At 65.9% G+C, this 40,556-nt stretch carries 29 protein-coding genes and 1 pseudogene; 15 read left to right on the top strand and 15 right to left on the bottom strand.

The features are described from left to right. The 7 genes from Q1X76_RS05590 to Q1X76_RS05560 form a co-directional block, all read left to right on the top strand. Positions 1 to 987 (top strand): RsmD family RNA methyltransferase (locus Q1X76_RS05590; RefSeq protein WP_300718587.1); only part of this gene is annotated, 987 nt, incomplete at its 5' end. A 391-nt stretch (positions 988 to 1,378) separates the two neighbouring features. After that, positions 1,379 to 1,855: an AtpZ/AtpI family protein gene (locus Q1X76_RS05585; protein WP_300718586.1), complete on the top strand. Its 477-nt coding sequence runs from the start codon at positions 1,379 to 1,381 to the stop codon at positions 1,853 to 1,855. Further along, positions 1,849 to 2,277 carry a hypothetical protein gene (locus Q1X76_RS05580; RefSeq protein ID WP_300718585.1) on the top strand — a complete coding sequence of 143 codons (429 nt, stop codon included), beginning with the start codon at positions 1,849 to 1,851 and terminating at the stop codon, positions 2,275 to 2,277. Before Q1X76_RS05585 ends, Q1X76_RS05580 begins: the two co-directional genes overlap by 7 nt. A 40-nt stretch (positions 2,278 to 2,317) precedes the next feature. Next, positions 2,318 to 3,022, top strand: coding sequence for a F0F1 ATP synthase subunit A (gene atpB, locus Q1X76_RS05575; RefSeq protein ID WP_300718583.1), 705 nt, complete (start codon positions 2,318 to 2,320; stop codon positions 3,020 to 3,022). A gap of 88 nt (positions 3,023 to 3,110) precedes the next feature. Next, entirely contained in the window at positions 3,111 to 3,434 is a 324-nt protein-coding gene (gene atpE, locus Q1X76_RS05570) for an ATP synthase F0 subunit C (protein ID WP_300718581.1), read from the top strand. 925 nt (positions 3,435 to 4,359) lie between these two features. After that, positions 4,360 to 5,007: a redox-sensing transcriptional repressor Rex gene (locus tag Q1X76_RS05565; RefSeq protein ID WP_300718588.1), complete on the top strand. Its 648-nt coding sequence runs from the start codon at positions 4,360 to 4,362 to the stop codon at positions 5,005 to 5,007. A gap of 680 nt (positions 5,008 to 5,687) precedes the next feature. Next, on the top strand, positions 5,688 to 6,269 hold the full coding sequence (locus Q1X76_RS05560; protein ID WP_300718579.1) for a nitroreductase family protein: 582 nt from the start codon (positions 5,688 to 5,690) through the stop codon (positions 6,267 to 6,269). An 827-nt stretch (positions 6,270 to 7,096) separates the two neighbouring features. Here Q1X76_RS05560 and Q1X76_RS05555 read toward each other — a convergent pair. Both Q1X76_RS05555 and Q1X76_RS05550 read right to left on the bottom strand, forming a co-directional pair. Continuing rightward, positions 7,097 to 8,599 (bottom strand): cobyrinate a,c-diamide synthase, encoded by a 1,503-nt coding sequence (locus Q1X76_RS05555; RefSeq protein ID WP_300718577.1) that lies wholly within the window; start codon positions 8,597 to 8,599, stop codon positions 7,097 to 7,099. Between the two features lie 89 nt (positions 8,600 to 8,688). Continuing rightward, complete coding sequence (locus Q1X76_RS05550) at positions 8,689 to 9,969, bottom strand: IMP cyclohydrolase (protein ID WP_300718575.1); 1,281 nt, start codon at positions 9,967 to 9,969, stop codon at positions 8,689 to 8,691. A 464-nt stretch (positions 9,970 to 10,433) separates the two neighbouring features. Between Q1X76_RS05550 and Q1X76_RS05545 the strand changes: the two genes are divergently transcribed. From Q1X76_RS05545 to Q1X76_RS05520, 6 genes are all read left to right on the top strand, one after another. Further along, on the top strand, positions 10,434 to 10,796 hold the full coding sequence (locus tag Q1X76_RS05545; RefSeq protein ID WP_300718573.1) for a hypothetical protein: 363 nt from the start codon (positions 10,434 to 10,436) through the stop codon (positions 10,794 to 10,796). A 286-nt stretch (positions 10,797 to 11,082) separates the two neighbouring features. Next, the gene (locus Q1X76_RS05540) at positions 11,083 to 12,561 is read left to right on the top strand and encodes a phosphotransferase (RefSeq protein WP_300718571.1); all 1,479 of its coding nucleotides are present in this window, start codon (positions 11,083 to 11,085) and stop codon (positions 12,559 to 12,561) included. Further along, positions 12,558 to 13,892: a CDP-glycerol glycerophosphotransferase family protein gene (locus tag Q1X76_RS05535; protein ID WP_300718569.1), complete on the top strand. Its 1,335-nt coding sequence runs from the start codon at positions 12,558 to 12,560 to the stop codon at positions 13,890 to 13,892. The genes Q1X76_RS05540 and Q1X76_RS05535 overlap by 4 nt, the downstream gene beginning before the upstream one ends. A 63-nt stretch (positions 13,893 to 13,955) precedes the next feature. After that, on the top strand, positions 13,956 to 16,496 hold the full coding sequence (locus Q1X76_RS05530; RefSeq protein WP_300718567.1) for a YidC/Oxa1 family membrane protein insertase: 2,541 nt from the start codon (positions 13,956 to 13,958) through the stop codon (positions 16,494 to 16,496). 365 nt (positions 16,497 to 16,861) lie between these two features. Then, complete coding sequence (locus Q1X76_RS05525) at positions 16,862 to 18,139, top strand: adenylosuccinate synthase (protein ID WP_300718565.1); 1,278 nt, start codon at positions 16,862 to 16,864, stop codon at positions 18,137 to 18,139. Between the two features lie 361 nt (positions 18,140 to 18,500). Continuing rightward, on the top strand, positions 18,501 to 19,394 hold the full coding sequence (locus Q1X76_RS05520) for a DNA polymerase III subunit delta' (protein ID WP_300718564.1): 894 nt from the start codon (positions 18,501 to 18,503) through the stop codon (positions 19,392 to 19,394). A 565-nt stretch (positions 19,395 to 19,959) separates the two neighbouring features. On the opposite strand, the gene Q1X76_RS05515 is transcribed toward Q1X76_RS05520, so the two are convergent. Next, on the bottom strand, positions 19,960 to 20,433 hold the full coding sequence (locus Q1X76_RS05515) for a hypothetical protein (RefSeq protein ID WP_300718562.1): 474 nt from the start codon (positions 20,431 to 20,433) through the stop codon (positions 19,960 to 19,962). Between the two features lie 235 nt (positions 20,434 to 20,668). On the opposite strand from Q1X76_RS05515, the gene asnS reads away from it, so the two are divergent. Next, positions 20,669 to 22,033, top strand: coding sequence for an asparagine--tRNA ligase (gene asnS / locus Q1X76_RS05510; RefSeq protein WP_300718560.1), 1,365 nt, complete (start codon positions 20,669 to 20,671; stop codon positions 22,031 to 22,033). A 434-nt stretch (positions 22,034 to 22,467) separates the two neighbouring features. On the opposite strand, the gene Q1X76_RS05505 is transcribed toward asnS, so the two are convergent. Further along, positions 22,468 to 26,034 carry an FAD-binding and (Fe-S)-binding domain-containing protein gene (locus Q1X76_RS05505; protein ID WP_300718559.1) on the bottom strand — a complete coding sequence of 1,189 codons (3,567 nt, stop codon included), beginning with the start codon at positions 26,032 to 26,034 and terminating at the stop codon, positions 22,468 to 22,470. Positions 26,035 to 26,299: 265 nt separating this feature from the next. Between Q1X76_RS05505 and Q1X76_RS05500 the strand changes: the two genes are divergently transcribed. Further along, positions 26,300 to 27,406, top strand: a complete 1,107-nt coding sequence (locus tag Q1X76_RS05500; RefSeq protein ID WP_300718557.1) for a hypothetical protein — start codon at positions 26,300 to 26,302, stop codon at positions 27,404 to 27,406. A gap of 493 nt (positions 27,407 to 27,899) precedes the next feature. Here the strand turns inward: Q1X76_RS05500 and lepA are convergent, their stop codons facing one another. From lepA to Q1X76_RS05445, 11 genes and pseudogenes are all read right to left on the bottom strand, one after another. Then, positions 27,900 to 29,705, bottom strand: coding sequence for a translation elongation factor 4 (lepA, locus tag Q1X76_RS05495; protein ID WP_300718556.1), 1,806 nt, complete (start codon positions 29,703 to 29,705; stop codon positions 27,900 to 27,902). A 638-nt stretch (positions 29,706 to 30,343) separates the two neighbouring features. Continuing rightward, a complete protein-coding gene (locus tag Q1X76_RS05490) occupies positions 30,344 to 30,745 on the bottom strand; it encodes a F0F1 ATP synthase subunit epsilon (RefSeq protein WP_300718555.1) in 402 nt (133 codons plus the stop codon). Between the two features lie 9 nt (positions 30,746 to 30,754). Then, positions 30,755 to 32,085: pseudogene (gene atpD, locus Q1X76_RS05485) on the bottom strand (F0F1 ATP synthase subunit beta). A gap of 12 nt (positions 32,086 to 32,097) precedes the next feature. Beyond that, positions 32,098 to 32,982 (bottom strand): F0F1 ATP synthase subunit gamma, encoded by an 885-nt coding sequence (locus tag Q1X76_RS05480; protein ID WP_300718553.1) that lies wholly within the window; start codon positions 32,980 to 32,982, stop codon positions 32,098 to 32,100. Positions 32,983 to 33,000: 18 nt separating this feature from the next. Next, positions 33,001 to 34,509: a F0F1 ATP synthase subunit alpha gene (gene atpA, locus Q1X76_RS05475; protein WP_300718551.1), complete on the bottom strand. Its 1,509-nt coding sequence runs from the start codon at positions 34,507 to 34,509 to the stop codon at positions 33,001 to 33,003. A gap of 3 nt (positions 34,510 to 34,512) precedes the next feature. Then, the gene (atpH, locus tag Q1X76_RS05470) at positions 34,513 to 35,064 is read right to left on the bottom strand and encodes an ATP synthase F1 subunit delta (protein WP_300718550.1); all 552 of its coding nucleotides are present in this window, start codon (positions 35,062 to 35,064) and stop codon (positions 34,513 to 34,515) included. After that, entirely contained in the window at positions 35,061 to 35,606 is a 546-nt protein-coding gene (locus Q1X76_RS05465) for an ATP synthase F0 subunit B (RefSeq protein ID WP_300718549.1), read from the bottom strand. Before Q1X76_RS05465 ends, atpH begins: the two co-directional genes overlap by 4 nt. 151 nt (positions 35,607 to 35,757) lie before the next feature. Beyond that, positions 35,758 to 36,177 carry an ATP synthase F0 subunit B gene (locus Q1X76_RS05460; RefSeq protein WP_300718547.1) on the bottom strand — a complete coding sequence of 140 codons (420 nt, stop codon included), beginning with the start codon at positions 36,175 to 36,177 and terminating at the stop codon, positions 35,758 to 35,760. Between the two features lie 657 nt (positions 36,178 to 36,834). Continuing rightward, complete coding sequence (locus tag Q1X76_RS05455) at positions 36,835 to 37,896, bottom strand: glycosyltransferase (protein WP_300718546.1); 1,062 nt, start codon at positions 37,894 to 37,896, stop codon at positions 36,835 to 36,837. 579 nt (positions 37,897 to 38,475) lie between these two features. Further along, a complete protein-coding gene (gene aroL / locus Q1X76_RS05450) occupies positions 38,476 to 39,009 on the bottom strand; it encodes a shikimate kinase AroL (RefSeq protein WP_300718544.1) in 534 nt (177 codons plus the stop codon). Between the two features lie 17 nt (positions 39,010 to 39,026). Continuing rightward, positions 39,027 to 40,106 (bottom strand): Xaa-Pro peptidase family protein, encoded by a 1,080-nt coding sequence (locus Q1X76_RS05445; RefSeq protein WP_300718543.1) that lies wholly within the window; start codon positions 40,104 to 40,106, stop codon positions 39,027 to 39,029. Between the last annotated feature and the right edge of the window lie 450 nt (positions 40,107 to 40,556).

Genomic DNA, 40,556 nt, shown 5'->3' with positions numbered 1-40,556 from the left:
CGCGCCCGTCATCAGGAGGCCGCGCCCGCGCCACAGCCCGGCTTCTGGCGCTTTCTCGTGCTCCGTTACGGCTGGCCCGCGCCCCTGCCGGAACAGGCGGACGACGCCGCGCCCGGACGTCGCTGGTGGCTGACCTGCATCACCAGTCCCGGCACGGCGGAACAGCGCCGCATGGTGGCCCGTCTGGGCCGGGAGCTGCTGGACGCCTTCCCCTCCGTGCAGGCCTTCCTCCATGAGGAACGCGCCGCCCCGGACGCCCTGGTGGCCGGGGAACAGCGCGTGCTCTGCCTGGAGCGCCGGACGGACGGCACGGTGGCCTGCATGACGGCGGACGGCGCACGGGGAACGGACCAGGGAACCGATCGGGACACTGGCCGGAAAACGGACCGGGAAGCGGGCCTGCTCCATCTGCCGCTGGGCGGCCGCTGGTTCGCGCTGGACCCGGCTTCCTTTTTTCAGGTCAACAGCCGTGCCGCCGAGCTGCTGGCCGCCACGGCCCTGGACGCGCTGCTGGCGCCGCTGCCGGGCGGGGAGGCCCCCCGCCGCCTGCTGGACGTCTATTGCGGCGCGGGTGCGCCGGGCCTGCTGGCCGCGGCGCATTTCACGGAAGTGCTGGGCCTGGAATACGACCGGCGCGCCGTACGTCTGGCGGCCGACAACGCCCGGCGTTTCGCTTTCGGGCACTGCCGTTACGAAGCCGGGGACGCGGCCCGGCTGCTGACCGCCCTGGCCCGCCGCCACGCGCCCGGGCACTGGGATCATGTGCTGGTGGACCCGCCGCGCGGCGGTGTGGCCCCGGAAGCCCTGACGGCCCTGCTGCGCCTGGCTCCGGCCCGGCTGGTCTACATCTCCTGCAATCCGGCCACCCTGGCCCGGGATGCCCGCCTGCTGGCCGGGGACTATGAGCTGCTCCATGTGACGCCCCTGGACCTTTTCCCGCACAGCCCGCATGTGGAGAGCGTGAGCTGCTGGCAGCGGCGCGCCTGAGGCCGGACATCCTCCCGCAGCGACGGCGAGCGCAACGGCACCAGCCGGATGATATGGTGGTGTGCTTCCCCCCCGTGCGGCAGCGGTATGCGGGACCGGACGGGACCCGTGCCGGGGAGGAAGCGATCGGATCGGGACCGGGGAGGAGCGGACGGCCACGGCATGGCCGACTTTTATAAAATATATCAGACAGTTAAAAATATCATTATTTTTTAACAGGATAGCATGACAATCCCTTGGGCCGACGGCGCGGGAAGCCGGTGCAAATCCACAAATTGCATTGACGCAGCGATGCCATTGTGATAATTTGTACATTGACACGGCTTCAAGGGGCCGGAAAAATCTTGCGGCCCGTACCCGCCCGTCATCACAGCCGGAGGCAGGAGAAAACGTGTCACTGAAGGATGTTTTCAAGCAGCAGAGCAAGGGCATGGAAGCCCTTGCCACCACGGGCGTCATCGGCATGCATATGGTGAGCGGCCCGCTGGTGGGTTTCGCCATAGGCTACGGACTCGATTCCTGGCTGGGCACGGGTCCCTGGTTGAAGCTGGTGTTCCTGGTCCTCGGTATCATCGCCGGTTTCAAGAACGTCTATGAGGATACGCAGGCCCTGCTGCGCAAGATGGCCCGCGAAGACGAGCGGCGCCGTGCCGAGGCCCTGGCCGCTGTGCCGGCAGGCGGCACGCAGAAGGCAAAGCCCGCCGTCCCCGACCGCATCGCCACGGCCTGCGCGGCGGAAACGGCCGCCATCAGCCGGAAGGATGCCGGCAAGGCCCCCGCGGCGCACCTGCGCAACGGCACGGACCAGGATGGACGGCAGGGCGACGAAACGGCCGGCGGACCGGACCGCACGGATGAAAAATGCTAGATTTCCTGTGCAAAGATATTGACAACTGGCTCTGGCGCCGGGGTATAAGTCATCCGGTCATCCTGCCCCTGGTGCGGAACCTGATGTTGCTGACCGGCATCTGCCTCGTGATGGGCGGGGTCGGTTACGCGCACATCCCCGGGCTGTTGTGGTTCGGCGTGGGCGCGGCGATGATAACCTGGACTTTTTGGGGATTGGCGCGTTTTTTCTTGCGGCAGCCCCTTGGTGAATACAGTACGGCATTCCTGCGTGTAGTGCTTTTGCGCTGGGGAGGCAGGCTCGTCGTACTGGCCGTGGTGACCTATGTGGCCCTTGCAGTGTGCAGGGCGCCGCTGACGGCCCTGCTGGGAGGGCTGGCCGCCGCCACGGCAGTGGCGCTGATTACCTACGCGTGGGCAAGCCGCGCGGCCGGCAAGCGCTAGCGCCGGATTTTTCACCTTAACCGAGCAGGAGGCATGTCTCATGGCTGGTGGTTTGCCGCATCCGGTATTACTCTCCACGTTCTGCAACATGGACCAGATCACGATCGGCGGACAGGTGGTGGAATTCAAACATGTCTTCTACTCCTGGATCTGCATGGCCGTGCTCTTTGTGGTGGCCTATCTTGTGCGCCGCCGTTTGACGCTTGTGCCCGGAGGCCTGCAGAATTTCTTTGAAGCCCTCATCGATACCATCGAGACCTTCATCTGCAATACCATGGGCGAGGCCGGCCGCCGCTTCGTGCCGCTGCTGGCCGGCATCTTCATCTACATCTTCGGCATGAACCTGATGGGGCTCATCCCCGGTTTCGACGCGCCCACGGCCAACCTGAACACCACGGTCTGTATGGCCCTGTTCGTCTTCGTGTTCTACAACGCCATGGGTCTCATCCGCTGGAAGGCCCATTATGTGCATCACTTCACCGGTCCTTCCAAGGCCCTCATCCCGCTGATGTTCCCCCTGGAAATCGTGTCGCACCTGGCGCGTCCGCTTTCTCTGTCCCTGCGACTTTTCGGCAACATCCGCGGTGAAGAAATCGTCATGGTCCTGTTCTTCATCATGGCGCCCCTGCTGGGCACCATCCCGATCTACGCCCTGTTCCTCTTGGGCAAGACCATGCAGGCCTTCGTGTTCTTCATGCTGACCATGTTCTACATCAAGAGCGCCATCGAGGCCCCGGAACATTAATCCGCCAGCCGCCCCTGGAGGCGGCCCCGAATCTGTGGGGAATGGTCGGAAACGACCCAACTTATACAAACTGTTGAAGGAGTGTCACATGCGCAAACTTCTGATGATCGCCCTGAACACCGTGGCCCTGCTGGGTATGGCTTCCATGGCTTTCGCTGCCAACCAGCTCGATCCCGCCGCTCTCGGTTTCACCTGCCTCGCCGCTGCTCTGGGCATCGGTATCGCCGCTTGCGGTTGCGGCGTTGGTATGGGTCTGGGCCTCAAGGGCGCCTGCGAAGGTATCGCCCGCAACCCTGACATCAGCGGCAAAGTGACCGGTACCATGATTCTGGCCTTCGCCTTCATCGAATCTCTGGCCATTTACGCCCTGGTCATCAGCTTCATCCTGCTGTACGCCAACCCCTATGCGTAGGTCGTTCAGGCAGTAACGCTGCGACGGGGGGACTTCGGTCCCCCCTTTTTTTTGCCTGCGAGACCTGGCCGGACCGCGCCCCTTCATGGCGGTCCGGCCAGCAGGCCAGGGACGATGCACCGTCATGCAAACCGGCCACGGTGACGATGATTGGCCGCCGCCTTCTCATCCAGTGACAGGCCCCCCTGCCGCCCCGCCGCTGTAGCAGCGGCATGCCGACGTCCCTGACGTCTATGACGACCTGCCGCAACGAGAAGGACGAGAAGGGCGACACACCTCCAGACATGGCGCTCGCCGTCACGATGCAGGACCACGCGGGCCCTTGGGGCATAGCGCCCGACGCAAAAGACAAAAGCGGCGCACCTTCCCGCCATTCCCGTACAACGGCGCCCATGCCGGCGCCTTCGCCTGACGGTCCGTCGTCACAACGGGAAGGCCGGACCACGCTTCGGCCGTGAACCAGCACGGCAACGACAGTCCCGACGCCCCGTCCGCCATGACGGCCCGCCGCAATGACGGCGCAGGGCCGGGCCCGTCACAAGACCCATCGCCATAGCGACAGGGAAGGGGCGCGCCCCGGCCATGACGCTTCGCCGGCGTGAGCCCCGCCGCGCGCCGGCCCTTGTACGAGCCTTCACGGAATCATGACAAAACATGTCATCTTGCCCATGCTCTCCTGCCGCCGTGCCCGGGCGTCCGCCCGCACAGCTCCCCGGAACACTTGTAAAATATTTTCTGAAATACGCAGTTTTCTTCCTGCCCCGCTTGGCCCGGCCAGCAGGCTGAATATATTGGCATATCGGGGCGGCGTCCCATCAGCGCAACGAATAGGTTTTGTATTTCCGACGCTTGCGGATTCTTTTTTTTTCAATTACATAAAAAAGACTAATTTTCACAAAAGCATCACAAGCTGCAGCAGGAACAGATCATGCCCACGGAACCCAAAAGCAAACATATCCCCCGCGCCACCATCCAGCGCCTGGCCACCTATGTGCAGGTGCTGGAAAATTTTGCGCGGGACGGTGTCGAAGTCATCTCTTCCAATCCCCTGGCCGAAGCCTGCGGCGTCAACGGCTCCCAGGTCCGCAAGGATCTGGCCTACTTCGGCGAATTCGGCATCCGCGGCGTGGGTTATCATATCACTTCCCTCATTGCGGCCATCACCTCCTCCCTGGGGGTGGATCGCGAATGGCGCATGGCTCTGGTGGGCGTCGGCAACCTGGGCAAAGCCATCCTGAACCACGGCGAATTCCGCGCCCGCGGCTTCAACATCGTGGGCATCTTCGACTGCGACCCCTTCAAGATCGGCGAGATCGTCCACGGGCTGGAAGTGCATTGCACCAAGGACCTCAAGGGCATGGTGGCCGAACAGAACATCGAGATCGGCATCATCACCACGCCGCCCGAGCGCGCCCAGCGCGCGGCCCAGCATCTGATGGACGCGGGCATCACCTCCATCCTCAATTTCGCCCCGGCGCGCATCAAGACCCCGGACCATGTGCATGTGGAGTATGTGGACTTTTTCCACCACCTCTACGCGCTGGCTTTCGACCACACCACCCAGCATCGCTAGGCACGGCAGCAGGAACTGTTTTTTCAGGAGGAGGACGAACGTCCTCCTCTTTTTTTCTGCCGTCCCGGCCCGTGCCCTCACGGCAGGACGGCCCGGACAGGGGCGGCCTCCCCTGTCCGCCCCCCTGTTTTCCCTGCCCTGCCAAGGAGGGCAGCGGGGAAGCGCCTCCGGCGATGATATGCCGCCCGCACCGGCCTCGCCCCCGGCAGGACGGCGACCGAACGACGCCCGATGACAAGACGCCGTCATGACGCGCCTGTCCTGCCGTTTTATGCGTCGTCCGGTCCGGCCCGGCCGTCGCGGGGACAAGACGTGCGGGGCACGGAGCGCCTGTTGACAGCGACGCCGCGACGCCAATGCCCCGCTGACACCCCCGTGCGGGCAAGGAGCGGCCCCAGAAGATGCCGAAGGCTCCGGTCAAGGCCATGCCCCCCGTGCGGGCACGGAGCGCCCAGAACGCTGTCCCTGTCGGGCGCGGCAATACGGGCAGCCCCTCCCGGACAGCGGGCGCCCAAAAATCTTTCCTTGAAAAGGGCCGGGCTTCCGTGTTGTCATGGCAAGGGAAGACGTTTTCCCCTCCCCCACGCGGCGGCGTCCGACGGCGTGCGGCACGGAGCGGACCGGAACGACGTCGCTAACCGCTACCGGCAGACAGCACGCCTGCCCTTCAGGAGAGAACCATGAGCGACTTCAGAACGCTGGTGGAACAGGCCCGGACCTGCCGCCGTTTCGAGGAAGGACAGCCGCTGCAGATGGCCGATCTGGAATGGCTCATCGACTGCGCCCGCCTCACGCCCTGCGCCCGCAACGCGCAGCAACTGCGCTACAGCCTGGTGGGGCCGGGCGAGACCTGCCAGCGCCTGTTCGCCATGACCAAATGGGCCGCGGCCCTCAAGGACTGGGGCGGCCCCTTCCCCGGCGAGCGCCCCACGGGCTTCATCGTCATGAGCATGCCCAAAAGCGCCGGCGATCTGGTCTGGCTGGATACGGGCATCGCGGCCCAGACCATCCAGCTGGCCGCCTCCAGCCGCGGCTGGGGCTGCTGCATGATCGCGTCCTTCGACCATGCCGGCGTGACGGAGCTGCTCCGCCTGCCCGAAGACCTGCGCCCCACCCTGGTGCTGGGCCTCGGCGTGGCCAGGGAAGTGCGCCGCGTGGCCGATGTGCCCGAAGGCGGCTCCCTGGGCTACTGGCGCGACGCCGAGCAGGTGCACTATGTGCCCAAGCTGGCGCTGGACAAGCTGATCCTGGACCGTTTTTAGGGGCAGGACGCATTTCGGGGCCATGTCTCTGAGGCGGCCCGCAGGGCCGTGCCCGTTGGCCGTAAGGCCTCACAGGCATCGACGGCAACGCAAGGGGTTTCCTTCCCCCTCAAAACAAAACGTGATGCGTCCTGTGCCTGACAGGCGGGCGGAAAGGGCCGGGGGAAAGCCTCCTGGCGTCCTTGCCGCTGCCCGTAAGGCACGCACACCAAGCATTGCCCGCAGGGCTTGCGGATGTGCCGTCGCCGGCGGGCGGACGAGCCCTGTGCATGGCGACGGCCAGCGGGGAGCGTCCTCCGGGGCAAACACGTGTGCCCGCCATCCGCGAACCGCCGCGCGAGCGGCCGATACGGCGGCAGCGGTGACACGCGAAGGCTATGGCATTGCCTGCCGATGCCCGCGATTTCCCGCATCGCGCGGACGGGCACGGTCCCGGAGGGGCCGCCATCCGGCTGCTGCCAGCGCCGAGAGGGCCCCTTCCTCCCCTCCTGCCCGACAGCCGGCAACACCACCGCAAGGCGGGTGGTGTTCTGTTCCGCGCCTGTCAGACGCCCAGCAGGCCAAAGCCCATGACTCAAAGATGCAGCGGCCCCGAAGACAAGGCTTCGGGGCCGCTGCATCTTTCCGCTCATGGACACGGGCATGCGTCAGCGCTGTCCGGCATGACCGGCAAAAATATCAGGAGGGCCCGCCAGCAGGTACGGCAGCAGGGCCGTCATCTCCCGCGACGCCCCCTGACAAAAGTTTTGGGAAGGGAGAGGGGGCAAGGGAGAGAGGGAGAGCCGTTTTTCAAAACGGTCTCCCTCGCCCCCTCATAAGGATCATCGTCACTCCCCTGTCCGTTCCTGCCGGTAACGCCGGGCCAGGGCCACGAAATCCGGGGCCCAGGCGGGCACCGCCGGGGCGAAGATATGGCAGTAGGCGGCCCAGACCCGCCCGCGCAGCAGGCCGTCCCGGCCGCAGCCGTCGGCATCCCGGCCCATGCCCGTGCCTTTGTGCAGACGCAGGGCATAGGCCATCCTGTCGCCACCCGCGGCGGGCTCGCGGCAGAGGGAATAGTGGAACTCATGGCCGCGCAGGACAGAGCCCTGCGGGAAATAGGGATTGGGCAGCACCACCTCGGCCCGCACATAGCCCAGGCCCTGCGGTTTTCGACAAAAGCGGGTCTCCACGGGAAAGATGCCGCTCATGGGCCAGCGCTTCCCGTCGCGCTCCAGAGCCGCGGCCAGCACCATGAAGCCGCCGCACTCGGCATAGACGGGCATGCCCGCCCCGGCCAGGGCCGCCATGCGCGCCAGATGCGGCGACGCGGAAAGCTCCTGCGCCCAGTCTTCGGGAAAACCACCGCCCAGGTACAGGCCGTCCAGTTCCGGCCAGGGCGCACCGTCCAGCAGGGAAAGGCGCACCAGCTCGGCCCCGGCCCGGCGCAGGGCTTCCAGATTCTCCTCATAATAGAACCACAGGGCGCGGTCGCGCACATAGCCGATGCGCGGCGCGGGCAGGGCCTCCGCCTGCGCGGCGCTCCCGTCCGCGGCGCCGGCACTGCCGGACCAGGCGGCTTCGTCCCAGAAATCCGCCTCCACGGGCAGCGCGGGCAGATCCGTGGCGATGGCCAGCACCCGTTCCAGATCCACATGCTCGCGCACCACGTCGGCCAGCCGCTCCAGTATCTCCTGCGCCCGGGGGGACAGGTCGTCGCCGCAGAGGGAGGCCAGGCCCATATGGCGTTCGGGCAGGGGGTTCTCGCGCAGGCGCGGCAGGGCCCCCAGCACGGGCACGTCCGTATAGGCGGCGATGGCCTCGCGCAGGATCTGTTCGTGCCGGGCCGAGGCCACCTGATTGAGCACCACGCCGGCCAGCCGCAGCCCGGGGTCGAACTGGCGCACCCCGGCCACCAGGGCCGCCGCCGTACGGGTCATCTTGGTGCAGTCCAGACTGAGCAGCACCGGGCAGTCCAGGCTGCGGGCCAGTTCGGCCGTGGCGCAGGAACCGTGCACGTCCATGCCGTCGAACAGGCCGCGATTGCCTTCCAGCAGGGCCAGCCGGGCCCGGCCGCGCGCCATCACATGGGCGAACAGGGCGCGCAGGCGCGCGGGGGAGAGGAAATAGGGGTCCAGATTGCTGGCCTGCCGCCCGGCCGCCAGCGAGAGCCAGGCCGCGTCGATGTAGTCCGGGCCCTTCTTGAAGGGCTGCACGGCCAGGCCCTGCCGGGAAAAGGCCCGTGCCAGCCCCAGCGAGAGCAGGGTCTTGCCGCCGCCCCCGGAGAGGGCGGAGATGCAGATACGGGCGGACGGGGCCCCGGTGGCGGGAGAGGGGGAGCAGGCAGGCACGGCGGGCATCCTTGGCTGACGGAGGGGCGGCGGGGCCGCGGGCATGAAAAAAGGGCACGGCGCCGACCGGCGCCGTGCCCGGGAACAGGCTAGTGCTTGAAGGAGCGCTGGCCGGTGAAGACCATGGCCACCTGCGGGCTGGCCTCGTTGCAGGCCGCGATGACTTCGGTGTCGCGCATGGAGCCGCCGGGCTGACCGATGGCGGTGACGCCCTGGGCCATGGCGGCGTCCACGCCGTCACGGAAGGGGAAGAAGCCGTCGGAGATCAGCACCGTGCCGGGCAGGCCGCCGCGGGCCTCCTGGGTGCGGGCCTGGATATCGTCCAGCGCGGCCTTGAGGGCGGCGTCGGTGGCGGCCTTCTGCTTGAGCTCGTAGAAGGAGAGCTGATGCTCGCGGAAGGCCAGGGTATCGGCGTACTTGGTATAGGCCTTGTGGATGGCCAGTTCCACGCAGCCCACGCGGTCCTGCTCGCCGGTGCCGATGGCCACGGTGGCGCCGTTGCGGGCGAAAATGACCGAGTTGGAGGTCACGCCGGCTTCCACGGCCCAGGCAAAGCGCAGATCGGCCATTTCCTGGGCATTGGGCTTGCGGGCGGTGACGGTGACGCCGTTCTTGTCCGTGGCTTCGGCGGGCAGAAAGTCGGCATCGCTGAGGATGCGGTTCACAAAGGATTTCTGCACCACCAGGCCGCCGTCGGCCAGGCTCTTGATATCCAGGAAGGCGGAGCTGGTCAGCTCTTCCAGGCGGCCCAGGCCGGGCAGTTCCATGATGCGCAGGTTCTTGCGCCCCTTGAGGATCTCCACCGCGCCCTCTTCGTAGGCCGGGGCGGCCACCACTTCAAAGTAGCTGGCGGCCACCATCTCGGCGGCCTCGCGGGTGAAGGGACGGTTGACCACCACCGCGCCGCCGAAAGCGGCGATGCGGTCGCACCAGAAGGCCTTGTCCAGGGCCGTGGCCACGCCGGCGTCGTCCCAGGCCGCGCCGCAGGGATTGTTGTGTTTGAGGATGATGGCCGCGGGGCGATCGCTGAGGTACTGCAGGATGTTGGCGCCGTTGTCCACGTCGGTGAGGTTGGTCTTGCCGGGATGCTTGCCGGCCTGGATCATCTGGGCCTCGGTCATGGCCGAGACGATGCCCTGTCCGGGGCCGCGCCAGCGCAGGCCGCCGCAGGTGATGCCGCCTTCGCGCAGTTCATACAGGGCGGCGGGCTGGTCGGGGTTCTCGCCGTAGCGCAGGCCCTTCTCCTCATTGTCCAGGGTCCAGACGCGCTTGTGGTACACAAGTTTCTCGTCACCCAGCAAAATGGTCATGGTCTCGGGGAAAGCGTCCTTGTGGACTTTCTTGTACATGGCCTTCAGGTCGGTCGTCATGATGCCTCCAGATATGCCTAGGTTCAGGACCCGCTCCCATGCTGTCCGCGCGAAGCTGATCTTTGTCAGGCAGCAGGGCAGCGGAAAGGGACGGCACGGCCGCCCTGCGCGCATCCGGTGTTGCCGGCGACACTGCTGCATGGGAAAAGCGGCTTCGCGGCGGGGAAAGGGGTCCTGACCCTAGCAAAAGGTGAAAAGCGCTCCGCGGCGCGGCAATGATGTAGCACAAAACGGACCTCTCCACCAGCCTGCCGCCCAACCTTCCCACGGGCCGCGACGGATGCGCGCAGGCGGCGCGACGGGCCTTCGGGGGCGCGGCCCGGGGGCTCCGAAGCAGGGTGGCCCGCGCCGCATACCGCCTTTGCCCGGCACGGCGTCGGCCGGTACGGGCCAAAATTTGACGCAGGCCCGCAAATGGGCCATAACGACGGCGCGCGCCACGTGTCTTTCTGCCGGAGGAAACCATGGAGAAACTGCTCACCCGCCTTGCCCGCCAGCTGGACGCCATCGACGAGGCCTCGCTCATGTCCCTGTGGAGCAAGTACGCCACCATCGCCAGCCGTTTCGAGCCCACCCAGCGCTGGGAAGAGGCCGTCCTGGTCTTTTCCATGATCCAGGCCAAGCGCTACAAGAACCAGCTGTTCAATTACTACTGGGCGCAGCAGGCCCAGCCGCACGACGAGGCCCCCGGGCAGGAGCCCCGTCCCCTGGCGCCTGATTTCGACCTGCTGCAGGACGGCGGCAAGGAAGCCGCGCCGCACCGCTGCCGCGTGCTCTCCTTCCGTCCCGCACCGGAAAAAACGGACACCGTCCCCGAAAAAGACTGAGCCGCCGGAAGATCTCCCGGCACCCGCGCCCTGCTCACAAAAAACTGACGCTTCACCTTGTACAGCATTCGCCGGACCTTCTCCCGGGCCAGCCGTCCCTGACCCGTCCGGCGGACACCGGCAGACAGTCCTTGCCTTTTTTCATGTGTCATGAGACACCTCCGCACCCCGGATACGGAACCCGGGGCGCGGGACCCGGGGGCAAAGATCTTTCCCGCGTGATGCAGCCCCCTCACCAGCATCAGGGATGTCCGTCACGTCCCTGCAACGCACAGGAGTCGTTCCCATGCGTGCCAACCTTCTTTGTGCCGGCTTCGGGACGCGTCTGCGCCCCTTCACCTACCTGAAGCCCAAGCCCCTGCTGAACATCGGCGGCTATCCGCTGGTGGAGCGCACCATCCGCCAGCTGCACGCCGACGGCGTCACCGACATCGCCCTGGTGGTGGGCTACAAGCATGAATGCTTCAACTATCTGGTGGACAAGTACGGCGTCCAGCTCATCATCTCGGCGCAATACGCCACGGCCAACAATTATTCCTCCCTGCAGCTGGTGGCCCATCGCCTGGGCGACAGCCTGGTCATCGACGGCGATACCTACATCCATCGGCCCCTGGTGCCCCTGGTGCGGCCCGGCGTCTCGCAGTTCATCTGCCAGCAGACCCGGCAGGGCCGCGAGTGGGAACTGGTCACCGATGCCGACGACCGCGTGGTGGCCGTGCGCAAGGACTCGCCCTCGGGCTACGCCATGTCCGGCGTCTCCTACTGGACCGAGGAGGCCGCGGCCCTGATCCGCCAGGAGCTGGACCACTGCGGCCCGGACGATTACTGGGAGGACGCCGTCATCCGCATCCTGGACCGCGTGCCCGTCTACGCCACCCGGACCAGGATGCTGCTCAGCGAGATCGACAGCCTGAGCGACGCCCTTTCCCTGGGCCTGCTGACGCCCGACGAGCTGGCCGACCAGTGCTCCGAGACCCAGATGGCCCAAAAGCTCAAGAGCCTGACCAACGACACCTACCACATCCAGCTGGACGGCAAGGGTCTGGTGCTGCGCATCCCCGGCCAGGGCACGGACCAGATCATCGACCGCAGCGTGGAAGCGGCCATGCTGGAAATGGTGAAGGACATGGACATCACGCCGGAATGCCATTTCTATGCCGGCGGCATCAAGACCACCACCTTCCTGGAAGATTACCACATCCTGAGCCATGAGACCCTGGACCGGAGGGACGTGCTGGGCGTGGTGGACGTCATGCAGCGCCTGCACGCCATCCGCATGCCCGAAGGCTTCCGGGAGCAGTACGGCCCCAGCGCCGTGCTTTCCGTGCTGTCCGAGGTCAAGCTCTACGAGCGCCAGAGCGGCGTCAACCTGCTGACCGATGCCGAGCGCGAGCTGTTCTACGGCTTCGCCCGCGAGATGGACGACGACGAAAAGCGCTTCTGCCACCGCGACTTCGTGCTGGAGAACATCCTGCGCAAGGGCGACGACATCAAGCTCATCGACTTCGAATACGCCTGCTTCTGCTCGCCCTACTGGGACTACGCCAGCTTCGTCACCGAGACCCGCCTTTCCGGTCCTTTGCTGGACGACTTCGTGGCCGCCAGCGGCGCGGACCGCACCCGCCTGCTCAAGGCCATGATCATCGTGGACTACATCTGGGGCCTGTGGGGCTTCTACCGCGAATGCATCGACTACGGTCGCGGCCGCATCGCGGAAATGGATCGCAACCTGAAACTGCTGCACAGCGGAGAACAAACGGCATGAAGCGCGGCTTTCTGACCTCCGTGGGCGCCTACCTGGGCCTGAACCTCCTGCTCGAGGCCCTGTTCCCCGCGCCCTGTCATGCCTATCTGGACCCCGGCACGGGCAACGTGCTGGTCTATCTGGCCATCAGTCTGGTGGGCACGGTGCTCTACTTCATCAAGAACATCGTCTACGCCATCATGGGCAAGGCCCGCGGCGAGCGCCGCCCGGAACGGCAGCTGCACCACGAGCGCATCCTGATCTTTTCCGAGGGCCGCAGCTACTTCTATACCTTCAAACCCGTCATCGACGCCTTCCTGCGCCGGGGCGTGCCCTTTTCCTACATCACCATGGATGTGGAGGACCCGGCCCTGACCATCGAGAACGACCTCATGAACTCGCGCTACATCGGCACGGGTTCCGCGGCCTTTGCCCGCGCCGCCGGCCGCCGGGCCGACATCATGCTCTCCACCACGCCCAACATCGGCACGCCCGGCTTCCCCATGCCGCGGCCGCGCCGCGTGACCTGCCTGGCCCACATCTGCCACGGCGTGGGCGACATCGCCATGTACCAGAAAGGCTCCCTGGACCATTACGACGCCGTGCTCATGGTGGGCGACTTCATGCTGCCCAGCATCCGCAAGGTGGAAGAACTGCGCGGCCTGCCCGCCAAGGAATGCCTTTCCCTGGGCCTGCCCTATCTGGACGAGCTGGCCTCCAAGGCCCGCAAGAAGGAAGGGCAAAGCACGCCGCCCGTGGTCCTGGTGGCGCCCTCGTGGGGCAACAAGGGCTGCCTCAACATCTGCGGCCCGCAATTCCTGCTGGACCTGGCCCAAGCCGGCTATGACGTGATCCTGCGCCCGCATCCCCAGTCGCTCAAGGTGGAGACCGAGATGCTGGACACCATCCACGAGATGCTGCGCGATTATCCCAACGTCAGCTTCGATACCGAGATGGACGCCACCGCCTCCATGAGCCGGGCCGACATCATGATCTCGGACAAGTCCTGCGTGCGCTTCGACTTCGCCTTCCTCTACGAGAAGCCCGTCATCACCCTGGACATCCCCGTGCGCAATCCCGAGCTCTACGAGGTGGCCGATCTGGGCGTCATCTGGGAAGACACCGTGGCCGCCCGTCTGGGCGAGGTGGTCTCGCCGGAGGACTTCAACCATATCGTGCCCGTGGTGGAACGCGCCCTCAAGACCCCGTCCACGGCCATCGCCGCCTTCCGCGAGGAATCCGTGGCCTGCTGGGGCCACAGCGGCGAAGCCATCGCCCAGTGGACCGTGGATGCCCTGGCCCGCATGGATGCCGAACACGAGGCCCGGGACGCCGCCCCCAAAACGAAATAGCACGGCCCGCGCGCGGCCTGTCCCGCACCGGGCCAGCGCCGGATACGCAGCCAAGGAAACGCCATGTCGCTTCTGTACGAAATATTCATCCTGCCCATCGAGATCATCTACCGGGCCATCTATCTCGGCAGCCTCCAGTTCACCCACAACTACGGCCTGAGCATCCTGGTGCTGTCCTGCATCAGCGCCGTGGCCTTCATCCCCCTGGGCCGCCTGGCCGTGGGCACCCAGGCCCGGGAAAAGAAGCTCCAGATGATCATGGCCCCGCAGCTGGCCAAGATCCGCAAGGAGTCCAGGGGCGCCGAACGCCAGCGCCGCATCAACAACCTCTACAAACGCTACGCCTACCACCCGCTGCTGGCCGTGCGCTCGGCCTTCGGCGTGGCCCTGCAGATCCCCTTCCTCACCGGCGCGTACTACATGATCCTGGGGCTCACCCAGCTGCAGGGCCAGCCCTGCCTGATGATCCCCGACCTGTCGCAGCCCGACGGCCTGCTCTGGGGCGTCAACGCCCTGCCCATCGTCATGACCGTGGTCAACATCACGGCCACGCTGACCACGCCGGGCCTGACGCGCAAGGACACCCTGCAGGCCATCATCATCGCCTTCTTCTTCCTGGCCCTGCTCTACCACGCGGCCTCGGCCCTGCTCGTCTTCTGGACCATGAACAACGTCTTCTTCCTGCTCCAGAACCTGCGCCTGCCCATCCATCTGCCGCGCTTCCGCAAGCCGGGCTTCGCCCAGGGCGGCATGAACACGGTCATGGCCGCCACCATGCGCTCGGTCTACAGTCTGGCCTGCGCCGGCCTGGCCATCCTGATCTTCCTCTATGTGCCCTTCCAGTCCTATGCCAGCGACCCCAACTTCTTCGCCGCCGGCCCGCTGGACGTGCTGCTGGGCATGGTGCGCTACCTTTCGCTGACCTTCTTCGTGGTCTTCGTGCTCTGGCTCTGGTTCCCGGCCAAGGCCAAGACCATCCCGGCCTTCGTGGCCTTCTGGGCCCTGTGCCTGGCCTTTGTGGACCTTTTCGTGCTGCCCGGCCACTTCGGTGCCCTGGACGGCATCCGCTTCCTGCGTGAAGCAGCCCTCACCGGCCCCATGAGCACCTTCAGGGACGGCCTGCTGCCCGTGCTGCTGGCCCTGGGCCTGACGGCCCTGCTCTTCGCCTTCCCCAGGGTGCGCCTGCAGCTGCCGCGCGTGCTGTCCATCGCCGTGTTCTCCCTGGTGGCCCTCACGGCCTGGAACGCCCTGACCGCCGAAGAGCCCGAACAGGCCAAGACCAGCTTCACCCCGCCCGCCTATGTGGCGGACATGCAGTCCTATTCCAGGAACGGCGAGAACGTCGTCGTGGTGGTCATGGACATGTTCACCGGCGGCCATATCGAACGCATGCTGGACGACCCCTGGTTCACCAACGGCTTCCGCAAGGGCATGGACGGCTTCGTCTGGTACCCCGACACCATCTCCATGGCCGACGCCACGGTCATGAGCCTGCCCAGCATCTACGGCGGCCATGCCTACAGCCCGGCGGCCGTCAACGCCCGCCGCGACGTGACGCTGGAAGAGAACATCAACAGCGCCTTCGCCGTGCTGCCGCGCAACTTCGCGGCCCACGGCTACGACGTCTGCATGATCAACGGCCTGGAGTTCTTCAACCAGGACTTCTACGAGCATCACCTCGGCAAGACGGAGAACGTCACCACCGTGCCCCAGGTCAAGGACGACTTCCAGCTCAAGTACCACCAGGGCACCAGCCTGCGGGACTTCAGCAGCTTCTTCGCCATGCTGGGCCTGTTCCAGGCCGCGCCCAACATCATCAAGCAGAAGATCTACGACGACGGCAACTGGCATGACGCCGGCGACGGCATCCTGGTGGCCAGCATGGACGCCTGCCGCGCGGGCGACGCCTTCTTCCGCTTCGCCTTCACCTCGGGCATCACCACCGATGCCCCGCGCAGCACGGCCAAGGTCTTCTACAGCATGCTGTCCCACTACATGTGGCACTACGCCCCCGACCTCAAGGAGGGCGAGCCCGAGATCGTGGCCGACCCCTATCCGGCCACCGAAGGCCAGCTCTTCCACGTCGACGGCCTGCTGCCCGAACACTACTACGCCGAACGCCACCTGATGCGCTACCTGATGATCTTCTTCGACCAGCTCAAGGAAGCCGGCATCTACGACAACACGCGCATCATCCTGGTCTCCGACCACGGCGAGAGCGACAGCCCCATGGTGGAGCGCGCCTACAACGACGGCAAGGAATACCCCGACGGCACCGTCTTCCAGACCGCGCCCTACGCTCCCGGCCGTCCCCACGCCCTGCTGATGGTCAAGGAGCCCCACCAGCGCGGCCCCCTGCGCATCGACGATGCCTTCATGTCCAGCGCCGACGTGCCCACCCTGGCCCTGCAGGGCGTCGGCCAGTGCGACGAGTTCGAGATGCGCGACCCGGCCGCCCTGCCCAGGCCGCGCATCCTCACCCATGCCCGCGGCGGCGCGCGCTGGAGCGAACACAAGGAGAATGCCTACATCTTCGAACAGTTCCGCATGGAAGGGACCCTGTTCGATGCCTCCAAGTGCACGCGCGAAGGCAAATACGAATAAAGGACGCATGCCGCCGCTGCGGCCGGCGTGAGGCCCTGTGACGACGGGGGAAGGGACGGTCTTCGTGGAAGGCCGCCCCTTCCCCTCTTGTTCCCCCTCCGGGACAGCCGCGCCCCCGGCCATGCCGCTCCTGCCGCGCCCGGCGGGCCTGTCCCCGGAGGGCGCGCATCTTTCCGGGCTCTTTTTTCCTTCTTTCTTCTTCCCGGCGGCCCCGGCCATTTGACTTGTCCGCGGTTAGCGGCTAGAAAAAACTAAGGCATTGCGGCCAACGTCGTTCCCCTTAGCCAGCAGGCTACGGGGTTTTCGCGCGTGGACGACAAATCTTCAGCCTTGGCCCGCTCCAGGCGGGCAGTGCAGGTGGATATATGGCAAATACGGTCATTATCGGCGCCCAGTGGGGCGACGAGGGCAAGGGAAAGATTGTGGACATGCTCAGCGCGCAGAGCGGGCTGATCGTGCGCTTCCAGGGCGGCAACAACGCCGGCCACACCATCAAGGTCCAGGGCAAGGAGACCATCCTGCACCTGATCCCCTCGGGCATCCTGCACGAGGGCAAAAACTGCCTGATCGGCAACGGCGTGGTGCTGGATCCCTTCGTTTTCCTCAAGGAAGTGGACGAACTGGCGGCCAAGGGCATCGACGTCTCCCCCAGCCGTCTGGGCATCAGCAAGAAGACCCACCTCATCATGCCCTACCACAAGAGCCTGGACAATGCCCGCGAAGCCAAACGCGCCGGCAAGAAGATCGGCACCACCGGTCGCGGCATCGGCCCCTGCTATGAGGACAAGGCTTCCCGCGTGGGCCTGCGCGCCGGCGATCTGACCAATCCGCAGCTGGTGCGCGAAAAAGTGCATCACGCCCTGCTGGAAAAGAACGTCCTGCTGCGCGAGCTCTACAAGTACGACACCCTGGACGAGAACCAGGTCTGCGAGGATCTGCTGGCCATCGCCCCGCGCATCACGCCCCATCTCAAGGACGCCTCCTCCGAGATCCAGAAGGCCCGGGCCGCCGGTCAGGACATCCTCTTTGAAGGCGCCCAGGGCATCCATCTGGACATCGACCACGGCACCTATCCCTTCGTGACCTCCTCCAATACCGTGGCCAGCTCCGCCGCCGCCGGCAGCGGTGTGGGCCCCTCCGCCCTGGAACGCGTGGTGGGCATCGTCAAGGCCTACACCACCCGCGTGGGCTCCGGTCCCTTCCCCACCGAACTGGAAGACGACACCGGCCGCTATCTCCAGACCAACGGTCACGAATTCGGCGCCACCACCGGTCGCCCGCGCCGCTGCGGCTGGCTGGATACCGTCATCCTGCGCGAGACCGTGCGCCTGTGCGGCCTCACCGACATCGCCCTGACCAAGCTGGACGTGCTCCAGAACCTGCCCGCCCTGCAGATCTGCGTGGCCTACGAGCTGGACGGTCAGCGCCTGGACTACCCCCCGCAGGAAGAAGGCGCCCTGGGCCGCGTGAAGCCCGTCTATGAGGAGATGCCCGGCTTCGAGGACGACATCAGCCAGTGCACCAGCGTCGAGCAGCTGCCCGACAACGTGCGCGCCTACATCGCCCGCATCGAGGAACTCACCGGCGTGCGCGTCTCCTTCATCTCCGTGGGCGCGGACCGCGACCAGACCATCGTCCGTTAAGCGTTCGCGCTTGCGATAGATCCTACGAGGGGGGAGAGGGAAACCTTTTGGGAAAAAGGTTCTCCCTCTCCCCCTTCATGCTCCCCCCTCTCCCTGCCAAAAACTTTTGCCGGGAGAGCCGGGGCCATGCCGGGTGGCGACGCGACCACACCGGTGCCGGCCGTTTCCGTCAGGAGGAGCCGGGCCATGACAGGCTGCGGCCCATGCCGCCGCACCGTCCCGGACAAGGCCCGGGAACGCGCCGCGCGCATCCGTCCGGCCGGCTCTTTTCCTTCAACCATCTTTTGGTGGAGCATGAGGCGCACCAGGGCAGCCCCTGCCACGGTGCGGACCGTCACGCTCCCGCGCCGCGAGGGACGCCATGCCGCTTTTCCAGGACATCAGCACACCGGACTTCGACCGCATCCGCTCGCTGCTCCACCGTCTGGCCGACAACCCGCCGCAGGTCCTGCTGCTGGAAGGCGGCACCGAGGCCCGGCGTCTGGCCCTGGCCCGCTACTGGGCGGCCTGCATCAACTGCCCGCAGCGGACGGACGAAGGCACGCCCTGTCTGGTCTGCCCCACCTGCCTGCAGATCGACGCCGGGGAGCATCTGGACCTGCCGGCCTATGACGGCCGCATCAGCAATGCCGAGGACGAGGCCAACCCCGGCCCCATCCGCGCCCTGAACATGGAGAACGTCCGCGAGCTCAAGCAGAAGCTGCGCGACGCCCCCCACGGCCAGGGCCGCCGCGTGGTCCTGCTCATGGGCGTGGAACAGAACCGCAGCAATGCGGCCAATGCCCTGCTCAAGGCCCTGGAAGAGCCCTCGCCCTCCTCCTGCTTCGTCCTGCTGGCCGCCCAGCGCGAGCAGCTCCTGCCCACCCTCGTTTCCCGCTCCCTCTGCCTGACCCTGCCCTGGCCCGACAGCCAGGCCCGCGACCCGGCCCTCCAGCCCTGGGAGGAGGCCCTGGCCCAGTTCATCACCGGCGGCCGCGGCCTCTTTGAGCGCACCGGCGCCCGCAACGCCCTGGACGCCCGCCTGGCCGGGCAGATCCTGCTGGCCTGCCAGAAATCCATGAGCCGGGTCATCTCCGGCAATGACGACGCCCTCTGCCCCCTGGACACGGCCCTGGCCCTGCTGCCCCGCCATACGCGCCTGCAGTGCTGCCGCTGGTTCCAGGAAGCGCAGGAGGCCCTGGGCTTCAACGTCACGCCCGCCCGCGTGCTGGAAGCCCTGGCCGCCCGCCTGCACGTCACCCGCCTGGGGCATTGATCTTCCGCCCTCCTCCCTGCCGCGCACCGCGCCCTGGCCGCGGGATCGTGCCGCGCCCTTGCCGGCCTGCGCTTCGCAACAGGCCTGCCGTTGTACGGGCAGTCCTCCGCCAGCACGGGAGGCCCCGCAGCAGCTGGCGCAGGATACGTTCCGCCTGCCAGCCCCTCCGCCGCGCGGGTCCTCCAAAGACCATGCTCGTCCCCCAGACACTGTCCCCGGCCTGCACGGGAAGGCCCTCCCCTGCCGCAGGCCTATCCTACCCGGCGCCCGTCATGACGGGGATAGCGGGACATGCCCATGGGGACAGCGGACCGGAGGGCGACAAGGCACGGCTACCGACCTGCGTGCCCTGTGCGGAGTACGGGACGCCGTGAGCGCGTTTTGGGGAGGGAGGGTGAGCACGAGAGGAGGCCCTTTTGTCGCGCCGGCCCAAAGGGCCTCTCCCTCGCCGGCATGCCTGTCCCCGCCGCGCCGGACGTCCCGCATGCAAAAAGCCGCCGTCCCTTCGCGGGGCAGCGGCTTTTTACCCGGCACAGGCCGTTTTTCCGGGCCAGCGGCCCGGCGGCTATTTCCAGAGGTTGCTGTACTTGACGGACAGGCCGTCGGTGCGTTCCACCAGACGGTCCACCAGGGCGTCGACCTCGTCGGCGGTCAGGGTGCCCACCTCGCGGGCCAGCAGATAGCCCAGATAGCCCTCGCCCTGGGTGAAGGTCCAGCAGACGGAGTACACGGAGCCCACGCCCGGGCGGCCGGGGAATTCGGACTGCGTGCTCACCAGCAGGCGCATCTTGGGCACGTCCTTGTCGTTGAGGGCAAAGAGGTTGCTGCCGTTGAAGGCTTCCTTGAGGCGCATGCCCAGACGGGCGCCGATGCTGTCGGTCCCTTCCAGTTCCACCCAGACGGGCGTGCTGCGGGCGTCCACCTTGGCGGGTTTGTCGGCCTTGGGGGCCCCGGCCTGGGGCGTGCTGGCGGCCTGGGCCACAGGGGCCGTCAGGACCAGCATCAGGACGCACAGCGCAAGCGTGGCGATCTTTTTCATGATCCGTGTCTCCTTTTTTCCTGGCGTGGGGATGTTGCCTCCCCCAGCGCTCCATCTAAGCATGTTCCCGGACAAAATCCAAGTGCGCTTTCTCCGGCGGCCAAACTTGAAGCCCATGCTTTTTGCCGCTATACTTTAGTGTTGGAGCAATTCCGCTCGTCACGCGCCCGTCTGCCCGCCGCCGTCACGGCAGGGGCTTCCCATACGTCCTCTTTCCCGGCAAAAAGGAGCCGTCATGCAACGTACCCTCATCGTCAATGCCCTGGCCGCCGAGGCCCCGCAGCGCCAGATCACGGTCTGCGGCTGGATCCGCACCCGCCGCGATGCCAAGGATTTCAGCTTCGTGGAGATCAACGACGGTTCCTGCCTGACCAACATGCAGTGCATCGTGGATGCGGGCACCGCCGCGCAGACGGGCCTGGGCGACGCCAATACCGGCGCCTCCGTGGCCGTGACCGGCGAGCTGGTGGCCTCGCCCGGCAAGGGCCAGAAATGGGAGATACGCGCGGAGAAGGTGCGCGTCTTCGGCCTGGCCGATCCCGAGGCCTTCCCCCTGCAGAAGAAGCGCCATTCCGACGAATTCCTGCGCGGCATCGCCCATCTGCGCGCACGCACCAACAAGTACGGCGCGGCCTTCCGCATCCGTTCCGAAGCGGCGCGCGCCGTGCATGACTACTTCCACAGCCACCATTTCGCCTGGGTGCATACGCCCATCCTCACCGGCTCCGACTGCGAGGGCGCGGGCGAGATGTTCCGCGTCACGGCCCTGCCCCCCGGCGACAGGGACCTGTCGCAGGATTTCTTCGGCAGGCAGGCCAACCTGACCGTCTCCGGCCAGCTGGAGGCCGAAGCCCTGGCCCTGGGCCTGGGGCGCGTCTACACCTTCGGGCCCACCTTCCGCGCCGAGAATTCCAATACGCCGCGCCACGCCGCCGAATTCTGGATGATCGAGCCGGAAATGGCCTTTGCCGGGCTGGAAGACATCATGGAGCTGGGCGAGGGCCTGACCCGCCATGTGGTGGAACATGCCCTGACCCACTGCGAGACCGACCTCAAGCTGTTCGACAACTTCGTGGACAAGGGCCTGCTGGAGCGCCTGAAGGGCATGCTGGCCCGGCCCTTCGCCCGTGTGGCCTACCGGGACGCCATCCACATCCTCGAAGACAGCGGCAAGGACTTCACCTACCCCGTGGCCTTCGGCGTGGACCTGCAGACCGAGCACGAGCGCTTCCTGGCCGAGGAACACTTCCGGCGGCCGGTCATCGTCTATGACTATCCCAGGGAGATCAAGGCCTTCTACATGCGCGCCAACGATGACGGTGAGACCGTGGCGGCCATGGACGTGCTGGTGCCCCGCATCGGCGAGCTCATCGGCGGTTCGCAGCGCGAGGAGCGTCTGGACAGGCTGCTGGCCCGCATCGCCGAGATGGGCCAGAAGCCCGAGGATTACTGGTGGTATCTGGACCTGCGCCGCTTCGGCAGCGTGCCGCATGCCGGTTTCGGCATGGGCTTCGAACGCCTGCTGATGATGCTCACCGGCATCACCAACATCCGCGACGTCATCCCCTTCCCGCGCACGCCCGGCAGCCTGGAATTCTAGGCCGGGCAGACGCGCACGGGCGGCCCCCGCATGACGGGCGGCCTTCCCGGGGCGTGGGCACCCGCACGGGTACAGCAAACGACGACGGGCGGTGTCCGCAAGGACACCGCCCGTTTGCTTTTCGTCACTGCCCGCATCGCGCGGGCCGGTCGTGAGCGTGGGGCGCCGGTAGGTCTGCAACGGCGCCGCCCGCCACATCGTCCGGGACCGCCGCAACTGGCGCGCCCGGCCGGATGCCGCCGGGACCGGCGGCCGCCACGCTGGACGACGCTCCCGGACAGCCGTCCGTACTCGACGGCAGGCAGGCTGCCGCGGGCCGTCCCGTACGCAGGAGCCGCCCCGGCATCATCGCGGCCGTCGGTCCGTCCTGTCCGCCGGAGCGGCCATGACCGCTCCCCGCGCCCCGGACGGGGGAAGGGCCCCGGGAGCCCGGCCTAGCCCTGCACGATGCGCACGTCGCCGCGGGTCTCGTTGGCCCGGCGGCGGAAACGCTGGCGGCGGTCCTCACCGTCCACCTGATTGGCCAGCCATTCCAGCACATGCAGCACGGGGTGCTTTTCCTTGAGCTGGATCAGGCAGCGGGCGATGCCGATCTTGCAGGAGGGGCAGCCCACCAGGATGGGCCCGGCATAGCAGGCCCCGGTCTGGGGCTGGGGCTCGAAGGCCCTGGCCAGACGTTCCTTTTTGCGGGCGCGCAACAGGTTGTAGATGGTGGGGGAGGTCACGGCGCCCATGCCGGATTCGCCGCAGCAGCCCGGGATGGTGCTGACCTTGACCTTGCAGAGCTGTTCCAGGGCGGCGGTGAGCTGGGCCTGGCCCTTGAGGGTGGGCACTCCGGCCCATTCGCAGTGGCAGGCCGCGTGGTAGAGCACATTGGTGCCCGGGGCCACGGGCGCTTCCATGTTCTCCAGCTGGAGCAGGGGCAGGACGATCTGGCTCACGTCCTTCTGTTCCAGCTGCGGGAACTGCTCGTTGAGCTGCATGCGGGCCAGGCTGTCGCGGCAGGAGCCGCAGGCCGTGGCCAGATAGCGCACATCGAAGCCCTGCTTGGTGAGGTTGCGCAGCATGGAGGCCAGATACTGGCGGTTCTGGGCCATGTTGTCCTCGTATTCCGTATCCATGCCCGCGGCCAGCAGGGGGTAGCCGCAGCAGAGGTGGCGCGGCGGCACGGCCACGGCGTGACCGGTGTGCAGCAGCAGCATCACGGCGGCCAGGCCGATGCGGTCATAGAAGAGCGAACCGCCGCAGCCCGGGAAGTAGAGCACGCAGGGCATGCCCGGCGTCACCTCCGCGGGGGCGAAGACCGAGCCGCGGTGCAGGCGCAGGGATTCGTAAAGGTTGGTATAGCCCATCTTGGGCCCGCTGCCCGCGAAGATGGGGCTCTGCATGCGCTTTTTCCACACCGAGGGCACCACGCCCAGCAGCTTGTTCTGCACCTTCTGGCCCAGCGAGGCCATCTTGGCGGCGCGGGGCACGCGGGAGGCCACGTCCTGCACCAGCCATTCCAGGGCGCGCTTCTTGATGGGATGGCCGCCGGCGTTCTCGTGCTCCAGCAGGGAGCGCAGGGTCAGGGCCACCTCGCCCGAGGGGATCTTGACCGGGCAGTTGGCCAGGCAGCGGCCGCAGGCCGTGCAATGCTCCACCAGATCGCGCATCCAGCGCAAGAGGTCGTCGTCGATGGCGCCCTTGTTGACCTGGGAGTAATAGACCGCTTCCAGCAGCATGCCCAGCACCATGTTCTTGTTGCGCGGGTGGTACTGCATGGAGCGCTCGGGATAGCACATGGAACAGACCTGCTTGCATTTGCCGCAGCGGGTGCAGACCTGCACCGTGGACAGCAGGCTGATGAGCTTTTCCTTGTCCGGCAGGCCGCTGGCGTGGATATCGTTGATGAGCCGGTTGAAGGAGAAAGTGAAGGGCCGCACGGGCAGTTCGCGATGCACCAGCTTGGCCGGGTTCATGACGTCGCGGGGGTCCACGCGCTCCTTGAAGGCGCGCAGGGCGTCCATCTTGCTCTTGCCGAGGAAGGAGATCTTGGTGATGCCGATGCCGTGTTCGCCGGAGACCTCGCCGCCCATCTCCTGGCATTCGGCCATGACGCGGGCCGCGGTCTCCTCGGCTTCTTCCAGCATGTGGGCGTCATTGGAGTTGACCGGGATGTTCACATGGCAGTTGCCGTCGCCGGCGTGCATGTGGCTGGCCACCACGATGCGGCTGGCCTCCATGTAATCGCGGATCTTGACGATCTTCTTGTCCAGATGGCTGTACTTCTGGCCCATGCCGGCCAGGAAGGCCTCGGCGCGCTTCCAGAGCTCGCTGTCGGAAAGTTCGGACTGCGGCACGTCGCCGGAGGCCACCTTGGAGGCGAAGGAGAACTCGCGGTTGAATTCCTTGTCTTCCATGGGGAAGCCGGGCAGGCGGCCCACTTCCTGCAGGGCGTAGCGGTAGGCCTGGGCCGTGCATTCCAGATTGAGCTGCTCAAGGAAGAGGGCGAAATCCGGGATGCGCTCCATGGGGATGACCACATCCTCGTTGAGCTTGAAGCCCGAGGTGCGCTTGGCGATGGCCGACAGGCGGTGCCGGTCTTCCCAGAAGCGTTCGCCTTCCTTGTCGTCCTGGGCCACGATGATGTCCACGTTGTCCTGTTCTTCCACCACGCAGACGATGTCGTTGACGCACTTGTCCAGCAGGTAGGGGTCGTCGCCGTCCACCTGGAGGATGATGACCGAGATGGGCAGGCCTTCGTATTTCTGCGACTTGCGCTTGTATTCGATGGCCTGCACGTACTTGGCGTTGAATTCTTCCAGGGCGGAAAGGTGGGCGTAGTCGCCCTCCTGGCGGATGCGGTTGCGCAGGCCCACCAGCTCGCGCACCACCACGGCGGCCGGATGCATGGAGCGGCCGAAGAATTCCAGCACCATGACGCGCTTGTGCCTGGGCTTGGGATGGATGACGAAACAGGCCTCGGTGATGATGCCGTCCACGCCTTCCTTCTGCATGCCGGGCAGGCCGCCCAGGGCCTTGTTGGTCACGTCCTTGCCCAGACCGGGCAGGCGGATCTCGTCGCCGCGCAGATGGATGACGTTGCGCACGCCGCCGCTGATGTCCTTGACCACGAAGACGGCCGTCTCGTCGGGCAGGATCTTGTGGCGGGGATGGTTCTCGCGCTCCACGCTGATGAGCTCGCCCGTGGGCGTGACCATGCGCCACCAGAGCAGGTTATCCAGGGTGGTGCCGTATTCGAAGGCGCTGGGGCCGCCGGCGTTCTCGGAGACGTTGCCGCCGATGGACGAGGCCTGCTTGGAGGCCGGGTCCACGGAGAAGAGCGCCCCGGCCGCGTCCACGGCCTTGATGACGTTCTGGGTGATGGCCCCGGCTTCCACGGTGACGGTCATGTTTTCCAGGTCGATGGGTCCGATGCGGGTCAGGCGGGTCAGGCTGACGATGACCGTGCGCTTGCGGGCCGGCACGGCGCCGCCGGTCATGCCGGAGCCGCCGCCGCGCGGGATGAGCGCGAACTTCATGTCATTGGCCAGCTTCACCAGGGCGGCCACCTGTTCGGCGCTGTCGGGCTCCACCACCAGCAGGGGCAGCTCCATGCGCAGGTCCGTGGCGTCCGTGGCCGAGGCCACCAGGGCCGAGGGCGAGGACAGGATGCACTCGTTGGGCAGGATGTTGCGCAGGGCGCTGATGAGCTCCTCGCGGAAGCTGCGCTCGGCCTCGTAGGCGGACCAGAACATGGTGATGCCCTCGCCGATGGCATTGGCGAAATAATGGGCCAGGGCCATGGATTCCCGTTCGAAACGGGCATGCACGCTGTTGCGCACGGTCTCCACGTTGATGAAGGGATTGTAGGCCACCAGGAACAGTTCCTCGGCGATGGCGATGGCCAGATGGCGCACAGACTCGGGCCATTCCGCGAAGTCGTCGATATTGATACGCAGGATGCGGTTGACCACGTAGTCCGGGGAGATGGATATGTGCGGACCCTTATGAGCCATGGCGTAGGTACCTCGTTTGTCTTCTGCATTTTCCTTGCCGCGGGCACGGGCGGCCCGGTGAGCAAGTGGAGAAACCCTGTTTTTTACTGCCATTGGCCGCACAAGGCAAGCCCGCGGCCGCCCCGGGGCCCGAAAGCCCGCGCGCGGGAAGCGAAAAAACGGCAGGAACCATTCCTGCCATGCCCGCCATGCCTTGCAGGCTTTACATTTCCGCGAAGTTGAAAGATGCTGTGCGCCAGCGTCGAACCCGCAAAGGAGACCCGTCATGCTGCTCAGGCTGCAATGGCTCACCGACATCTTTGACTGGCTGCACCACAACTGGGAGCGGACCCACGTCCAGCGCAAGGTGGCGCTGGTCATCTTCTGGATCTATGTGGCGGCCCTGTGCTGCGTGGAACTCAAGCGCCAGGGCATGCTGCCGCCCGCCCTGGCCCAGCTGACGCCGCACAGCCACTTCAGCGCCATCCAGCTGGCCTTCACCCTGATCCTGGGGCTGGAGGTCCTGAGCCTGATCTTCATCATCTCCACTTCCTTTTCGCGTTCCGTGGGCAAGCAGTTCGAGATCCTGGCCCTGATCCTGCTGCGCAATGCCTTCAAGGAGCTGGCGCACCTGCCCGAACCGGTCAGCATCGCCGCCAACCTCGAGCCCGTGATCCACATCGCGGTCACGGCCCTGGGCGCGCTGGGCATCTTCGTGGCCCTGGGCATCTACGGACGCCTGAGCTCCAGTTACGCCTACATCCAGAGCCCGGAGATGCGCATGCGCTACGTCATCAGCAAGAAACTGCTCTCGCTGATCCTGTTCGCCATCTTCCTGGGCATCGGCATCCGTGACGCCTGGATCCATCTCCATACCGGCGCGGACATGCGCTTTTTCGAGACCATCTACACGGTGCTCATCTTCGCGGACATCGCCCTGGTGCTCATCGCCCAGCGCTACATGCCGTCCTTCCATGCGGTATTCCGCAATTCCGGCTTCGTCATCGGCACCCTGATGATGCGCCTGGCCCTTTCGGCCACCCCGCCCTGGGACACGGCCGCCAGCCTGTTCGCCGCCGCCTATGTGCTGGCCCTGACCTGGGCCACCCACTACTTCCGGCCCGCGGCCCTGCGCGGCCCCCAGCTGCCCGCCTCCTCCCGCGACGGGGAACGCCTGCCCCCCTCCTACGGCAAGCTCCCGGAAAAGGCGGACGACAGGGAGGCCGTGCTCTACGGCAAGCCGCATCTGGAAGTCTGGCGGCAGCGCCGCAAGAGCCGGGAGGCCGCCCTGCCCGCGCCGCAGGAGGGCTGCGTCTTCGGCAGCACGGCGGAACGCCGGCCCCGGCGCGCGACGCCCCGTCCTCCGGCCGGAAAAAAGAAGAGCGGCAACTGATGCCGGCCGCGACAACGGCGGCTGCCGCCGGGCCTGTCCCGCATGCTGCCCCCTATGCGGCCCCGGACGCCGCGATCCATGTCCCCCGGACGCCGCGATCCAAGCCGCCCGCATCCCGTCCCATGTGCCCGGAACGCCCGGCGGCCGGGCATGACCGGCCGCGCCCCTGCGCTGCCGCTATCCGGCGCGGTATGCGGCCCCTGCCGGGCGGCACGGCCGCTGCACGGGTCCGGCATATGATCCCTTCCCGCCGGGCGGCACGGCCGGAACGCCTGGCCCGCTGGCCCCTGCTGCCATGCTCCACACCGCCGCGAGACACCAAAAGGCCACCCCGAAGGGTGGCCTTTCAGCATCCACGCGCGGCCTGCGGCCGTCGCTGATCTTTGTCGGCAAAACGCATCGTCAGGAAAAGAGGGACGCGGGGAAGGAGCGCCCCGGGGCGACGCTCAAAAGGCTTCCCTCCCCCGGCGCCCTGCCCTGACAAAAGAAGTGTTTATTCGTCGCCCACCTTGAGGGCGGCCAAAAAGGCTTCCTGCGGCAGTTCCACATTGCCCATGCGCTTCATGCGCTTTTTGCCTTCCTTCTGCTTTTCCAGCAGCTTGCGCTTGCGGGTGATGTCGCCGCCGTAGCACTTGGCGGTCACGTCCTTGCGGAAGGCGGACACGGTCTCGCGGGCGATGATCTTCTGGCCGATGGCGGCCTGGATGGCCACCTGAAAGAGCTGGCGCGGGATGGTGCGCTTGAGCTTGAGCGCCAGCGAACGGCCGTAGGGATAGGCGCGCTCGCGGTGCACGATGACGGCCAGGGCGTCCACGGGCTCGCTGTTGAGCAGGATGTCCAGGCGCACCAGATCGGACTCGCGGTAGTCGATGGGATGATAATCCATGCTGGCATAGCCGCGCGTGCAGGACTTGAGCCGGTCGAAGAAGTCGTAGACGATTTCGGCAAAGGGCATCTCGTACGTCACCACCACGCGGTTGGCGGCCAGATAGTGCAGGTTCTTCTGGGTGCCGCGCTTGTCCTCGCAAAGTTTCATGACATTGCCCACATATTCGTTGGGCACATGGATGTCCATGCTCACATAGGGCTCGTACAGGGCCTTGATCTTGGTGGAATCGGGCAGGTGGGCCGGGTTGTCGATCTCCAGCGTCCTGCCGTCGGTGGTGTCCACCCTGTAGATGACCGAGGGCGCGGTGGCGATGAGGTCCACCTCGAACTCGCGCTCCAGACGCTCCTGGATGATCTCCATGTGCAGCAGGCCCAGGAAACCGCAGCGGAAGCCGAAGCCCAGGGCCTGGGAGGTCTCGGGCTCGAAGCTGAAGGCGGCATCGTTGAGCTGCAGCTTTTCCAGCGCGGCCTTGAGGTTCTCGTAATCGTCGGATTCCGAGGGATAGAGGCCGCAGAAGACCATGGGCTTCACTTCCTTGAAGCCGGGCACGGGCTCGCTGGCCGGATGGGCCGCCAGGGTGATGGTATCGCCCACGCGGGCGTCGCCCAGGGACTTGATGCTGCCGCACAGGAAGCCCACCTCGCCGGCGTGCAGTTCCTTCACGTCCGTGGCCTCGGGCGAGAACACGCCCAGGCGCAGGACCTCGTATTCCTTGCCGGTGCTCATGAGGCGCACCATGTCGCCCAGCTTCACCCGGCCGTCCACCACGCGGAAGAGCACCACCACGCCCTGATAGCTGTCGTACCAGGAGTCGAAGATAAGGGCCTTGAGGGGGCCCTCCGGGTCGCCGCCCGGCGCGGGCAGGCGGTGGACGATGGCCTCCAGCACGGCGTCCACGCCCATGCCGGTCTTGGCGGACACGGGCAGGGCGTCGGTGCAGTCCAGGCCGATGGCCTCCTCGATCTCTTCCTTGACACGGTCCACCTCGGCGCTGGGCAGATCGATCTTGTTCAGCACGGGCACGATCTCGTGATCGTGGTCCAGCGCCAGATAGACGTTGGCCAGGGTCTGGGCCTCCACGCCCTGGGTGGCGTCCACCACCAGCAGCGCGCCTTCACAAGCGGCCAGGGAACGCGAGACTTCGTAATTGAAATCCACATGGCCGGGCGTGTCGATGAGGTTCAGTTCATATTCCTCGCCGTTGGCAGCCACATAGGGGATGCGCACGGTCTGCGCCTTGATGGTGATACCGCGCTCGCGCTCCAGATCCATCCTGTCCAGATACTGCTGGCGGGCCTCGCGCTGGCTGACCACCTTGGTCAGCTCGAGGATGCGGTCGGCAAGGGTGGATTTGCCGTGGTCGATGTGGGCGATGATGCAGAAATTGCGAATATGATCCAGACTGGGCATGGGACTCGTGACTGTGACCGCGCCGGAAGCCGCGGGAAAAGGTGCGGGCAGGGCCGCGAGGCCACCGGTCTGTGACCATGCGCGCCCCTGCCGGGAAAGTAGATCATCATAGCGGTAAGACGCTGCAAAGTCCATGCCCCGCCCGACAGGCGGACGACGGACGCGGACCGCGAAGATAGCGCCGCGGTAAAGGCAGGCCGAAGCGATACCGGCGGCACAGGCACCGGCAGAAGGGGCGCGGGCAGCGGTTTTGCGCTGGAAACGCCGCAACGGCGGTCGTAACAGGCACCGGCAGAAAAGGTGCGGGCAGAGATGCGGAGAGCTGCCGACGCGCAGAAGGACACACGGTGCTTGGACCTTGAGGGCTGGAGACCCTGCGGTATGGACGCTCCCGGGAAGGAAGGGCGGAAAGAGGCCGGGCCAGATGGTTGCAGGCCTGGCGGATGCGGGCCTGGCGGGACGGGACCGGAGGGAGCTGGCCAGACGGATGCGGAACGGGCGGATGGGGACGGACGCACGGACACCGTGCGTCAGGCTGCCGGGGCCTGTCGGGCGGATGGCGGCAGCCCGGAACGCGCATGGAACGCAAAAGGGGCCGGAAGTTCCCTTCCGGCCCCTGGTATCGGATTCAGGAGGCGCTAGCGCAACTGGGCCACATGCAGGCGCACGATGGCGCGCTGCAGAGCGGCTTCCGCTCTGGCATGGTCCACATTTTCGGCCTGGCTGGCCAGGCGTTTCTCGGCGCGCTCCTTGGCGGCCTGGGCGCGGGCGGTGTCGATGTCCTCGGCCAGCTCGGCCGATTCCGCCAGCACGGTCAGAACCTGGTTGTTCACATCGGCGAAGCCACCGGAGATGAACACGTTGTGCTGCTTGCCGTCCACAGTGTAGCGCAGATCGCCGATCTTGAGGGCGGAGAGCAGGGAGACGTGATGCGGCAGCACGCCAAACTCACCCATGACGCCGGGGCATACGGCTATTTCCACCTGAGCGCTGACAACGGTCTTGTCAGGTGTCACCACTTCCAGTTGCAGCATGCTCATGGGCGCTCCTTATTTGCCTTCCTGCTGAATACGGGCTTCGTACTTGGCCACAGCCTGGTCGATGCTGCCCAGCATGTAGAAGTCGGATTCGGCAAGATGGTCATACTGGCCTTCCAGGATGCCCTTGAAGCCCTTGATGGTGTCTTCCAGGTGAGCTTGTCTTCGTCAGACAGTTCGTCCATACCCAGAATGGCGATGATATCCTGCAGTTCCTTGTACTTCTGCAGCACCATCTGCACCTGACGGGCCACGCTGTAGTGTTCTTCGCCCACGACGTTGGGGTCGAGGATGCGCGAAGTGGAGTCCAGCGGGTCCACGGCGGGGTAGATACCAAGTTCGGCGATCTGGCGGGAAAGCACGAGCGTACCGTCCAGATGCGAGAACGTGGTGGCCGGGGCGGGGTCGGTCAAGTCGTCAGCGGGCACATAAACGGCCTGCACGGAGGTGATCGAACCCTTGTTGGTGGAGGTGATGCGTTCCTGCAGGGCGCCCAGGTCGGTACCCAGGGTGGGCTGGTAACCCACGGCCGAAGGCATGCGGCCCAGCAGAGCGGACACTTCCGAACCGGCCTGCGTGAAGCGGAAGATGTTGTCGATGAAGAGCAACACGTCCTGGTTTTCTTCGTCGCGGAAGTATTCGGCGCAGGCGAGAGCGGTCAGGGCCACGCGGGCACGGGCTCCCGGAGGCTCGTTCATCTGGCCGTAAACCAGCGTGGCGCGCTCCAAAACACCGGCTTCTTTCAGTTCGTGATACAGGTCATTGCCTTCACGGGTACGTTCACCCACGCCGGCGAACACCGAGGAGCCGCCGTGCTGCTTGGCAATGTTGTTGATCATTTCCATCAGGATAACGGTCTTGCCCACGCCGGCGCCGCCGAAGAGGCCCATCTTGCCGCCCTTGGGGAAGGGCACGAGCAGGTCCACGACCTTGATGCCGGTTTCAAGCAGTTCCACCTTGGTGTTCTGCTCGGTGAACTCGGGGGCAGGACGGTGGATGGGATAGTATTTCTCGGCGTTGACCGGGCCCAGTTCGTCCACGGGGCGACCGATAACGTTGAGGATACGACCCACGGAAGCCTTGCCCACGGGCACCATGATGGGGTTGCCCGTATCCACAACTTCCATGCCACGCACCAGACCTTCGGTAGCGTCCATGGCGATGGTACGCACGACGTTGTCGCCGAGGTGCTGCGCCACTTCACAGACGAGGTCGGGGGCATCGCTGTTGTTGGGGTTTTTGATTTCCAGGGCGGTCAGGATATCCGGCAGGTGTCCGTCGCTGAACTCAACGTCCACGACGGCGCCGATAACCTGGACGATTTTACCAATGTTTTTGCTCATGCTTGGCTCCTGTTACCCGTTCAGCGCTTCTGCGCCGCCGACGATGTCGATGAGTTCGCTGGTGATGGAAGCCTGCCGTGTCTTGTTGTAGAGCAGGGTCAAGGTATTGATCATCTCGTTACAGTTACGCGTCGCGTTGTCCATGGCAGCCATGCGCGCGGCGTGTTCACTGGCAGACGTATCCAGCATTCCCCGGTAGACCTGAACCTTGATGTAGCGGGGCAGCAGTTCGGCCAGGAGGGCTTCTTCCTGCGGTTCGTACACGTACTCGCAGTGGGAAGTCTTTTCTCCTTCCGCTTCCGCTTCCGCCTCAGGGGCAGCCAGGGGCAGCAGGCTCAGTGTACGCGGGGGCTGATGCCCCATGGACACAAACTCGCCGTACACCATCCAGACTTCATCAAAAGCAAAGGTTTCGTAGCCGTGAATGACTTCCTGCGCGATGGAACTGGCCAGCGAGAAATCCAGGCTGCCCATGCGGTCGCCGTAGGAGACCAGCATGTTGTAACCGGATTTGCGCACCGCGTCGCGACCCTTGCGGCCCATGCAGGCAAAGGAGACCTGCATGCCCGCGTTGGCTTTTTCTGCTGCAAGCTTCAGGGCCGTGGTGATGATGTTGCCGTTGAAGCTGCCGCACAAGCCGCGGTCGGACGTCACCAGAACGATGGCGCAGTTTTTCTTTTCCTCATGCTCGGCCAGCAGCGGATGGGCATTGCCCTCCACCTTGCGGGCAAGCTCAGCCAGCACCTGGCGGTACCTGCTCGCATACGGCCGGAAGCGTTCGATGCGGGCCTGCGCGCCGCGCAGCTTCGCCGAGGCCACCATGTTCATGGCCTTGGTGATCTGCTTGGTCTTGCCGACCCCCACGATTTTCATTTTGACGTCTTTGAGTGAAGGCATATGGGTATCCCCCGGGCCTTAGGCCTGGTAGCCCTGCTTGAAGGCGGTAATAGCCTCGTTGAGCGCCTTTTCCACAGCCTCGTCAATGACTTTCTTTTCCTTGATGGCGTCCAGCACGTCCTTGCGGGTATCGCGCATGAAAGCCAGCATCTCACTTTCAAAACGGCGGATCTGATCCACCGGCACGTCGTCCATGAAGCCGCGGGTAGCAGCGTAGATGGAGGCCACCTGTTCCTGGGCGGGCATGGGCTGGTACTGGGGCTGCTTCAGCAGTTCCACCAGACGGGCGCCGCGTTCGAGCTTGGCCTTGGTGGCCTTGTCGAGGTCGGAACCGAACTGGGCGAAAGCGGCCAGTTCACGGTACTGGGCCAGGTCCAGACGCATGGTACCGGCAACCTGTTTCATGGCCTTGATCTGGGCGGCGCCACCCACGCGGGACACGGACAGGCCCACGTTGATGGCCGGACGCACACCGGCGTTGAACAGGTTGGGCTCCAGGTACACCTGACCGTCGGTGATGGAGATCACGTTGGTCGGGATGTAGGCGGACACGTCGCCGGCCTGCGTTTCGATGATGGGCAGGGCGGTCAGGGAGCCGGCACCCAGGCTGTCGTTCACCTTGGCGGCACGTTCCAGCAGACGGGAGTGCAGGTAGAAGACGTCGCCGGGGAAAGCTTCACGTCCGGGAGGACGACGGAGCAGCAGGGACATCTGGCGATAACCCACAGCCTGTTTGGAGAGGTCATCGTAGATGATCAGGGCATGCTTGCCGTTGTCGCGGTAGTATTCGGCCATGGTGCAACCGGTGTAGGCCGCGATGTACTGCAAGGGAGCCGGGTCGGAAGCGGTGGCCGAGATGATGGTGGTGTATTCCATGGCACCGTGCTTGCGCAGGGTGTCGGCCACCAGGGCGACAGACGCCTTCTTCTGGCCGATGGCCACATAGAAGCAGTGAATGTCGGTTTCTTTCTGGGCCAGGATGGCGTCGATGCAGACGGCGGTCTTGCCGGTCTGACGGTCGCCGATGATCAGTTCGCGCTGGCCGCGGCCGATGGGGGTCATGGCGTCGATGGCTTTCAGACCCGTGGGCATGGGCTCATGCACGCTCTTGCGCGCGATGATGCCGGGGGCCTTGATTTCCACCGGGCGGACTTCATCGGACTCGACCGGGCCGAGGCCGTCGATGGGCTGGCCAAGGGGGTTGAGCACGCGGCCCATGACCTTGTCGCCCACGGGCACGGAGAAGATCTTGCCGGTACGCTTGACAGGATCGCCTTCCTTGATGCCCACATCGGAGCCGAGCAGCGCGACACCCACGTTGTCTTCTTCGAGGTTGAGCACCATACCCATGACGCCGCCGGGGAATTCCAGCAGTTCCATGGACATGGCATTCTGAACCCCGTAGACGCGGGCAATACCGTCACCGACGTACAACACGGTGCCGGTTTCGCTCATTTCTACGCGCTGCTCGTAGTTTTTGATTTGATCTTCAATGATCTTGCTTATCTCTTCAGCTTTGATCTGCATGTGCTATTCACCCCTCTTGAATGTCTCCCGAAGGATCGCCAACTGCGCGCGCAGACTTGCGTCCAGCACTCGATCACCAACCTTGAGCACCACGCCCCCAAGGATGGAAGCATCCACATCAAAGGCAAGCTCGATGCTCGCCCCCGCCTTCTTTTCAAGCTCGGCCTTGAGTTCGGCCCGCTTGTTATCCGTAAGCTCCACGGCGGTAGTGAGCGTACCACGGATAATTCCTTTGGCGTCGTCCAGCAACTTGCCATACCAGCCGACAATCTCACCGAGATAAGCCAGACGTTCCTTGTCGGCCAGCAGGAGGCAGAAGTTGCAGACAGTTTTGTCCGCCTTGATTTTCTTGAGAAGCTTGCCCATCACGGCCTTTTTCTCGTCAACGCTGATGACCGGGCTTTTCAGCGCGGTATGCAGCTCGGGCGAGGCGGCAAGCATGTCTCCCAGCGCGGCGAGATCGCTCCCGTAACGCGAGAGGACATCATCCCCTTGTCGTTTGCCCAGCGCAAATATGGCGCCGGCATATCTGCGAGCAACTATCGCGTCCGTCAATGGAGCACCACCTTGTTGAGGGAGTTGGTAATGAGCTTTTCATGCTCGGCGGCGGTCAGCTTTTCAGCCAGGACCTTTTCCGCTGCGTCCACAATCTCATCGGCAATGGCGGACCGCACTTCGGCCAGCATGGCGCGGCCTTCGTTCTCGGCGGTACGGCGAGCCTGTTGCACGATCTGTTCGGCCTGACGCTGGGCTTCCTCGACGACGGCACGCTTCACGGTCTCGGCCTGGGCGAGACTTTCGTCAAGGATGGCCTTGCGTTCGGACTCAAGGTTGCTGATGCGCTTTTCCACTTCATCCAGGCGCTTCTGGGCATCGGCGCGACGGGCTTCCAGATCCTGGAGTTCCTGGCTGATGCTGGCGCGACGGCCGGAGAAGTACTTGCGGGCCAGACCGCCCACGAAGTACCACAGGATACCGGCGAAGATGATAAGGTTGAGCACACGCCAGCCAAAGTCGCCCCAGCGCGGCGCGTCGTGCCCTTCAGAGGCCTGCGCCCCCACGGCAAACAGCAGCGTAAGCGCAAGGACAGGCACCATAACTCGCGTCAAGCCCAGCCCAGCGTGTTTCCATTTGCTCAAAGCCCACCCCCTTGATTGGGTTTCTCTTGATTCTTTACCCTCGCGGTCCCGGAGGACCACCCGAAAAAACCACCGGCTCGCGCGTGGCACAGTGGCAGAAACGGCGTATCTAGCCATGCAGCACGCGATCGGCCAGCTGGCCGGAAAGCGCGGGCACATGAGCGCGCAGCTCCTTCAGGGAAGCATCGGCTTCGGCCTGCAGGTTGCGGCGGGTCTCGGCGATGATTTCCTGGGCGCGCTTCTGGGCTTCCGCCACCAGGCTGGCCTGCTCGGCAGCGCCGGCGGCACGGGCCTGTTCGCGGTTCTGGCCCGCTTCCTGACGGGCGCTGGTCAGCTGATTGTCATAATCGCTGAGGCGCTGGTCGGCCTGGTATTCGTAGGATTCGGATTCGCCGGACATTTCGTCCATGACGGATTTGCGTTTGCGGATGATTTCGCGGATGGGGCGAATCAGAAGGAGGTTCAGCACGTAGAGTGCGATGAAGAAGTTCACCAACTGGAAAACCAAGGTGATATTAAGGTCTAACATTACCGTATCCTCCCTCTGGACGGTGTGATGTTCAAAGCTTTTATAAAATACCCTCAACAGGGGGTTATGTCAAAGGGTATTGGTGACAAAATTCGCAAAGTCGCCACATCCGCACGGGCAATTTCATGATATTTTTTGTGATATATGGCAAAAATCCATGATTTTCAGCAAATTGAAACAAATCGTAAAAATTTTTCCGCCAGGGCAAAAAGACCGGCGGCCGTCACGAAAGCGGCAGACCAGCCAGAGGCCCCGCGCGCTGTCCCGTCAGCTTTCGGACGCTCGCGCACGCTTTTGCCCATATGCGCGAGCCGGACGGGACTGCGGCATTTTTGTGGCGGATGGCCGGACGACGCCCCCCGGCCTCCCCCCACGGATGCGGAGGGACACGCCGCCGCGCGCATGCGCGGTGCCTTACGGCTGTTCCCGGGAAGCATTTTCCTGTGCATACGCCGATGCGCGTATGCGCGATGCCGTCGGGCGTGCAAAAATGATGGCGGGAGCGTCACCACGCTTGCGCGCCCGTGCGGACACCGCTGGACGGGCAAACAGCGATGGGGGGAGCGTCCCTTCGCTTCCGCCCAGATGCGCGACGCCCGCCCTTTCCCTGCACGTCCCCGAGCCGTGCGAACAGGCTCGCGTGCCGTGCGGGACGCCTCAGACCAGCAGCCAGTGCTCCCGCTCGTAGCCCGCCCCGGCCAGCCAGCGGGCGGCGTCCTCGTCGGCACCGTGGGCCGTCAGGGCGTTGAGCAAAAAACAGTGCCCCGGCACGGGCAGCTGCGCCCGGCCTATGACCGGCACGCCCCGTATCCGCTGGCCGATCTTTTTGGGATCGATGTCCACGAAGGCCGCCACCTGCACGCCCTGCCGCCACAAAGGCTCCAGACGGCGGCGCGCCACCCTGCCCGCGCCCAGCACATGGACCCGCGGATGCCAGGGGTTGTGACGCTCCAGCCAGCGGGCCAGCCAAAGGGCGCGCAAGCGGTTGTTGGCGGCCTCGCAATAACGGCTGTCGCTGCGGGTGGCCCGGCGCGGCGGATCGTTCCAGACCAGCAGCTCCTGCGGCAATTTGGCCATGCGCACCCCGGCATGCAGCCAGCGCAGCCACAGTTCCCAGTCCTCGGCGAAGAAACCGTCGGCATAGCCGCCGTGCAGCCCGGGCAGCCCGCGCCGGAACATGACCGAAGGATGGCTGACGGGCGTGTCCCTGAAACGGTTGCGGCTGATGTCCTCATGGTCCAGCAGGCCGTTCTGCCAGTCCACGAAATGGGCGAAGCCGCGCGCCGTCTCCCGGTCGCCGCCAAAGCGCACCCGTGTGGCCAGCAGGCCCGTGCCGGGATGCGCCGCCAGCCAGGCCGCCTGCAGGGCCAGACGCTGCGGATGGCAGACGTCGTCAGCGTCCATGCGGGCGATGAGCGCGCCACGGGCCGCCGCCAGACCGGCATTGAGCGCGCCGGGCAGGCCCTCGTGCGGCCGGTGCAGGACGCGCAGGCAGGGGTACTCCCCGGCCAGGGCATCAAGCAGGGCGGCCGTACCGTCCGTGGAGCCGTCATCGACGGCCAGCACCTCGAAGGACGGCAGCGGGGCCCCGGCCGCCGCCTCCTGCCGGGCCAGCGAACGCACGGCCACGCGCAGGGGCGCCTCGCCTTGGGGCGTCAGGGGCAGGGACGCGCCGTTCCAGACCGGCAGCAGGACCGTCACCTGCGGGACTGTGGTCATGATCGCTCTCCAAGATCTTGTGTGCCGGGACAGCGCGCCTGCCCAGAGCAGCCGCCAGCCCGCACGGCATGCGGACACTGTTGCCGGCGCTGTCCCGCCGGAACCGGCAGGAGCCGCCCTGCCGGCGTGCCTCCATCAAGGCGATAATGGACTGGGCGCCGGCCATGATGCCCCGCCACGAAGCAAACATGCGCCTGCGGCGCCCCTTCCCGTGCCGGCGGCAGCCCTCGCGGGCCGCGCGAAGACCACGGGAGCCGGGCCGGCCCCGCGCACCCGGCACCTGTCGCGCGCCCGGCACCCGCCTGCGGGACCGGAAGCATCATCCACACTGTCCGCAGCGTGTTTGGCGGGAAGGGGAAGCCCCATCCCTGCCGTCGATGCCCGCAGCTCCCTGCGTCGCCACGGGCACGGCCCGCGGGCTGCCCTTTGGGTCGCTGCCCGCGGGAGGGCCTTCCCTCCCCCAGGCCCCCATCCTTTCCCCGGCGCGCTTCTTCAGATGCGCACGGGAGCCTGCGGCAGGCATCCCGCACCGGACATGTGTGGCTGATCTCCTTTAGTTATCTGAAAAAAATGTAAAATTCACATCGATACGCCCTGGTCGCGCAGCAGGGTGCGCACGGCCAGGCACAGGTCCGTGATGCTCTGCCGTGCGTCCAGCTCGTGATGGGCGGCCTCGCGGTACAGGGGCAGGCGGGCTTCCAGCACCTCGCGCACCTCCTCGTCCAGGCTCTTGCCGGTCAGGCTGGGGCGCTGGGCTTCCAGAGGGTTGCGGCGCAGGCGTTCGGCCAGCACCTCCACCGGGGCGGACAAAAAGAAGACCCGGCCGTGCCCGCGCATATAGCGCCGGTTGTCCCCGGCCAGCACCATGCCGCCGCCCGTGGCCACCACGCCCCGGCCCGCCAGCTCCTCGCTGGCCAGGCGCAGGGTCTCGCTCTCGCGGCTGCGGAAACCTTCCCAGCCCCAGCGGCGCACCATCTCCGCCACGTCCATGCCCAGCCGCTCGCAAAGGTGCCGGTCCGTGTCGCAGTACGGCACGTCCAAGACCTCGGACAGGGCCCTGCCCAGGGTTGTCTTGCCGCAGGCGCGCGGCCCCACAAGATAGATCAGGGACATGCTGCCGCCCTCCCCTGCTAAAGGATACGGTTGCCGCCGGCGGTGACGAGCACCGTGTATTCCCAGCGAATGCCGCCCCATTGCGGATAATACAGACCGGGTTCCACCGTGACCACCATGCCTTCCTGCAGCACCTTTTCGCCACGGCGGCCCAGGCTGGGGGCCTCGTGGGTCTCCAGGCCCACGCCGTGGCCCAGACCGTGGGTGAAGAAGGCCTCCACGCCCGCCTTCTCGAACACGCCCCGCGCCAGGGCATAGGCCTCGTGCAGGGGCAGGCCCGGACGCATCCCGTCCAGGGCGGCCTGCTGGGCCTCGCGCACCAGCTGCATGGTCGTGCGGAACTCCCTGTGCGGCGTATCGCCCACCCAGAAGGTGCGGGTCTGATCGGAGCAGTAGCCGTCCACGCGGCAGCCCACGTCCACCAGCACCAGACCGTTGTCCGGCAGCCTGGTCCCGCCGGGGATGGCGTGCGGCAGGGCCGCGTTGCGGTCCACGGCCACGATGGAGGGGAAGGCCAGCTCCGAAGCGCCGTTGTCCCGAAAATATCTTTCAATGGCCCAGGCCAGATCGGCCTCGCTGCGGCCGGGCTGCAGCTGGCCTTCCTCCAGCCAGCGCAACATGGCGTGATTGAGGGCGAAGGAACGCTCCAGGGCCCTGATCTCGTCGGCATCCTTGATGACGCGCAGCTCCTCCACCAGACCGTCGGCGGCCTGCAGATGCACGCCGCGCCCCACGGCCCGGCCCAGCTCCCGGGCGAAATTGAGGCTCACGATCTCCGCCTCCAGCCCCAGACGGCTGCCGCAGCGCCGCAGGAGACGGCCGATCTCCGCGGCCGCGTCCGGGCCATAGATGAGGATGCGCTCCGTGTCCCAGAGCCGGGCCGCGGCATCCTTGTAGCGGGCATCGGTGCAGAGCCAGTCCCGGCCGTCCGCGCAGATGACCAGACGCCCGGCGCTCTCGTTGGCCTGCACATCATGCAGCTCGAAGCCGGAAAGGTAGAAACGGTTGGCGGCGTGGCTCACCAGCAGGGCATCCAGACCGCGGGCGCGCATCAGTTGGCGCAGGCGGTCGCGTCGGGCAGCATAGGGAGTGTTCATGCGAGGTTCCTTTGCAGGAAGGGCGGGGAGGGATGCGCGGGGGGAAGGGGGACTTTTTTGGAAAAAGGTCCCCCTTCCCCCCGGACCCCCCAACCCTTCCAAAAACTTTCCTTCAGGCCGGTATGGCAGGTCCCCGTCTGCGGACACAGGGCACGGCATCGACACTGCCCGGACGAGACGTTTGGAGACAGGGATGCATCTTAGCCGCCGTCCGGCCCGGACGCAATGGCCCGGAACAGGACGGGAACCATCGGGGCAGGCTGGAGTGCGCGGCGTTGGGAGCTCTCCAAGGTTGCCAATGGAGGCAGATGTCCTTTTGTTTGCGCGGATCGGGGGCACCCGCAGTATAGTTAATATGGTTTTTAAAGCATTGGAGAAACAAGGCCCCCAAAAAACAAAAAAGCCTGTGTCCACGCAGGGATACAGGCCATGAAAATGCGTTTTGGGGAG

The sequence above is a fragment of the uncultured Desulfovibrio sp. genome (assembly GCF_949282365.1).
Taxonomy (GTDB): Bacteria; Desulfobacterota; Desulfovibrionia; order Desulfovibrionales; family Desulfovibrionaceae; genus Desulfovibrio.
This window is presented reverse-complemented; position numbering and strand designations above follow the sequence as displayed.

Excerpts from the sequence above, each read along its gene's own strand:
- aroL (WP_300718544.1), bottom strand. The coding sequence starts at position 39,009 with ATGTCCCTGATCTATCTTGTGGGGCCGCGCGCCTGCGGCAAGACAACC.
- Q1X76_RS05540 (WP_300718571.1), top strand. The coding sequence starts at position 11,083 with ATGCGTGCCAACCTTCTTTGTGCCGGCTTCGGGACGCGTCTGCGCCCC.
- Q1X76_RS05480 (WP_300718553.1), bottom strand. The coding sequence starts at position 32,982 with ATGCCTTCACTCAAAGACGTCAAAATGAAAATCGTGGGGGTCGGCAAG.
- atpB (WP_300718583.1), top strand. The coding sequence starts at position 2,318 with ATGGCTGGTGGTTTGCCGCATCCGGTATTACTCTCCACGTTCTGCAAC.
- Q1X76_RS05505 (WP_300718559.1), bottom strand. The coding sequence starts at position 26,034 with ATGGCTCATAAGGGTCCGCACATATCCATCTCCCCGGACTACGTGGTC.
- Q1X76_RS05550 (WP_300718575.1), bottom strand. The coding sequence starts at position 9,969 with ATGACGACCGACCTGAAGGCCATGTACAAGAAAGTCCACAAGGACGCT.
- asnS (WP_300718560.1), top strand. The coding sequence starts at position 20,669 with ATGCAACGTACCCTCATCGTCAATGCCCTGGCCGCCGAGGCCCCGCAG.
- Q1X76_RS05445 (WP_300718543.1), bottom strand. The coding sequence starts at position 40,106 with ATGAACACTCCCTATGCTGCCCGACGCGACCGCCTGCGCCAACTGATG.
- Q1X76_RS05465 (WP_300718549.1), bottom strand. The coding sequence starts at position 35,606 with ATGGTGCCTGTCCTTGCGCTTACGCTGCTGTTTGCCGTGGGGGCGCAG.
- Q1X76_RS05530 (WP_300718567.1), top strand. The coding sequence starts at position 13,956 with ATGTCGCTTCTGTACGAAATATTCATCCTGCCCATCGAGATCATCTAC.
- atpA (WP_300718551.1), bottom strand. The coding sequence starts at position 34,509 with ATGCAGATCAAAGCTGAAGAGATAAGCAAGATCATTGAAGATCAAATC.
- Q1X76_RS05545 (WP_300718573.1), top strand. The coding sequence starts at position 10,434 with ATGGAGAAACTGCTCACCCGCCTTGCCCGCCAGCTGGACGCCATCGAC.
- Q1X76_RS05535 (WP_300718569.1), top strand. The coding sequence starts at position 12,558 with ATGAAGCGCGGCTTTCTGACCTCCGTGGGCGCCTACCTGGGCCTGAAC.
- Q1X76_RS05455 (WP_300718546.1), bottom strand. The coding sequence starts at position 37,896 with ATGACCACAGTCCCGCAGGTGACGGTCCTGCTGCCGGTCTGGAACGGC.
- lepA (WP_300718556.1), bottom strand. The coding sequence starts at position 29,705 with ATGCCCAGTCTGGATCATATTCGCAATTTCTGCATCATCGCCCACATC.
- Q1X76_RS05500 (WP_300718557.1), top strand. The coding sequence starts at position 26,300 with ATGCTGCTCAGGCTGCAATGGCTCACCGACATCTTTGACTGGCTGCAC.
- Q1X76_RS05515 (WP_300718562.1), bottom strand. The coding sequence starts at position 20,433 with ATGAAAAAGATCGCCACGCTTGCGCTGTGCGTCCTGATGCTGGTCCTG.
- Q1X76_RS05580 (WP_300718585.1), top strand. The coding sequence starts at position 1,849 with ATGCTAGATTTCCTGTGCAAAGATATTGACAACTGGCTCTGGCGCCGG.
- Q1X76_RS05490 (WP_300718555.1), bottom strand. The coding sequence starts at position 30,745 with ATGAGCATGCTGCAACTGGAAGTGGTGACACCTGACAAGACCGTTGTC.
- atpE (WP_300718581.1), top strand. The coding sequence starts at position 3,111 with ATGCGCAAACTTCTGATGATCGCCCTGAACACCGTGGCCCTGCTGGGT.
- Q1X76_RS05520 (WP_300718564.1), top strand. The coding sequence starts at position 18,501 with ATGCCGCTTTTCCAGGACATCAGCACACCGGACTTCGACCGCATCCGC.
- Q1X76_RS05525 (WP_300718565.1), top strand. The coding sequence starts at position 16,862 with ATGGCAAATACGGTCATTATCGGCGCCCAGTGGGGCGACGAGGGCAAG.
- Q1X76_RS05560 (WP_300718579.1), top strand. The coding sequence starts at position 5,688 with ATGAGCGACTTCAGAACGCTGGTGGAACAGGCCCGGACCTGCCGCCGT.
- Q1X76_RS05460 (WP_300718547.1), bottom strand. The coding sequence starts at position 36,177 with ATGTTAGACCTTAATATCACCTTGGTTTTCCAGTTGGTGAACTTCTTC.